Consider the following 55,672-nt stretch of genomic DNA (forward strand, 5'->3'; position numbering starts at 1 on the left):
CCCAGGCATCATCAAAACCCCGATGCACGGCGAAGAAACCCACGCCGCACTGGGCGCTCTGCACCCGGTCGGGCACATGGGCGAGATTGAGGACATTGCACAAGCGGTCGTGTACCTGGACAACGCCAAGTTCGTCACTGGCGAAATCCTGCACGTTGATGGTGGGCAGAGCGCGGGTCACTAAGAGCCGGGTTTTTTAAACGGCAGAAACAACAAAGCCCTCGTATTGCTACGAGGGCTTTGTTTTGTATGGTGCCGGCACCAGGAATCGAACCCGGGAACTACTGATTACAAGCGGCTTGTCCCGGTGTTTTTTCGAGATTCAGAGTGTAACGAAATACCGATAAGTCACCGTTTTGTAAGGGCAATAGCCCGATTCGTTGTTTCGCTTCGTTGCACGTTGTAGTCTAAAGTCATTCAAGAAGCTGTGACCAAAGCTGTGACCAAGACCTAGGGGCGATCAATGGCGGGCAACGCATCGAAAACTGTGAATGACCAGAAAGTGCGGGGGATGACTCCCGGCTGTTCACCTCTGGTCGAAAGCCTGCCGGGACGTGGCACCGGGGCACTGGTATTCAAGCGTGCGAACGAAAGCTCGCCCGCTTGCTACTACCGCTATCACCTGGCTGGCAAGCAAGTGCTGATCAAGCTAGGAGTGTATCGACGCACTGCTCGGGAGGTCGGCTTTACCTTGCCGGAACTGCGCGACCAAGCCGCGGCAATGGCGCAGATAGCTAAAGCTCACGGCGACGTTAAGGCGTACTTGGCACAGCAGGAAGAAGGCGCTGAAGCGGCACGTATCCAAAATGAGCGCGCTGTCGAGTCTGCTCGTCTGAAGGCGGAGGAGGAAGCTCGAGAGCGCCATCACCTAGCCGAAGTCGAAGCGTCACGCGGCACCTTCGGAGAGCTATTCCTCGACTACATCGAATCGCGCAGGGAGAAGGCCACTGCCGGCGTCGTAAAGGAACTGGAGCGGTTGTATCAGACCAATATGCTGGCCCCTCACGCCAGCATCATGGCAATGAAGGCGCGAGACATTCGCCCCGACCACATTCTCGCAATACTTAATCCGATCTGGGATCGCGGTGCGAAAGTACAGGCCGACCGGATGCGTTCGTTCTTGGCTGCGGCATTCAATCATGGTCTGCGGGCCGAGAACGCGGTCGGCAGGTCGAGCTCCAAGAGCTACAACCTAGTGAACAATCCGGCCATGTTGGTAGCAGTCGAGAAGGTATCGGCCCCCGCAACCCGTGCGCTTTCTGATGCGGAGTTGAGAAAGTTCTGGGGAACAGTCGAAACCACCGAAGGCGTCGGGCCGGTCATGGCGCTGTTGTTCAAGTTCGTCATTGCCACAGGCGGCCAGCGCATCTTCAACGTCTGCCAAACCACTTGGGATGACTACGATCTGGAAGCCGGCACCGTGCGCCTGATACACCGTAAGGGGAGGGGAGGCCAAGCGATGAGCAGACCGCACCTAGTTCCATTGACTGAGCGGGCTGTCGCCATTCTGAGGTGTGTCAAGGAGATCAACGGCTGTCATTCCTGGCCGTGGACCACCACCGGAAAGCAGCACATCGTCGTCAGCAGCCCACGCCATGCCATTGCTGACTGGCTGAAGTCAGAGCACGCAATTATAGATGGGAAGCAGACCCCCAGCTTCTCTCCGCGCGACTTGCGCCGCACCTGCGCCCAACTGATGCAGAGACACGGAATCAGCGATCAACTGTCCGACCTGCTTCAAGCGCATGGTCAGACTGGCGTAGCGAATATTCACTACCGAAATAGCCCCGAGGCGGCATTACCGGAAAAACGGCGTGCCATCGAGCTGTTCGAGCGTGCGCTTAGGAAGGTATTGAGGGAGCAGCAGACCGCTAAAGTGGTGCCGCTGTCGAAAAAAAGGAAATAAAAGTGAAAAAAACAAAAAATAATTTCTAGTGCATTTGGTGCGGTATGGAGATGAATGGTGAGGTATGGTGAGTAGAGGCATTATTGCAAACAAGTATCGTTCGCTAATGTGTACTTGAACGGCCCGCACGCCTCGCTACTATGCGGCTACTGGCCAGACGTACTACACCCAGATGAAACGCCCTGCACGCTGTGGCCGGGGGTTGCTGGTAACGTAGTTACTGCTGAAATGCAGATAAAGAAAAGCCCTCGACATTCGCGGTGTCGAGGGCTGATCTGGGGGGACGGAACAACGTCCTTATGCATATCGGCAAGGCCAGTACACACCCCAAGGTAGAAGCTTTTAGTCCGGCTTCAATATCCACAGGCGATGCTTGTAGATGCTGGGAGTTTAAGTCACCTGAATTTGGCGTCAATGCAAATTCGTACCGTCCGACCGACGTAGATCCTACGACCCGTCGTGCTGCACTAGTGACTTTCTACCCTGTACTGAGGGGAATCCCATTTAGTCCAAAATGGATGCCCAAAATGAGTCAACAAAACAATAGCGTCAGTCCTTCCACTGCAGCACCCAATCTGCCGATTCCTGGCACCTTCGGTACCACCGCACAGCTCTGCACTCGCTACCAAGTCAGCCGCACGACCTGGTGGCGCTGGTCGCAGATGCCTGGCTTCCCACGTGCCGTGCGCTTCGGTCGTTCGGTTCGCTGGCCGGTTGAGTCCGTTGAAGCCTTCCTGACTCCGCAGGAGGCGTAAACCATGCGTACCCAAAAACCTGCGAATCAACGCGGGCGGGCAGCGTTCGGCCTGAAGAAAGCCGCCGCCGACCTAACCCGCCATGAGCACACCCTCGTAATCCTGCTGTCGCTGTCCACGTATGACGTGCCCGAGGTGTTGCAGTGATGCCCGCCGACAAGCTGTTGTCGCGTCTCGACAAAGTTCGTCAAGTGAAATCGGGTAAGTGGACGGCTCGCTGCCCGGCACATGATGACAAGACTCCCAGCCTGCATATCACAGAGGTCGAGGACGGGAAGCTGTTGGTGAAGTGCTGGGTCGGCTGTTCGGTGACCGAGATCCTCGCCTCCGTCGAGCTGGAGTTGCGCGACCTGTTCCCTGATTGCGGCAGCAAGCCACGTCGACTGGGTCCGAGCCGAGCTGCCATCGAGCGTGAGCGTATGGTCCACCTCATTGGCCAATCCCTAATCGCCCAAGGTGCAGAACTGTCTGAAGAGGATCGCCATCGCTTCGAGCTGGCGCGGGATCGCTTGGCAGGCTTGGAGTTGAAAGCATGAGTGCGAAAACAAAAGATCCCTACCACAACCAGTGGGCAACACAGCGCCAGCAGCAGATCAGCACTCCCGACTTCCGTTTTGTAGCGGCCTGCCATATGCCAATCAAGCCTGTTGCCTGGCTGGTTGAAAGCTATATCGAGGAAGACGCACTCACGGTGATGTACGGCCCTCCCGGTAAGGGGAAATCGTTCGTTGCTTTGGACTTGTCTTGCTGTATTGCTAGCGGCATGCCGTTCCACGGCCATTTGGTGAAACCGGGAGTTGTAATTTACATCGCAGGGGAAGGTCACAACGGTATCGCTCGGCGCCTTCACGCATGGGCGCAGCATAACGACACTGCCTTGCCGGAACTGCTATTCGTATCAGAGGCCCCTACGGATCTGTCCAGCGAAACAAATGCTGCAAAAGTGGCAGAAGCGGTTAAGCAGATTGCCGAAGCTACTGGCGAATCCCCGGTGCTGATTGTGATCGATACCATGGCCCGTAATTTCGGAGGCGACGAAAACAGCGCAACGGACGTGGGGCATTTCATCCGCAATGTTGACGCACTGCGTCGGCACTGGAAGGCCACTGTCTTGATCGTCCACCACAGCGGCAAGGATGGCGAGCGAGGCGCACGCGGATCGTCGGCACTGAAAGGTGCTGCAGATGCTGAATACGAAGTGAGCCGCAGCAACGAAGACAACCTGGTTCGACTGATTCCGCACAAGATGAAGGATGCAGAAGAGCCGTCTTCACTTGCCTTCGAACTGGTCGGAGTATCAGTGCGCGACGACAGTGGCAGCCTGATCAGCGGTGCCGCGCTGCGTCTGACTGAGTTCACCGCGTCTGCATCACCAGTGTCGGCAAACTTGGGTAAGCAGCAAAAGGCTGCGCTGGAAACGCTTGAGCAGATGCACGCGGATATTGCCGAACGCCTGAAAAGCCAAGGCCGGGAAGATCACCCGGTACACATCCCAATTGACGCTTGGAAATCGAAGTGTAAAGAAGCCGAAATTTCTCGCCAGCGTTTTCACGACGTGAAGAAAACCCTGATTGATCGTCAGCAAATCCGAATCGACGGTGCGCATGTATTTCTTGTCCGTCCTGTCCTGCCTCCCTTAGGGGAACCGGACCGGACGGACAGTCTGAAGATCGTTAATACCGGACAAACCGGACGGGAAGCGGACGAAAACCGGACACAGAACGGACAGCATGCCAAGGTGCCTGCAGTCGACTTTGAGGAGTTTTGACCGTGGCCGCCCTGGACTACCTATACCGGGCCGGCTTCACCGCCGAGCTCAACGGAAATAAACTGCGTCTGCGCCCCGCTGACCGCATCACAGATGCCGTTCGCCTCTATGTATGCAAGCACCGCGTCGAGCTCATGGCCGAACTGAATGCGGCCAACGATCCGACGCTTTGCTGGCTGCACCTGCTGGTGCTGGCCAACGGGCAGGTGGTGCAAGCATGCGGCGATTTCGACACCGCTATCGCAAAACAGAAGGCTCATCAGCTGCACGGCGATGCCCTGTTGGCTGTAGTGGCAGCGCCAGGCTTTGAGCGCCCGCTCTTAGAAGCGGAGATCGTCAAGGCGCTAACCGGCACACTCGCCGCGCCATCGCCCACACCTGCACCGTCGAGCCTCTGGCTGCCTCGTGTCGCGCGTCTGCTCGGCACCCATCCTGCTGTGCTGCTGGACGAGGGGCATTTGGAGCCGCACGACCTTGCCGAGTTGGCCGATGCGGACGTCGTGCTGGTGGCCGACACGATCCACGTTAGCCCGGCGTGGATCAACCGGCCGCAGCGGGTTGAACAACCGGTTGAGGTGCACGCTGTGGAGGACTCTGAGCCGCAGCACACCATCCATACCGCAGCTACGGCGTCACAGGCATGGCGGGAGGTTGATGCAGTACACACCAACCATCTGATGAGCTGCCGCGCCTGCCATGCGGCAACCGGCCGTTACTGCGCGGCTGGCGTTGATTTGCGCCAGCGTTATAACAACACCCAGATGGAGACGAGCGCATGAACGATGCCCCGGCAGTGGAATTTGTCATTGAGGAGAATGAGGAAAAGGCCAATGCCCGCAATTACCTGACTCCGGAGTGCGTGAACGCCGCATTGCTTGTCAGTAGTAACCTGCTCGGCAAGACGCCCTTCCTCGAGGCTGTCCTCGAACTGGGTCGGCAGACGACTGCAATCAACCGCGGCGACATGAGCCGAGCAGAAGACATGCTGGTATCGCAAGCGCACTCTCTGGATGCTCTATTCGTGCATCTTGCGAGTCGGGCACTGTCATCTAAAAACATGGGCGGGCTGGAGTCCTACATGCGTCTCGCACTCAAGGCCCAGAACCAGGCCCGGGCCACCTTGCAGACCTTGGGCGAACTCAAGGCCCCCAAGCAAGTCGCTTTCGTGAAGCAGGCGAACATCGGCAATCAGGTCCAGGTCAACAACAGTATCCAAGAGAAGCCCGCGCGCACGCGGAAAACCAAAAAAGCGCAGAACGAACTATTGGAGGTTGAGCATGGTGAACGGCTGGACACCCGAGCGACGGGCACGGCAGGCGGAGCTGATCCGGCAATGGCGACCTTGGGAGCAAAGCACCGGACCGCGTAGCGCCGAGGGTAAGGCTGCTTCATCGCGCAATGCGTGGACAGGTGGGATGAGGGCGCTGCTGCGAGAGCTGGCCGAGGAGTTGCGAGAGCAGGACAAGATCCGTCGCGAGATTCTAGACTAAGCGAACGCCACGGATGGCGATTACCAAGTGCTTACCCGCCCTGAATTTGTTGACGCGTATCACTTTGAGTTGTCCCGACAAAGTGCAACGAAAAATACCTTTCCTAAGCCCTGAAATTAAGACTCGTCCGTTCCGTTTTGTCCGGTTATGTGTTGCACCTGAGGTGCACCTGAAAACAACAATGCGGTGGGGATATGACAACGCCTCTGATGGGGTTACCCCAATGAGTGAATCAACCACACTCCCCTTAAGCATACTGTATGACTTCTCGCTTCCATCGAGGAGAAACTGGACATGAAGTGGTTCGATTTCACAACCAATGAAGTGATTCAGACGTAGATCAACAACAGGTAGTTTGTCCACTGAAAAGCCAGCCATGGCCGTCCACTTGTATCGAATAAAGCACTGCCAGTAGAACCCCTCGCGAGAGGCAACAACCGGCCAGAAACGGACGCTTGAGATCCGAAAATGCTCGACCAGAAGCGAATACTCACTCGCGGTGTCCCTTAGAAGTCCGCCCATCGTTTGTGCGACGGCCCGGCAAGGCTGTTCAACGACTCGTAACTGGAGGTAATGTCGATGTTCATGGCCTACGCGCCCACTCGTCACCATCTCTTTCAAATAACGGGTGTTCATCGACTGAATCGTCGAGTTGATGACAGAGGGGGCATCGACGATGCCCCCCCGATCCGCGCTACGCTTTCGGCTGGCAGATGTAGTTGCCGCTTCGCAGGAAGGTTTCATGCTTGTTCGGCGAGTAGACGCTCAAGGTGCCCTGCTCGTTGGCCGCGAAGTGCTTCCAATTGCCTTCTTCCAGTACCAGTTCCGCAAAGTTTTCTCCTGTCTGGCTCACGTAGAGCGCCTCTCGCCCCCAGCGTGTCGTAAACAGACTGACATCTCGCAGATGGGCGCTGGCATTGATGCGAATGTCTTTGGATTGAAGCTTCCACTCATAGCCTTTGTCGGACGTCATTACACGATCCGAGTAGAAACACATCACAGTCTGTCCCATACGCGTGATGAGCGGTGCATCGTAGCTGTCGTCTTCGCTCGCCCAGGTGCAGGTTCGCCAGCCTTTACCGGCAACGTAATAGCTGACGAACGAGGCCGCGTTGTTCTTCTTCTTCAGTGACTTAAATACCCAGTTGTACTTGCAGAATGCGAGTAAGCTGCTTCCATCGGGCAGCGGCTGGATGCTTTCTACTTCGATTCCCTCCGAGAAGTTCGGTGCGTCTTCCCAGCGCAGCCATGGGCCGTCGAGGTCGGCGGTGCAGAAGATGGCGACCTCGTCGTAGCTGCCGGTCTTTGTAGAGTCGAAAATCAGCCCTTTTTCGACGTAGGAGTACTCCTTGCGCTCCTTGAATCTCCATAGCCACAGGCCGTTGAACCGGATGACCTCTTCAGTTCGGGTGAACTCCCAGCCCTGCGCATCCGGGAAACGGGTCTGTTTCCAGTTCTGCGCATCGCGGGAGTAATAGAACCCGTCGTTGTAACCCGCTATGGCAATCCATATTCCACCCACGAAATACAGCTGGGAGATGGCGGGTGCGTTTTCGGTGGCACTGAGACGCACGTTCTGCCAGTGCTCTCGATCCAGGCTGCGATACACCCGGTTGTCGTGGTCGACGATCAACCACGTGATGCCATCGGTCTTGATGTACTGGATTTTCTCGGGGTCGCAGGGAGGGTGCTGTACCTGACCCCACTCGATGCTGAACAAATGATCCCGGTCATCTTTTTCGATGACGACCGACTGTTTGGCCAGCTTTTCCTGCTGTTCCTGATGAAGTCGCTCGGCACGCTGCTTTGCTTTGCGCTCAACCACGGACTCGTCGAATCGACCTTCCATGAATTGCGCGAGCTGTTCGGCCACGTCCGCACAGGCATTTGAAAAGGCACTGAGTGTGTCGTCGAGCTGGCGTTCGAAGTGATTGAACTGGTCGTACCAATCTCCGTTAGCTGCGGAGTTGTCCAGCTCGAAATCGGCATAGCCGGATTCGTCCTTGAAGGAGATCGTGGGCAGGCCCCAGCGCGCCAGCATGCTATTACCTTGGTTCAGCGTGCTGGAATGTCCGGAGATGAACTCGCTGATTTTTTTGCGCATCTCGTTCAGCGAGGACAGGCAGGAACCACGGCCAAGAGTGTAAGCCGTTCCCTCCACTTTGCTGCTGACCTTGCTCAGGAACGAGTCGTCCCATGCTTCCATGAAGAACGAATAATCAGAGGCTTTCAGGGTCGCTTTCGTCAGATCGAACGAAAGACTGCTGGCCTCATGACCGACCGTGCGCAGTCTGGCGCGAGCCTCGGTGAAGGTCTGCTCAAAACGCAGCTCGCGGTAGCGAACGATGTTTTTCCAGCCGTTGGTCTGCTGCTGCAACTTCTCGGCAGCCGCAAGCACTTGCTCTTCATCCTGTTCGGTACTGATCACCAGCCCACGGGCGAAGTTTTCCTTGAACTGTGCGGGCTTGAGCGCGTTCAGGATACGCAGCACATGAGGACCTTCGATCTGTTTCTGGCACAGCGTCAGCAGGTAGAACGCATCGAGCAGCCAGGTGTAGGTCTTGTCGTCGCCTTTGAGCAGATCCTGCAGGATCGGCAAGTAGTCCTGAACCTTGCGGGGGTTGTCCGCCAGTACTGCGATTTCAATTGGCGCCTGCGGGCACCCGGCCTTGTGCGCCAGCAACTCGAGAAACTCCCGGCCCTGTCTGTTCAATGACGCCGAGTTCTCGATGCACAGAGCGAACAGCAACAGGTAGTTGTGTCGGGCGTCAAGATCGTCAGTGGTGTCGAAGAAGGTGTGGGAGTGGATGTCCGGCAACGACGACACCAGTGCAACCGGCTCGGCTTGGGCATCTTCGGCGGGTTCGTCGGGCAAGGCGTTAAGACCGTGCTGATCCTTGTAAATCTCCAGAGTCAGCAGGCTGCCGCCGATGATTTCCTCTATCAGGTCGCGCATCCGGTACTGGGTATAAAGGCCGGAAAACGCCTTGCCAAAGAATCTGGAAATGATTCGCTCGCGCTTCTCGTCGCTGTCACAGACCTCGCCGTCCGAGATCATGTCGATGATGCGGTCGTACTCGTCGGAGAGGTAATACAGCGAGTTGAACGCCAAACCCGAGATGTTTTTCTGGACGAAGTACGAATCGGCGACGTGCTCTTCGAACGATAGCTCGATGACCGAGCGGTAGCGTTCGATGCTGGTGGTTTCGATCTGATCGATCAGGTCGATGATGAAACTCAACAGTTGGACTTCTTCGTCACAGTCCACGTCCAGCTTTTCCAGCGTGACGATCAGGTGGTTGATGTCTTGCGTGGTCAGCATGACGCCGGGGTGGCTGCGCATGAAGTCATACGCCAGGTTGAGCACCAGCAGCCCCTTGGGCATCGATTTGTAGCGACGTTTGTTCGCTTCGATGTTCAGCGACCATTGGTGAAAATTGGTGTTGTTCTCAACCCGGATCAGGCGGCGATTGATCTTGTCGACCGCTACCAAGACGAAATTACGGGTTTCGATGATGTATTCGTTCATCGTGCCCAGGTTGTTGCGGATCACCGCAATACTCTGGGCGTTGATCAGGTTCTGCTGCTGCAGTTGCTTGAGGTAGTGCCATGCGAATTTCTGCATGTGCAGCGCGTCAACCTGGTTCTGCAACTGGTTCTGGCGATTCTTGCCGCTGAATGCACCGGCAAACCGCTTGAAGAATCCGCTCTCGGCTTGTTGTTTCAGGCGTTCCTCGCTGCACGTGACCAGCCGTGAAGCATCCACTGCCAGTTGCTGGGTCAGCGCTGCGTTGTTCTGGTGCTGGGCAACGAGTGCCTCAACCGCTTCCTGCTCCGAGGCGTTCAGCGGTTGATTGAAGATTTCCTGGGGTGCTGCTTCGACCGTTTCGCTCATTGAAAATATGCCTTAAAGATTATCGATCAGGTTCTTCAACTGTGTGCTTTGGGCTGCCATGGTCTTGACCTGGCCAGCAAAGTGGCGCTCGGACAAGTACAGGCCCTTGTTAAATTCGGCATAGAACGACTGCGACATCTGCAGGTATTCCAGCGAGTCATGCATGATCATTGCGTTACCCACCACGTGTTCGGTGGCGGTCAGCGTCAACCGGAAACTTTTCTCGATGTGGTTGTCGATAGCGATGCTCATGGCCATCGTGGTGATCAGGCCGCCGATAATGCCGCCCACCAGCGCACCGATCGGTCCACCGAGAGCGCCCACTGCAGCGCCCACCGAGCTGCCGACGACAGCTGCACCAGTCTGCAGTAAATTGTGGCCCGTTCGGGTTTCCAACTCTTCGCTTGTGATCTTGCCCGCGGCAAACAGCACCACGTTCTGCACCACATCCACGGCACATACCGCAGCAGCAGCTACACCATTGTTGGCGAAGGTGCGCTTGAACGCCGAGCCCGCGAACAGGGCAGGCAAGTTGCGTGCTGTGATGCTGACCGTCGCAGTCGCGATGCCTGCCTTCAGCGCGCTGTCACCGGCGGCGATTGCGGTGTTTTGGAGAATCTGGAAAGTCGCTTGCTCCACCGTGATTTCGCCGTCGCGGACTTGTTTGATTGACTGGAAAGTATTGATACTGCCCGCGATCACCGTAGTGATGACAGCTGCCGAACCTGCCGCGTGAAGGCTTTGTTGAACGGTGGCCTTGTTCAGGTAACCGTTTTGCATCTTTTCATGCAATTGCTTGCCTGCCTCGGTGCCGCTGCCCAGATGCTCGGCGTCCCGTTTGCCCAGAGGCGTTGACTGAACGCCCTCGACATCGAGGTTGCCCGTCGTCTTCTCGCGAACCTTTTCGGCGGCATTGGCCACTTCCGGCCGCGTTTGCTGGTTTCTCCGCATGTCTCGTTTGGCCGCTTCCTTGATCTGTTCGATCTGATCTGCAGGCCCGATGAATGCATCACTGTCCTGATACTGATGAATGCCGTCTTTGGTGGATCTGAATGCCTTCTGCGTGGCATCGCCATTCTTGAAATATTTCAATTGCGCTCCGAGCAGTTGCTCGTCGCCCTTCATGACCACGATATCGTGGGTGGTGTGATTCTTCGCTAACGGGGTGTTGGTGAAGTTGTCAGTGAAGGCGCGGACTTCCTTGTCCTTGAGGATCGCGTCCAGGTTGAATGATTCGGCGTGCCATGTCTCTGCGGCGAACCCACCTTTGATCGCGCTGTTTTGCGCGGTTCCGGCAATCTTGTCGATGATGGCGTTCGCGTGATTGATTTCGCCCAGCATGTGGCCAATCTTTTCCGACGCCTGGGTGGGCCAGATCGGGCAGAGGCTGACTGAGCTGTTCAATGCCTTTTTAGTTTGGTTGTCCATGGAGCTTCCTTGGCATCATCTATATACAGAGGGTTGATCGGCGCGCTGTCGGGCATCAGGTGCTTGTTGAGACGGCGTCGCAATAGAGGGTTCGCAAGTTGTTCAGCTTCTGGCTGATCTCATCGACCCAGACCTGTGGCGCATGGACCCGAATGTTGTCGTTGAGCCCAAAAATCCACCAAAGCGTGTCCCGGTCTAGCGACACTTGAGCGTGCAAGCGTTTCCAGCTGTGGTCAGGGAGGTCGCTGAGGCTCTGCACGCTGCTCAGCGGTGTCTCACTGAGCAGGGCGGCGATCTGCGGGTGAACGTCGGCGACCAGTTCGACCTGCGCATCGGCTTGTCGATGGTTGAAAATCCCTGTGTCGATGTAGTCGTCGACGTCGAACGTGGCGTGCAACTCCGCCACTTCATCCAGGACCCTGACCTCGCGAATGCGATGCAGGGCGAACTGGCGAAGATCGTCGTAGCCATCAACCGATGCCACCAAGTAGCTGATGGCGTGTCGGGACACCAGTCCGGCGGGGTGCAGACGGAACTGCTTGAGTTCGCTTTTGCTGCGGCTCTGATACGTCACTTCCAGTTTCCGGCGCTCCAGCAAGCCGGTTGAAACCTCACTCCAGACCTGGGGTGCAATGCTGGCAGGAAGCAAGGTTTTGCCGTTGGGAACCGTTCGGACCCGCTTTGCCCAATCCGCCAGGCCGTTGTTACCCAGATCGCCCAGAAAGTTTCGGGCGCGCCTGAATTGGGGGCCGAGTTGGTCCAGCACCGCTTGCGGGAGCAGGGTGGTCAGATGTCGTTCGGAGAGGTAGAGCGCCAGCGCTGTCGGGGTGTCCATGTCTTCCAGTTTCAGCGGCGCGTCGCGAGTGAAACTCCAGCGAAAGGGAGTTTCACTGTCGTTGCACTGCAGCGAGAAGGGAATGGACAACCGGCTCAGATCGCGCTGAACGGAGCGCAGCGTTACGGAAAAACCCTTGTCCCGGAGCTTTTCCAGCAGTGTCGATGTAGCAATGCGCTGCGGCTCCGTGGGTATCAGACGCAGCAATGCGAACAGCCGCAGCAGCGTATCCTTCGCTTGAGACATGGCAACTACCTTGTAAGCCTATTCAATGGATGGTCGCCATTTTGGCGCCAACTTAGCATCGATGCTACGAGATCGGATGGCTTAGTGCCATCTTTCTGTATTCCATAAAACTAAAGTCTAGACATGTGCAATTGTCTGCGCCTGCTCAACCGGGGGCACGCCGGCTCTGGGCATCGCGTTTGAGATCGCTGTATTCGCGATAGAACGCGTAGCCTTTCTGCAGAACGACAAATAATCCGATCACTGCAAGCAGGTTTTTCATAAGTGGTTCCTTGATTTGCAGTCATTGTCTTCAGTGGGGCGACAAGGTATGTCGCGCTCTATCTTGTTCAGGATCAGAAATTCTTCCAGACGCGCCTTGAGCACCTCTTTGTGGGTCGCCTCCCGGTATCCGAGTGGCAAGTCATGGCAAGCCGGGCAGCTTGTGGGAGGCGGTAAAACGCTCGGTCTTGAATCACAACAAGGCAAGACGGTCGTTTTCCAGAAGCATTCGGGACAGACAAAGGTGAGAGGGAGTGACATGAGCATGGCGACCACGTGCAATCTTCGGTGCTGCAAGATTGCTTTGCGGGAGCGACAGCACATGTCGCTCATCTGCAGGCGCTGAGTAGGAAAGGAAAGGAACGGAACGGACTATCTATATTGGGTCGACTTCTGCCTTTCCCATCAGGCAGAAAACGGCCAAAAGCAGCCACTCCAACAAGTGAACACTTTTTGTTTTCCGTCAGTTTGCAAAGATCAATTTTCGAGCGTTAGGCACGAATCAATCCTCTCTAACACCATCTGAAGCTTCTGTCTTAGCGATGGGAGCTCCGATGCAGTCAACGCATGCGGTCTTCCTGCCATTCCGAGAAACGCAGCTAGAGCGAGGTCAGAGTGCTTCACCAGTGCCACCAAATGGTCGCCTTTCGGGCCATTACTTCCGGCCAGCCAGTTCTTAACTGTCCGCTCATTCGCGTTCGTCCAACGCATCAATGTTTTCGTCGCCTGATGCGTCTCACCGAGCTCCTTGTGAAGGGCTTTAGCAATCTCCGCTGCATATTGCTCTGGAGCCAGAAAAGATTTGCCCGTTTTCGTGAACATTTTTCTCTCCCCGGTCTTCTACCTTCAATAGAACTATTTCGGACAACGTGGTGGCTAATCACGGCTTGATGTCGCCTTAGTAGCCGTGGGTGAGATTGAGGATGGTTGTCGATGCACAGGCTCATTGGCGCAGGTGATGCACACAATGGATCAAGCGCGACCTTGGCAGCCGCGTATGTCCGCATGTCTACCGAGCACCAGCAGTACTCGACCGAAAATCAGCTTGATGTCATTCGCATTTATGCGGCCGCCCACGCCCATGAGATCATTAAGGTCTACACGGACATGGGTAAAAGTGGCCTTCGCCTGGAGGGTCGAGATGCGCTAAAACAATTGTTCTTCGACGTGGAGAGTGGTCGCGCCGACTATTCAACAGTTCTGGTCTACGACGTCAGCCGCTGGGGCCGCTTCCAAGATCCAGACGTCAGCGCCAGCTATGAAGTGCGGTGCAGACAAGCAGGTGTCTCGGTTCAATACTGCGCGGAGCAGTTCACCAACGATGGCTCGCCAGTATCCAACATCGTCAAAAGCGTGAAGCGGATGATGGCAGGTGAATACAGCCGGGAGCTCTCGGTGAAGGTTTTCGCAGGACAATCTCGGCTCATCGAGCTTGGATATCGTCAGGGTGGGCCGGCGGGATTTGGACTCAGGCGGCAATTAATCGACAGCACCGGTTCACCCAAAAACGAACTGAGCGTAGGTGAACATAAAAGCATTCAAACAGACCGGGTAATTTTGGTACCTGGCCCACCGGGCGAAGTCGAAATTGTGTTGCACATCTACCGACTGTTCGTGGAAGAAGGCAGGAGCGAGCGCGAGATTGCCGATTGGTTAAATGCTCAAGGCGTGCTCAATGACCGTTCTAGAAAATGGTCTAGGGGCACCGTGCACCAAGTACTGATTAATGAGAAGTACGTCGGCAATAACGTGTGGAACCATAGCTCGTTCAAACTTAAACAAACGCGAACCCAAAACCCTCCTGAAGAGTGGGTTCGGGCGAATGGTGCCTTCAGCCCTATCGTCAACTTGATCCTATTTCAAGCCGCTCAGTCGATCATCCAAACGCGTTCGTATCGAATGCCCGATGAGGAGATGCTGCACGTATTGAAGGCCATCTATGAACGTCGCGGTTTTTTGTCGGGTCTTGTCATTGATGAGGCAGAAGGGTGTCCTTCAAGCAGTGCTTACCAGCATCGATTTGGAAGCTTGCTTCGCTGTTATTCCCTAATCGGTTACACACCTGCACGCAACTACCAATATATCGAAGCTAACAAAAGACTTCGCGAGATGCACCCTGTGCTGCTTCAGCACACCATTTTGAAAATAGCGGAGGTGGGTGGCGATGTAACGGTTGATCCGAACACCGGCCTCATGCTGATTAACAAGGAATTGTCAATTTCTCTCGTGTTGTGTCGCTGCCAGGTTTCAATCGCTGGCTATAAGCGCTGGAAAATTCGTTTCGACTTAGGCCTGAATCCTGACCTGACCATCGCCGTGCGAATGAAAGAACTCGAAGAAGCAGCTCAGGATTACTACATCCTGCCCACCATCGACATGGCATCCCCTCACCTACGGCTGGCGGAAAACAATCAGGCATGCCTCGAGATTTACCGGTTCGAAACATTGGACATCCTCTCGGAACTGACGCGCCGCGCTGATTATAGGAGAGTGGCATGACGGTAATTCAAACCCCTCGCAGAGCCCGGATGCATGTAGCGGAGGAGTCGACGATTCGTCTAATTCCACTGAAAGACATCCGTGTACTCAATCCCCGTGCACGCAACAAACAAGTCTTCGCCAAATTGGTCGAGAACATCTCAGCATTAGGCCTGAAGCGTCCGATAACAGTCGCACCCACAACCAATGGCTGTGAAGCGTTTGAGATAGTTTGTGGGCAAGGTCGCTTTGAGGCATTTCAAGCATTAGGTGAGCAAAAAATACCATGCATTGTTGTGAGTGCTAGCGAGGCGGATAGATACCTGATCGGTCTGGTGGAGAACCTGGCGCGCAGGAAGCATTCCAATATCGAGCTCCTGACTGCGATCCAAATTCTTTCCGAACGCGGCTACACCTGTCAGCAGATCGCCGGAAAAACTTGCCTCGACAATGGCTACATCAAAGGAATTCTAGTGTTGTTACGCCAAGGAGAGGACCGACTTATTGCTGCAGTCGAGAAAGGATGGCTGTCCATAAAACTGGCCATAGACATCGCTTGCTCTAAGGACGGTGAAGTACAACAAGCCATGATTGACGCCTATGAAAGCGGTCTACTGAAAGGCGAGCAACTGATGAAGGTTCGCCGATTGATTGACAGACGGAAAACCTTTGGCAAGCAATATGGACAAATGCAAGCAAGCACGGAGAAGACTACACCTCAGAAGCTCCTTAACACCTATCAAAAGGAAGTACGGCGCCAGAAAGTCATGATCAAAAAGTCGGACATCAACGAGCAACGGCTACTGATCATCGTTACGGCCATGCGCAAATTAATGGCCGACGATTACTTCAGCACCCTGCTTCGCAACGAAGAAATCCCTGATTTACCCAAGCCTCTCGCAGACCGGATATTTGGGGAGAATCAGTGATGTCAGAGATCAAGCAGGCTTTCGAGCAACGTGTCATTGCGATTCCAGTGGATCAAATTCTTCCATCGCGGAAGGTCGATCACCTGATGGCTGGTAGTAAAAAATATGCCAGCATTCTGAGCTCGATAAAAGAACTAGGCGTGATTGAACCTTTGGTGGTTCATCCCATACAGGTCATGGCTGGTGGGATATCTTCGTTCATGTTGTTGGATGGACACCTTCGGCTAGAAGCACTCAAGTCACTCGGTGCGACTGAGGCCCTTTGCCTGATTTCTACGGATGACGAGAGTTTTACTTACAACCGGCAAATCAACCGGCTAACGCCGATACAAGAACATAAAATGATCGTCTCTGCGTTGAAAAAGGGGATCGAAGCCTCTCGTATTGCAACAGTGCTAGGGATCAATGTTGATCGAGTCCACGCACGAGAAAATTTACTTCGGGGCATCGCGCCAGAGGCAGCGGAAATGCTTAAGGTTCGCATGGTGTCGCAGGATGTATTTCGGTGCCTTCGTCAGATGAAACCAATTCGGCAGATCGAAACGGTTGAAATGATGATCTCGGCCAATTGCTTCACCAGGAATTACGCTCAAATGGTGTTGGCAGCGTCTCGTCCTGAGATGCTGATTGAACAAAAGAAAAAGCCAACCAATGAAGTCAGTGCAGTGGACATTGCACGGATGGAGCGGGAAATGGAAAATTTGCAACACGACTATAAACAAGTCGAAGATACTTTGGGTGAAACGATGCTGGTCTTGGTTGTTGCCAAAGGGTACCTCATGCGTCTTCTTCGAAATCAAGCCATTGCTCTCTACCTGACACACCACTACGCAGAACTGCTTGAGGAGCTGGTCTCAATAATGGAGGCGGTGACATCAGATGCCCGCCAGCTAGAACGGGAATAACAATACGTCATTAAGGACTATGCTGATATTTTCCATGGAGGAATCGAGATGTCCAACGAAGACCTGCTCCCTTCCCTGCTATTCAAACTCAACGATAATCAGCTCGCTTTAGAAGCTGCAATCTTGGAGCTTTCAAACTGGGTCGAGCAACGCGGGTCAACTGATGTCGCTAACAACGTGCGCGGAGCCCTGGAAGCCATCGACAAAACGAAGAGTTCATCAAGATGACGCTTTCAGTCATGATGGCGCCTGAATGACGACGGTCAGGATTTTCTGTTGTTAGCGAATGTCTGCAATGGGTCGTTCACTGCCGGTAATGTTTGCTAAGGGGGCGGGTAAAATCCTCGCAGATAGTTGGTTAGGTCAAATGCAAATGGGTGGTCAAGTCATTCTAATTGCCCAAGCGTCAGCGGATTTGGAGAAGTGGCTCAAGCCAATGGCGAGTTCAGCTAGTCTTCCCACATCAGTTACTCAAGGATGATTCCCATGTCAGATAACTCCGAAGCCAACATAGCCACAGCAGACGCACTCACACTACTCCTGCACAACCAGCACGCCATGTGTGCGGCCATTGAGGAGGTGACCAAGTGGCTTTCTGAGAATGGTGTGGGGAGCGTTGCCTCTAACGCAATTGCGGCCATGGAAACGCTGGACCGGAATGCTCAAGACATCACAGGCGCAATCATGCGACTACGGCAGTTATAGGTATGCCTTAGCTGATACGGGCATATTCAAATTTATTTGCCCTTTCCGCTTGATAAGTGACACCCATAGTGCAACAGTATTAGTAGAACACCCTAACTGATACGTGAGGCACATCATGTTCATCCGCGCATATCTCCGAGCATCAACCGAAGAGCAAGACGCCAGCCGCGCCCAGGCCTCGCTTGAACAGTTCGCCAGCGACCATAACAAGGACATTGCGAGCGTGTATCTTGAGAATGCCAGTGGCGCCTCCGCCGACCGGCCCGAGTTGCTGCGTCTGCTTAAAGATGCGCGCAAGGGTGACGTGCTGCTGGTGGAGTCAATAGACCGGCTTTCCCGCTTGCCGGTGGAGGATTGGCAGAAGCTCAAGGCCACGATTGATTCCAAGGGACTGCGCATCGTCGCGCTCGATCTCCCGACCAGTCACCAGGGAATGCAGGACACGAAGGGCGACGAGTTCACCGGGCGGATGCTTGGCGCTATCAACTCGATGCTGGTGGAAATGATGGCAGCCATTGCCCGCAAGGATTACGAGCAACGCCGTGAGCGCCAGGCCCAGGGTATCGAGAAGGCCAAAGCTGCCGGTAAGTATCAAGGCCGGCCGATCGATGAAGGTTTGCACAAGCGCGTTACGGAACTGCTCGGTGCCGGCCTTGGCATCCGAGCAACGGCCAGGCACGCCAACTGCTCAACCACCACGGTACTCAGGATCAGGGACTTGGCCAGTGCCTGAAAGCACCAATAAAACGGCTTTGCGGTCACCTATCGCGATCTAAAAGCCAGCACTGCGCTGGCAGCTCCGATCTGTGTTGCCGATATGACAACACACCCAATGGAGTCACCCACGAGCGAATCACTCACAATTTCCAGAGCGACGAAAAGGTACCGTAATTCATCTCGCATCACGTACCTTTGACCGTCATCGACTAACCTCCATCACTGACAAGCGCTCAAATGACGGGATGTCATGGGGCGCGTTGGGCTCAGGAAGAATTTTTCTTGTCCTTCTGGATGACTCAAGCCATTGGCCGTGAGTTGGGATGACAGGCTACAGCTCGGCGGAATTTTGTTTAAGGAGGGTCGAAAGTGGACTAGGCTACCCCGCCATGCCAGCCACCCCGTTACAAATAGCTTCGCATGTAGATGAAAGTTGATTAGGAATGGAGTCCTGAATTATGAAAACCAAAGTGCGAGACGGGTTATTGCGAACTGTTTAGCTGCGATAGGTTAAGTCGACGACTAAACACGTTATGAGTCAGCAATAAACAAGGTGGTGTGAAATGGCAAATGGTAAAATTCTTCGGCAGCTGTTCAGAGCAGGCACTGCGGGCGATGCGAATGCATTTCGCCTCGCGTCAAAAGCCGTTATTGAAGAAGAGCGGCAAAAGCAGCACCATCTGCTAGCGAATGATTTGGAACAGATTCTGTACGGCGGTGAATCGAACTTACGGGCATCGGGGAGCACGCAACGTGCCCATTATGATGTCCCTGTCGATAAAGAACGCGGTCTACCGCTGCTGGATATCCGATCGCCCAAGCGCTCACTCGACGAAGTGATTCTTCCTCCGAGCAGCTCTGCGGCTTTGGAGGAAATTCTTGAGGAAAACAGACGGGCTGATGTTCTACGCAGTTATGGAATGCAGCCTGCTGGCAAGGTCATCTTCTTCGGTCCCCCTGGATGCGGGAAGACCTTGGCTGCTGAGGTCGTGGCCTTTGAGCTCGACCGACCACTTGCCATCGTCCGCTTAGATGCGCTGGTCTCCTCCTTCCTGGGCGAGACTGCCGCAAACCTTCGAAAGGTCTTCGATTTTATTGCCCAGCATCCGTTTGTGGTCCTGTTCGATGAATTCGATGCTATCGGCAAAGAACGGGACAACGGCAGTGACCATGGCGAGCTGCGCCGAGTAGTCAACGCTGTGCTTCAGATGATGGACTCATACGAAGGTAGCAGTTTGATTATCGCCGCTACGAACCATGAGAAAATCCTCGACTCGGCTATCTGGCGGCGATTTGATGAGTCCATCGAATTTCCCCTTCCAGATGAGAAACAGCTGAAAGAAATTTTGCATCTGAAGCTGCGGGGAATCCGTCGTCAATTTGAGATTGACGACAAAGAAGTATTGAAGGAGTTTAAGGGTAAGAGTGGTGCGGACGTCGAGCGCGTAATACGCCGTGCAGCGAAACGGATGATCTTGCGGGAGCAAGAATTTCTGACTATCAAGGAGCTGAAGAGCGCCCTTGCTAGGGAAGACCTCAGGAAGTCCTAAACATCAGCCCTCAGGGAAGAAACTGTGGCTACCTACAAGCACCTGAACATTGCGCGCGAGGTACTGGATAACCAGCGCCGGACGAAAAACCCTCCCCATTTCGTGACCCGCGGGGATCTTCGCGGGCATGGCCAAAAACTGAATGGCTACTTCGCAACAGCTGAAGGCCTAGCCAGAAAGCAAATCGGCTCCTCTGCCGGCTCCCCCTTCGTCCTCAAACTGAAATACGAGGGCGCACTTACGTTCGCCAACTTGTCACACCACGGGTTGGAATTCATCAGCCAAGAAGACAAACAGCTGTGCGTTGTGTTTGCGACGGAGGCTGGCTTGTCCATGTTCGCCGACCACCTGAAAAAGTTGGGTGTCTTGGGTACCAGCTTGACCTACCGCCAGATCTTGGAAGCGATCGAAGGGATCGAGGCGTGGTCCGCAGAGGATCGCAAGAGCTGGGCGCTCAAGAATATCGGCCTTCCAAGCACTCCTAGCTTTAAGCTTGACGTCGAACTTTGGCCTGTTGACGTGGCGAACCACCCCAACCGCATCCGGCTCACAACTGCTTTCGAGGGCTGGCTAGAGAGCCAGAAAATCCGAAAGCTCGACAAGATCAATCTGGACAGTCTGCTGTTGTACCGAGTTGAGGTCACCACAGACCAGGCACAATTGCTGCTAGATCATCGTGATGTGCGACTTGTAGATCTCCTTCCTGCAACTGGGATCAGCATTCGCCAGCTAAATCGCGACATCAACGAGCTCCCTCGAAACATTCCTTCCCCCGCTGCTGATGCAGCTAGGGTCTGCATTTTGGATAGCGGTATCAATGGGAGTCACCCGCTATTGAGGTCGGCAATGGCTGAGAGCGCCTCTTTTATCGATGGCGAAGGAGATGACGATGAGGTAGGCCACGGCACGGCGGTGGCCGGTGTGGCTCTATATGGCGACGTGGAGGCTTGTGACAAGTCGAATTACTGGAGGCCAGAGTTCTGGATCTACAACGGGAAGGTGATGAAGAAGTGCCCGCATACCGGAAATGCGGTCTATGACGAGCACTCGCTTGAGGCGTCCCTGACCAAGGCTGTCGAGTATTTCGTTGATCTTGGTTGCAGGATCTTCAATCTCTCGCTGGGTAACAGCCATGCACCGTATGATGGTACCCATGTCCGCGGTCTCGCCTACATCCTGGATGTTCTCTCCAGGCACCACAACGTCTTATTTGTGGTTTCGACGGGTAACTATTGTGGGTCGGATAACCCGCCAACGCCCATCAACAGCTGGCGAGACGAATACCCCGAGTATCTGGTAGCAGAACAGAGCGCTATCATTGATCCTGCACCCGCTATGACGGTATTGACAGTGGGGAGTATCTCCCGGCACAACGCCACTTACGACGCTCAGCGGTTTCCTGAAATCCAGCAACTCTCACCAGCTTCAGAAAATCAGCCTTCACCCTTCACCCGACATGGCCCCTCAGTAAAAGGCGCCTTCAAGCCGGAGCTCATCGCCGCGGGCGGTAATCTCGCAAGCCCAATGAGGCGGGCAAACGAGCAGTGGCGCCCTGATATGCATGGGCTAGGCGTCCTCACCCTCAATCACCAGGTGATAGGCAATACGCTGTTCAAAGAAGTGAGTGGTACTAGCTTCGCGGCACCATACATCACTCACTTGGCTGGACGTTTACTGAACGAGTATCCAGCCGCATCTGCCAACCTGCTTCGTGCCATGTTGGTCAATCAGGCGTATTTGCCAGATCAAGTTATCTCCACTTTCTCCGATGAGTTCAAGAAGGCCTATAAGGAGGATAAGAACACCTACAACCGCGAGGTCGCGCGAGATGTGGCGGGCTATGGCTCTGTGAGCGAAAGCGATCTCTTCAGGTCCTCCGATAACGTCGTAGTGCTGATGTCGGAAGAGAGCATTGAAAACGATTCATGTCAGTTCTACGAGCTTCCGCTTCCGTCCGATTACCTGCGCTCTGCCCGCGCGACACGGGAACTCTCCGTGACACTTGCCTATTCACCAGCGGTACGTACCACTAGGATCGATTATCTAGCTACTCAGATCAGCTATCGCTTGGTTAAGGGCACTTCGCTGGATGACGTTCAGAAGCACTTCAACCAGTTGAAGAAAGCCGAAACCGAGACGCGAAACGACGACGCGACCACCAATCGTGACATCTCTGCTCAAGCACGCAGCCGCGGTACCGTTCAGTCCTCGCGCTGGACCTTTAAGCAGCGCAAGCCAAATGAAAAATGGTATGTAGTAGTGATCCGTCAGGATCGCGAGTGGAGCCATCCTGATGTGCTGGACAAAGAGCCTTACGCGTTGGTGGTTACCGTAGCGGATCGGGAAAACGAGAGCGCAAAGCTCTACACTCAGATCCATGCTCTGATTCAGCAGCAGGTCGAAGCTAGAGAGCGACTGAGGGCTGCTACACGTTTGCAAAACAGAGGTTAAGTCTGCGGGAGCTTCTAGCCGAGGCCGGAGCTCCCCGCACTTTTTTGCAGTGGCTTCGGGGCCACCTGTTTGCATTCGACCTGCCCAGTCATTTGCATTCATTCTGATCACCGAATGCATCGGATATTCCCGGCACGCGTTGTGACCATGATAGGCAGAGAAGGGCCAAAAGCGGACACCGAGTGTCTACCGAAAACTGGGCAGCGGTGAGGCGTCGCTAGGCAATATTCATCAGGTCAGTCATTGTCATCCTCGGCGGCGCACTGGCACACCTCATCATCGTCAAAGGTCACCCAATCGGCACTATCGTCACCGATACCAGAGAGGTCTTCGGTCCATTCAATAGGCTCGGAGGGTAAACCGCAGTCCAGGCAAATCGTCGGGATGTACATGGGAAGCTCCAGATTAGATAGAGCCTCGAATATTCCTGTCACGACGCTTCAAACGATACGGTTGTAGTAGCGGCTGGATTCGACAAAGCGCTTGCCGATGTCCTTCAGGGCCAAGTACCAGTCCCCGTTTTTGATTTGCGCTTTGCTGGAGTCGTTGATCCGGACAGATCGGCCAAGATTGTTGCCGTCATAGATCCAATCGTTTTTTTTGAGCTGGTTAGCAGGGATGCGCCGAACCAAGTACTGCCCTTCGTCGTCCTCCATGGTAATCAATACAGGCTCGTCACAAGCCTTGCAGGTCCAAGTCTTTTCATTGATGTCATCGTCAAGGTCTAGCTCATACAGCTTGCAGGTGTCGCAGTCGTAGCGTTGGTCCCAGTTGGTGGAGAGGATCGGCGGACGGGAAGGGGAACGTGGGGCCATGAAGTCATCCTTGGTTTTTATAGTGATAACGGTTTTTATCACACTTATTTGATTCATAACCTTTTGAGGACAGATCGAGGCGCCCTCTTCCTTTTCGACCTGGCTGCTACTAATATCAGTGAGGTTACTAAATTTACTAAATTTACTAAAATCGAAGAGAAGATCAGCCACATGAAAATCCCGACGCACCTGAAGCACAAGCCTGTTCTGGAAGTAGCTAATTACGACCAAATCGATGGCCCCTTTGCTAAGGGCACTGATGCGAAAGGCCTATCCATCGGATTGGCTCAGTGGAATGAACCAGGCTGCACGGAAATTTCGGCCAAGGTGTGGCGCAACACCGGCGAAAAATGGTCGCGCCAGTCCGAAGAGCTGCCCCTGCACCGGGCAATCGACTTGACCACGCTGATTTGCACTGCCATTCGGTACACCGAAAATGGCAATGAGCTAGCATCAACCGATGATTTCCCCATCACCTTTTCAACCGACAACGGAGAGAGGAAAAGATATTTGGAGATCATGAAGAAAGAGGTGGCCGCCAATAAAGCGCATCTGGACGTGAGTCTGGATCGCTTGGTGATTGCCTTAAAGAAGCTAGGAAAAATTTAAAGTCGCCCCACTATAAAAGCAGGGGCGACTTTGCGTTTTTATTTCAGCCAGTGAGCGACAGTCGCAGCGGTAATCCCGCTGATGATGCTTGCAGAAATCGTGGTGATGATGAAAACGGATTGGGGGTAGAGGGAGAGGAAACTTTCCAAAGGGATGACTCATTCGTGTGAGTACTTTTTAATTTTGTTAAGCAATACCTGTCAAGCCGTTCCTCCTCCCCCTGCAATACCGTGCACAAAGCCCGCCCATGCGGGCTTTTTTGCGTCCACCAGGCGTCGGCCTAGGGGCAAGCCCGATCCAGGGAAGGTGTTTTTTTGGCCACAATGGGGTTCATCCAGCATACCAACCGTATAGAAGCACCTTCGGCGATCTTAGGCGTGGCTTGGGTGAGATTTTTTTAACCTAGTCATCAGCAAATGCCCCGTACCGACCCAGCCGGACACTGACTTCAGCTACGTGCCGTGGGCATGTCGGTTAAAAGGAAAAGTCATGGAATTTCATTTAGCAGAAGCGAACATTCATCCCATAGTTTGCGATCTAGCTCATATCGCTGTGTGACCTGACGTGGCGTGTTGTAGCCGCCTGAAGAGCCTTGGCCGATGGGACAAGCACCGTAGTGAAGCAAGTGACAGTTCAGCAGTACTCGTTCGGCGCTTTTCGTTGTTCGGCCATCAGTGACCCGGAATATCCTGAGGTGAAGTGCTACACCCGAGTGGTAATAGACCGAGAGAGTGTGATTGATGAGCGTGCTCAGACCTTCAGTCAGGCTACTAGAAATGTGGTGCCCAAATCGCTTCCCAGCCCCAGTCCCGCGTTGCGTTTCGCCTATATAGACGACTCGACCTCCTGTGCGCGGGTAGGGAATCTCTTGGCTTGAGTCGGTTAGGGAATAGATGTACACGAGCTGCGCATGACTGCCCATGTCGGCGTGTTTGGAGAGCGCCTGGAGTGCCTTCCTATCATTTGCTGTGTTTCGCTCGATTTTCTTGGAGTAGATTTCGTCAAGCATATGCGCTCTAAAACTCAGGTTAAGGGCGGTGGAATGCGGTCCCCGTGACAGTGAGCGCAACGAATGACTTCAACCGCATAAGAGGCGGCTAATGGTCAGTTGTAGTCACTCCGGAGTCATCATCACGAGTGTTATCTTGATGAACTCTTCATTTTTGTCGATGGCTTGTAGTACGCGGCGCACGTTGTCGGTGACCTCAGCGAGCCACGCTGTTCGACCCAGTTCGGAAGCTCCATTATGGCGGCTTCGAGGGCGAGTTGGTGAATAGCAGGGAGGGCAGCAAATCTGAGTTTGGCGTTGTGTTTTCCTCCACGAAGAGGAAAAAGTAGCAGGATGTTAGCCGGGTGAGTCAGAGGCGATCCTTTCGGCGTAAACCAAGCACAGGTTGTTACCCGGCGGTGCGGCGACGCCAGGGTCAAAAATGGGTGTCACCAACGTCAATCACTTAAGAAGCTGTGACCAAAGCTGTGACTAATTCGGGAATAAAACCCCAGAAACAAAAAAGGCCCACCTTTCGGTGAGCCTAAGTTGTTGATCTATATGGTGCCGGCACCAGGAATCGAACCCGGGACCTACTGATTACAAGTCAGTTGCTCTACCATCTGAGCTATACCGGCGTGTCAGGGCGACGATTATAGCGATTGGAGAGGTTCTGTAAACCCCTGAATTCTGACTATTTTTGGATTGGCTTCCATCATCGATGTCGGGCGCTCCATAGGGGTAATCGAGCGCTGGAAAATCCAGGTCGAAAACCTGCGACCGGCATGTCACGACTTCCCCGCATTTTCTGCACAAGCACCTCTATTTCGGCAGTTATGTCCTTTTGATCGGATGCTTATGCACAACGGGATTTGCATTGCACGGGCTATATGACCAATTTGTGGATCCGTTCTCATCAGCACGCAAATCACTGTTTTACGGGTTTTTTATTCAAGTGTACGAAAACTGAACAGTATCGTTTCACCCCTGAAACAGCTGTAAATATTGGATCCACGATATTTTCATCAACAGAGTTATCCACAGGCAGCAGTGCTTTATGCGCGTTCTGCCAACAGCAGGAAATTGCGCGGCGTGAGCGGGGTTTCGCAGAAGGTGCCGAGACGAACTTCGTAGCCTTGATCACGCAGGAAAAGCGCCCGATCAAGCACCAGCCAAAGCTCCAGCGGGCGTCGGAAAAGTCCACGCAGCAGCTCCAGATTGCGCACATGTGCCAAGCGCTGCCAGCCGGCGGCTTCCCGGGCTGGCCAATCCTGCTGGCAGATTGTGGATAACTCTTTGAGTGCGGCCAAATGATGGCAGTAGTCGGCAAACGATTTATCGAGCCAGGCGCTCGGTAAGGAAGGGCTGGGCAGATACTCGTCAACGCCACGCAGCTCTCGCTGCAACAGGTCGAATCCCAGGCGCCGGGCCATGGATGTGTCTCGTTGTCGTCGCACGCGAGCGCCAGCGGTGACGGTTTCACTCATCGGTAGCGCGAGATCGTCGAGGGACAGTTGTAGGTCGGAACCCTGTGCCGCCGAGGACATTGGCGAGTACTGGGTCAGACTGATCCGGTTGTAGCAGCAAGGGGCGATGGCGAGTTGTTTGCAGCCTGCGGCACTGGCGAGCCGGATCAGTTGCACATGCAGATCGCCGCAGGCGTGCAGTGCAACGGGCGTATGTTCTGACTTAAGTAACGAAGCCGTGTTGGCCGCGAGTACATCCTGTTCGACATGCAGCGCATGCAAATGATGACGCTGGCTGAGCGCCTGGCCACTGGCAACCAGCGTTGGGTCGTATTCCAGGCAGGTCAGTTGTTGCCCTGTTTGCAGCAGACGTCGGCCCAGGTGACCTTTGCCCGAACACCAATCCAGCCAATGCCTTGGCGCTTCGGCAAACTGCAAGCGACTGGCGAAGGCTTCGATCTGCTGCCACTTGCGGCCCGGAACATCGACGTTCAGTCGATGACCCGCGGCTTCCAGTGCATGAACGGGCAATTCATCCACAGCGCTCAGGGCAAGGGACATCTGCGCCAGGGTCGCAAATGGCTCTGGCGCATCAAGCAGGCAAGGTTGGTTATGACTGTTTTCCGCATCCTCCAGCGAGCGCCCGCGTAGCCAACCGGCCAACTCGGGGTAGGAGGTTTCCCAGGGAAGATGCAGATAAGTGAACGGCCGCGGCTTCCACAGCGCCTCATACTCTGTCAGAAAAGCATCCAGCGCGGTGAAGCGGGCGAGCAGGTCCTCGCCCGTCAGCACGTGGGAATCAACGCCCTTGGCAGGCATCGACGCGCAACCAGCGCTCCAGCAGCTTGAAGCCGCGCACCAGCACATAAGCCATCAGCAGGTAGAACATGCCGGCGGCGAAGAAGATCTCCACGGGCAGGTAGGTCCGGGCAATGATGGTGCGGGCCATGCCGGTCAGTTCCAGCAAGGTCACGGTGCTGGCCAGGGCGCTGGCCTTGAGCATCAGGATCACTTCGTTGCTGTAGGCCGGCAGGCCGATGCGCGCCGCGCGGGGCAGAATGATGTAGAACAGCGCTTTGGGTTTGGACATGCCCAAGGCTCGCGCTGCTTCGATCTCGCCCGGTGGAATCGCTTGAATGGCGCCACGCAGGATCTCGGCGATGTAGGCCGCGGTGTGCAGGGTCATGGTCGCCGTGGCGCACCAGAACGGATCGCGCAGGTACGGCCACATCGAGCTGTTACGGATCACGTCGAACTGCGCCAGGCCGTAGTAGACCAGGAACAGCTGAACCAGCAACGGCGTGCCACGGAAAAAGAAGATGTAGCCGTAGGGAAATGCCCGCACCCACCACAGGCGCGACGAGCGAGCGATGCCCAGCGGGATTGCCAGCAGCAGGCCGGCGATAACGGCAATGGCGACAAGCTCCAGGGTCAGGGTCGCGCCCTGGGCCAGTTTCGGCAGCCACTTGATGATGACTTCCCAGTTCATTGGGTGCTCCTCGCGAAGCCGCGAGCGGCGCGTTTTTCCAGCAAGTGCATGCCGGTCATGGCTAGAACGGTCAGGCCCAGATACATGAACGCGGCCACCATATAGAAGGTGAACGGCTGCTTGGACACGGTCACGCCGATTTGCGCGTGACGCATGATTTCTTCCAGGCCGATCACCGACACCAGCGCGGTGTCTTTCATCAGGATCATGAACAGGTTGCCCAGGCCGGGCAGGGCGATACGCCACATCTGCGGCATGATCAACCTGGTGAAGATGCGCCACTTCGAGAGGCCCAGGGCCACGCCGGCCTCACGATGGCCTTTGGGAATGGCGAGGATCGCGCCACGAAACACTTCCGTGGCGTAGGCGCCGAAGCACAGGCCGAGCGCAATCACGCCAGCGGCGAAGGCGTTGAGTTCCAGGTCGGGATTGCCGAAGAACTCACCCAGGGCACGCATCAGGTTGACCGTACCGAAGTAGATCAACAGTACCCAGAGCAATTCCGGGATGCCGCGCACCAGGGTCGAATAAGTGCCGCCAAGCCATTGCAGCGGCTTGTACGGGGAAGTCTTGGCCAAGGCGCCGAGCAGACCGAGCACCAGCCCCAGGCACAAGGCCGAGAGTGCCAGTTTCACAGTCATCAGCGCGCCAGCGGCGAGCGCCGGGCCGAATCCGTAGAGGTCGATAATCATGGATTTCTTTTCAAATCGCGGCAGGCAAGGCCGAGAACCGGCGCCCTCAGGCGCCGGCCAGGCAGGTCAGTATCAATAGATGCTGAACGGGAAGTACTTGTCGTTGATCTTCTTGTAGGTGCCGTCAGCAACGATTTCTTTCAGCGCGACGTTCAGCTTCTCGCGGATAGGATCGTTTTTACGAACGGCGATACCGATCTTGTCGCTTTCTTCTACCGGGTCACCCTTGAATTCATAGGATTTGCCGGCGTCGCTTTTCAGCCACTCATAGTTGACGTACTTGTCGGCCAGGATGCCGTCCAGGCGACCGGAAGTCAGGTCGAGGTAGGCGTTTTCCTGGGTGTCGTAGAGCTTGATGGTGATGTCGTCACCAATGTTGTCTTCCAGCCAGGTACCCGCCAGGGTTGCGCGCTGGGCGCCGATCACTTTGCCTTTCAGGGAAGCCTTGTCGGTTTTGAAGTCGACGGTCTTCGGCGCAATGAATTGCAGCTTGTTGGAGTAGTACGGTTCGGTGAAGTCCACCGCTTGCTTGCGCTCGTCGGTGATCGACATCGAGGAAATCAGGAAGTCGAACTTCTTGGCGTTCAGGGCGGGGATGATGCCGTCCCAGTCGGACGTGACCACGGTGCACTCGACTTTCATCTTGGCGCACAGGGCATCGCCGATTTCCTTGTCGAAGCCGACGACATTGCCACTGGCATCTTTGTTGTTGAACGGCGGGTAAGCCGCTTCGATGCCCATCTTCAGGGTTTCGGCCATGGCACCGGCGCTGAACGCCAGGGTGACGGCGGCAGCCAGGAAGACCTTTTTGTAGTTCTGCATGTGGGTAGCTCCGTTAGCGGTTGCTGGACATGAATTGTTTGCAGCGCGCCGAAAGCGGGTTTTCAAACACCTGCTGTGGCGATCCTTGCTCTTCTACCAGGCCCTGGTGGAGGAACACCACTTCGCTGGAAACCTGACGGGCAAAGCCCATTTCATGGGTGACCAGCAGCATGGTGCGGCCTTCTTCGGCCAGTGCGCGGATGACATTAAGTACTTCCTGGACCATTTCCGGGTCAAGCGCCGAGGTTGGCTCGTCGAACAGGATGACCTTGGGCTGCATGGCCAGGGTGCGGGCGATGGCCGCGCGTTGTTGCTGACCTCCGGACAACTGCGCCGGGTAAGCGTGGCGCTTGTCGGCGATGCCGACCTTGGCCAGCAAGGCTTCGGCGACTTCGATGGCTTCTGCCTTGCTCTGGCCGAGCACGCGGCGCGGGGCTTCGATGATGTTGTCGAGCACGCTCATGTGCGGCCACAGATTAAAGTTTTGAAACACAAAACCAATCTCGCTGCGCAGGCGGTTGATCTGCTTACCGTCGGCAGCAACCAGTTCGCCGTTCTTGGCGGCCTTGAGCTTGAGTTCTTCGCCGGCCACCAGGATCTGGCCCTGATGCGGGTTTTCCAGCAGGTTGATGCAACGCAGGAACGTGGACTTGCCGGAGCCGGAGGAGCCGAGGATCGAGATCACGTCGCCGTCGCGGGCGGTCAGCGAGATGCCTTTTAGCACCTCCAGCGAGCCGTAGCGTTTGTGCAAGTTGCGGATTTCAAGCGCGGGCGTGGCCTCAGCCATGTGCGTTCCTCATTGTGTATTCGCTCCTGCTGTTGGTGGCCTTCCTGGCGAGGCGGCCAACCTAGCATAGCGTTTCAAAGGCAGCCAACAGCGCTACGGGCAGTAAACGGGTGGCATGTGGCAGGTTGTCGCATCGGCACAGCAGACTGTCGCCCCATCAACAACCGAACAGCCGTTTGAACCCTGCTTTCAGGTAAAGCGCGGTGGCTGTCGCGTAAAAAAGGGCGCGATGTTGCCAGCTTTGGCGGGGGGTGTGAAGCGCTAACCGGCCAAACGTTGCTGATCTGCACTTTTATTGTGCATTGAGCCATTAACGGGTGTGTTTCCGGAGTGCTGTTTCGTCTTTTAAGTGAGTCGCAGGGTAACGTTCTGGCAAAGTGCTATTACTTTCAATGACTTGCGATGACTGTCCGGTCAGGTCCAAGTCGCCGGGATAGAGGGTTTTGAAACATTTTGGCGTAATTATTGCGTGCAGATTCCGGAACGCCCCGTTGGTTTCTTTTTACAGAAGGGAATTCTCGGCGGGATGCATGCATTCGCTTTTCCTTACAAAGGTAGTTTCAATGAGCAGTACCCAAAGCTCTAACGGCCTCGAACAGGGGCTTAAACCGCGTCATGTGACCATGCTGTCGATCGCCGGGGTTATCGGCGCCGGCCTGTTCGTTGGCTCGGGCCACGCCATCGCTGCAGCAGGCCCGGCCGTGCTGTTGGCCTACGCGGCCGCCGGTATGCTGGTGGTGTTGGTGATGCGCATGCTCGGTGAAATGGCTGTTGCTTCGCCGGACACAGGTTCCTTCTCTACTTACGCCGATCGCGCGATCGGTCACTGGGCCGGTTTCACCATCGGCTGGTTGTACTGGTGGTTCTGGGTTCTGGTGATCCCGCTGGAGGCCAACGCCGCCGCGACTATCCTGCACGCCTGGTTCCCGGGTGTGGACATCTGGGCCTTCGCGCTGGTCATCACGATGCTGCTGACCGTGACCAACCTGTTTAGCGTGAAGAACTACGGCGAGTTCGAATTCTGGTTCGCTCTGATCAAAGTATTGGCGATTATCGGTTTTATTATTCTTGGCTTGGCAGCGATTTTCGGCTTCCTGCCGAACAGTCAGGTCAGCGGCGTTTCACACCTGTTCGACACCCAAGGTTTCCTGCCGAACGGCATGGGCGCGGTGCTGGGTGCCATTCTGACCACCATGTTCTCGTTCATGGGTACCGAGATCGTGACCATTGCGGCCGCGGAATCGAAAGACCCAGGCAAGCAAATCTCCAAGGCCACCAATTCGGTGATCTGGCGGATCGGTTTGTTTTACCTCGTATCGATCTTCATCGTTGTGGCCCTGGTGCCATGGAATGACCCGATTCTGGCCAGCGTCGGTTCCTACCAGACCGTGCTTGATCGCATGGGCATCCCGAACGCCAAGATGATCGTCGATATTGTGGTGCTGGTTGCTGTGACCAGCTGCCTGAACTCGGCGCTCTACACGTCGTCGCGCATGCTGTTCTCCCTGGGCAAACGCGGTGATGCACCGGCGATGTCCACGCGCACCAATAAAAGCGGCACGCCGTACTGGGCCGTGATGTTGTCCACTGGCGCGGCGTTCCTGGCCACATTCGCCAACTACGTGGCCCCGGCTGCGGTGTTCGAGTTCCTGCTGGCCAGCTCCGGCGCCATTGCGCTGCTGGTGTATCTGGTGATCGCGATCTCGCAACTGCGCATGCGCAAACAGCGTATGGCTCGCGGTGAAAAAATCGTCTTCAGCATGTGGCTGTTCCCGGGCCTGACCTACGCGGTGATTGTTTTCATCGTCGCGGCCCTGACCATCATGCTGTTCCAGGATGCGCATCGCGTGGAAATCCTCGCGACCGGCCTGCTCAGTGCTCTGGTGGTTGCCGCCGGTTTGCTGGTGGCTCGCCGTCGTCGCAACGAAAATGTGATCGCAGCAACCGCTCGCTAAGCGTTGTTGAGACACCGAAACGACCGCCATCAGCAATGATCGCGGTCGTTTTCATTCGCGTAGACGAGTGCGGTTCAGCAGGAACTGACCCAGTCTTCTACGCGTAATCCCGGCACTCGCTCAAACTCCTTCATGTTGTTTGTCACAACAATGAACCCGCGTGAGCGTGCGTGGCCGGCGATCATGTGGTCATAGGGGCCGATGGGTGTTCCGTTTTTTGCCAGTTCGGATCGAATCATTCCGGTGTGTGCGGCGGCTTCATAGTCGAAAGGCAAAATCTCAAGACGAGCGGAAAATCCCTCGATGACGGCCAGATTTTTTTCCGGAGCCGCTGATTTTTCGGCGCCGTAGATCAATTCCATCAGCGTGACGGCGCTGATGCACAGTTGGCCGTGATGGCGATTGAACGCCTCGCGCACGACTTGTGGTTTGTTCTTGATAGTGAAAATGCAGATGTTGGTATCGAGCATGTATTTGAGCATCAGAAGGACTCACGCTCCTGATCTGCGGGTTGCTCGCGGTCGGACATGAAGTCTGCGGTGACGTTGTCACCGTCGAACCAGCTATCCCAGGTCTCGCCAGCAGGGGTGATGATACGAGCTCTGCCAACGGCTATGACGTCGACTCGCTTCACATCGCTAGGCATCGCCACGGCTTTGGGCAGGCGGACAGCCTGGCTTCGATTGCTCATGAAAAGAGTGGTTTGTTCCATGTTGACCTCCTGCGCTTGTGTTGGCGTTATTCGCCCAAGAATAGGTTGTAGGCGGGATATGTCAATGGGATATACGTTGTGCTGGACGAAGTGTAGTGAACATTCATGCCGCTCAATAAAACGGCCGCTGTCAGTGATGACGAGCGGCCGTTTTTATTCGAGCTGTAACGCTTACTCGGCTTTTTCTTCCGGCGCATCCAGAGACTGGGTGTAGACGTCCAGGGCATCGCCGAAATCGGTGATGAACTGCGGCCCGCTGAGCCAGGCCTGGGCGGTTTCTCGGTCCATGCCATCGGCCCACATACGGTAATCGATCAGCATGTCGGCGGCCAGATGGGTGGCGGCCATGCCTTCGTCGTCGGCGTTTTCCATGTCCAGCAGTTCTGGATGGTCGATGATGATAAAGGCGAGGTTCGTCAGCAAGACCGAGAGCATTTCGCTGCGGCTGACGGCTTCCGCGTCGCGCATTTTGCTGAACATCGCCAGGGTGTACTCAGGGATCGGCTCGCCGAAATCGGGCAGATCCTGATCTACAATCGATTTTCTGCCGACCATGCGGATCTGCTTGGCTTTGGCTTTTGCACGCTTGGCGCGTTTCTGTTGCTTGTTCAGGGAGGCCATGGGAACTCAGTTCGGTTTCTGTTGGTTTTGGGCTGCGATGACTTCGGACGCCGTTACGTAGTCAGTCTGGAAGGCCGGGGACTCGATCCACGCCAGGGCGCTGGCTTCATCCGCTTCGGTAGACCATTGGCGATACTCGATCAGTGCAGCGATGATGAAGTCTGTCGCTGTTTCTTCGCCCTCCTGCTCCAGCACCAGTGCGAGCAGCGGGTGTTCAAGAAAGGCTGCACACATTGCTTGTTGGCTGATCTTTTCCGCATCGATCATTTCTTTGAACAGGTCGGTCAGGTCCACCGATTCGAAATCGATGCGATCGTCGTTCGGGTCCAGTTCGACCGGCGCGGCGGCGCGTTGGGTGCGGTTCTGCTTGGCCTTGGCCTTGGCGCGGGAGGCGCGTTTTTGCTGCTTGTTGGCGGAGGCCATGGTCGTCGTTCCGTTATTCGTTGAAAGGGCGGTGGCTCAGTTGCGTGGGACTGTCCGCCCGGGTGTATCGGGGGCCAGCTCGCCGGTTTGCAGCCAGGACAATGCAATGGGCCATAGTGTGGCTTGGTATGCGCTGCGAAAAAAGGCGAAATGTCCAACTTCTGTCTCGCCGATGTCTTCGGGGGTTATGCGCAGGTGAGTATTTGAACTACCGGTGAAGTAGTCGAGCAAGCGTTCGATGGCCGGGATCGTGCCGTAGGGATCGTCGCTGATGCTGATGGCGAGGGTTTGCGCGGTCACGGCAGCGAAGGGCAGGCGCCCTTTGGCGGCGTTGATTGCATGGCCGCTGGGGCGAGTTTCGAAACGGGCAGTCGGCGTGCTCCAGTCACGGACAACGCCGGCGGGCGTATCTTCCAGCCAGCCGAGGCGTTTGCCGGGAAAGTAACCGCAAATCATCGTCACCAGCGGCATCACCACATGCCATTTGCCGAACATCCGCCAGCGATGGGCCGGCGCATAATCGCGCCAGTAAGCGAACTGCGCGCCAACGGTCACCAGTCGCCGGATAAGGTGCCCTGAGGCTCCCAGGCCCGCGGCACAGCCGCCGAAGCTGTGGCCGACCACATCGACAGGCTGACCGGGGAATTCACGCTGTGCGCGTTTGAGCATCGCCTCGAAATCCAACGCTCCCCAATCGGTCCATGTAGCCTCAAGCCCCTTGAGCGATGCCGGACGCGATTCGCCGATGCCGCGGTAGTCGAAGGTGATGACGTCGAAACCGTTAGCGAACAGGTAGTCGGCGAAACGTGAGTAATGGCGGCAGCGAACGGAAGTGGCGGCGTTGATGATGACAACCGGACGGGAGATGTTCCGGGCAGCATGGCGCCAGGTAAAGCCGCCGAGCATGAAGCCGTCGGCTGCGGGTTGCTTGAAGGGTTCGCCAGATGCGTCGGCCGTCAGCGGCAGTTCGATCTGATCAGCGGCGAGTGATGACATGTCCTGCAAATTCATCGGTATCGGACCTTTGCGGGTAGCTGCCAACAATAGTCTTCGCGCTTCAGATGAACAATCAAGGTTAATTCGAGGCACAAATGACGTAGTACGTTTCGTACTCACCCCCAGACCAAATAAATCTAAAACCCCTACCGCCGCCAGCAAATCCAAAGAAGGTAACGATTGGGTTCATCAGAACCCGGGAGTCGTCATCATGAAAAATATCCATTCATTGATGTTGCCCCTCGTCGCCGTCAGCATGTTGCTGTTTCCTGTGATCTCGCCTGCCGCGAGCCTTGAGCCCGTCGACAACTCTGGCGTGCAGGTTCAGCGGCAGGAGCAGAACGGCATTACCTACCTGTCGGGCGGGATTGGCGAGGATGAGGCAAAGGCTATTCAGCAGACAACGGGCTACAACCTGCACATGACCTTCGCGATCGGCACGGACAACAAATACATTCCGGATGTGGATGTAGTCATTGAAAAAGCCCAAGGCCAAACCGTATTGACCCTGAATGACGCCGGTCCGTTGGTGTATGTGCAACTGCCTGCCGGCAAGTACACCGTCATCGCCACTCGCAATGGTGAGGTGCGGCGGGACGTGGCGGATATCGGGAGCGGTGCGGCCCGCAACCTGGTCTTCCATTGGAGCGGTGAGAGCTAACTAGCGAGGGCTATCAAATCACAGGCATAAAAAAACCCTGAATCTTGCGATTCAGGGTTTTCGGTATTTGGTGCCCAGAGACGGAATCGAACCGCCGACACGGGGATTTTCAATCCCCTGCTCTACCGACTGAGCTATCTGGGCAACGGGGCGCATTAAAAGGGTTTTTCGGATTTACGTCAACGACTTTTTTAAAATTTCTTAAATTAATTCCGTCGCTTACGAAATCGAGGGGTTATTCCGACGGCGGCACGTAGCCTTCGGCCTTGGCGTATTCCTCGCCGGAAAAGAACTTGTCCATCTCGCCCTGAAGATATTTGCGATCTTCGGCGTTCATCATGTTCAGGCGTTTTTCGTTGATCAGCAGGGTCTGGTGCTTCTGCCAGTCGGCCCAGGCCTTTTGCGAGACGTGGTCGAAAATATCCTGGCCTTTGGCGCCCGGGAACGGAGCGCGTTCCAGGCCTGGCAATTCTTCTTTGTACTTGCGGCACATGATGGTGCGGGTCATGACGACTCTCCTGCGTTCAATACGGCGGCCGCGCGTTCGAGCAAGGTTTTGACCGGGGCGGCAAGGCCCAGGCGCGGCGGGGTGGCGAGGTTATACCAGAGCCAGTCGGCCTCGGCCACGTGATGGCCGGCCTCCTGGACCTGAACCAGCCAGGGTTCGATGGATAACTGAAAATGGCTGAAGGTGTGCACCAGGCTCGGCAACGCCTGTTGCGCGCCCAGTTCCAGCGAGTGCTGAGTCGCCAGATGTTGCAGGTCATCGATGTCATCGAGTTCCGGCAGGCTCCAAAGACCGCCCCACAAGCCCGTAGAAGGGCGACGGTAAAGCAGAATCGCCCCTTCACCGTTGGCGAGCATCGGCATCAGCGTACGTTTCTGCGGGATGGCTTTGCGCGGCTTAGGGATCGGGTAGCGGGTTTCCAGGCCAAGCATGTGGGCTTCGCAACCCCGTTCCAGCGGGCAAAGCAGACAGCTGGGTTTGCTGCGGGTACAGAGCGTCGCGCCCAGGTCCATCATCGCCTGGGTGTAGGCGTTGACCCGATCATGCGGCGTGAAGCGCTCAGCATTCGCCCAGAGCTGTTTGGCGACCTTCGGCTCGCCGGGGTAGCCCTCTTGCGCGGTAAAGCGCGCCAGCACGCGTTTGACGTTGCCATCAAGGATCGGCGCGCGCAGGCCCATGCTGATGCTGGCGATCGCGCCGGCGGTGGACAGGCCGATGCCGGGCAGGTCAGTGAGTTTTCCCACGTCCCGGGGGAATTCGCCGCCGTACTGCTCGACGACGATCTTCGCGGTCTTCTGCAAATTGCGCGCACGGGTGTAGTAACCCAGCCCCGTCCAAAGGTGCAGCACTTCGTCTTCCGGCGCAGCAGCCAGGGCTTCGACCGTCGGCAGCGAGGCCATGAAGCGGTCGAAGTAATTCAGCACGGTGCTGACCTGAGTCTGCTGCAACATGATTTCCGAGACCCATACCCGATACGGGTTGATGTCCTGTTGCCAGGGCAAATCGTGACGGCCATGGCGGTCGAACCAGTCCAGCACCGCCGTTGAAAACTGCTCGGCTCTCATCGCTTGAACAGTCCCTTGAGCGCGTCTTTGAGTTCCGGGCTGACCTTGTCGCCCAGTTTCTCGTCGATCTTTTCGCTGATCCGTTCGCCCGCCAGTTTGCTCGCGACCTGACCCATGCGCTCGTTATCCAGGCGACAGGCCTTAGCGCCCAACTCAAGCGGGCCACGGCAGCGCAATGGCCACTCGATGCCGACAAACCTGTCGCCGACCTGGCAGGCCGGGTCCGGCATGGCGCTCGTATCGCCTTCGACGATGATGCCCACGCGATAGTCCATGCCCAGCACCCTCAGGTCTACATCGCCATCACCGTTGACGGTCATGCCAGGGATGCGCACTTTCAGGTCCGGGTTGCTGGCCACGCCGTTGCGGAAATTCAGGTTGCCCTTGAGTTCCTGGAACGGTGTGTCCTTGCCCCGAGGCTCGCCGCTGAGGCTTTTACGGTTAAGCGTGGCGATGCCTTTGCACAGCTGTTGTTCAAGGTTGGCGTTGAGCAGCACGCCATTGTTGATGACGAAACTGGCGTTGCCGTTGAGGGTTTCGATCAGCGCTTTCTGGCTATTACCAGTACCTGTCAGGGTGCTGTTGAGCGTGACCAGACCTTTGACGGGTGGTTCTTTGCCCTGGCTTTCGAGGATTTTTTCCGCAGGTACGCGGCTGATCTGCGTCTGCATGTTCAGCACTGGCGCTTGCTGGCGCACATCGAGGGTGCCCTTGGCTTCGAAGTTACCTTCGTAGAGATCGCCGCGCAGGCTCGCCAGCGTCAGCAATCCGCCCTGGCCGTTGGCCTTGAGTACTGCGTTATGGATCGGCAGTTTTTCCAGGGTCAACTGGCCGAAGGTCAGGTCAGCGTCCACATCGAGTTTGCTCAGGCGCTCCACCGGTAACAGGCGTTCGTTGCTCCAGGCTTCTTTGGTCGGGGATTGCGGCAGCGGTGTGCTGCCGGCGCCGGCCATGGCGTCGGCTTCGGTGCTGGCGACTTCAGCTTGACGCACTTGCTTGGCGCTGTTGGCCTCGGCTGACTTCGGCGCCAGGTAACGGTCGACGTTGAAGGTGTCTGCCTTGAGGTTTATGCGCAGTGATTGCTTGGCAAAATCCTCGACGGCGATGCGGCCGGTGAACGTACTGTCGTCGACTTTGAGGTTGATGTCGTCCAGCGTGAGGCTCGAAGGCGTACCCGCGAGACGGGTCGCCAGTTCCACTTTGCTCAGGCTGCCTTCGGCCATGGCCGGGAGTTTCTGACCGATGCTGTCGACGAATTTCGCCAAATCGAACTGGGCAATCGACAGACCGCCACTGACCTGTGGTGTCTTGTCGAGGTCGTTAACCTTCAACTCACCCAGCGCACGAAGCTGGTTGGCGGAAATCTTGATGCCGGTCCATTCGGCGACGTTGGCGGCCTTGTCCAGTAGCAACTGGCCCTGAGCGGCGAAGGTCATGGTCTTGCCTTGCAATGGATCGCCAGCCACTTCACCGGACAACTTCATGTCCTCAAGCTTGTAGCGCTGCAATGCGCGCTCGAAACGCAACTCGCCATTGAGCTCGGTGCGTACTCGCAGAACCGGCTGGTTGGTGCCGAGGAACGCGGTGAGCTTGACCGGAATGTTGGTGGAGTCATGCACCGGACCGGTGCTGAGCTGGATGCTTTCGGCGCTGAACTGCTTGCCGGTTTTTTCGTCGTTGTACTCAACGCGGGCGTTGTTGACGGTCAGGCTGTCGATGTCCAGGCGAATCGGCTGCGCCGGTTTCTCCGCTTGGGCGGTGGTTTGCGGTTCAGGTTCGCTGGTGGTTGCAGGCGGCGTGTCCGGGGTCGCAGGTTTCGGCACCTTGCCGATGTCTTCCCAGTTGCCATGGCCGTCCTTGTCGCGGTTCAGGCGCAGGTTCAGGCCTTCGACGCGCACATCGCTCATCTGCACTTCACGGCGCAACAGCGGCAGCACGCGGACCGACAGACCGAGCATCTGCAAATCGGCGAACGGCTCGGCGGGCTTGGCCAGGGTCGCGACAGCGGCGTCGTGCAATTCCAGGCCCAGCCACGGGAACAGGCTCCAGCCGATATCGCCATTGAGCGTCAGTTCGATGTGGGCCTTGTCGCGGGCAATCTGGCGAATCTCGTCTTTGTAGTCGTTGGGATCGAAGAGGTGGGTCAGGGCAAAGCCCAGCGCCACAATGATCAGCAACAGCCCGAGAAGTACCAGACCCAGGATTTTGCCGAACGCTTTCATGGGCGAGTCCTTGTAGTTAGTCGAATTCGAAATTTAGCCGGGGAGTATAGCGCTCCAAAAGAGACGACCGGTCAGTGATCACTCGGACAGGGCATCCAGCGGCACGTTCAGGCTGGCCGCCAACGCCTGGGCCTCCAGATGACCGGCGGGCGCGAGCAGGCGCAATTCGGCGCCGGATTGCGTGGCCATGCTCTGTGCTTCTCGCACCAGGCGTTCCGCGACGCCACGACGGCGGGTGATTTTTCTTACACACAAATAAGACAGATGCCAAACGTCCGGGTGCCGTTGCAGTCGTGCCGCACCCAACAGTCGATCATTGAAGCGTCCGGCAATCAGCGAGCCGTCCCGTAAACAGGCCTCAATCAGCTGCGCAGCCCCTGTAAACGGCGTAAACAGCCACTGCGGGGCGTCATGGTAGATCTTCTGCAAATCCAGCCGATCTTGATCAGTGGCTTGGTTCAATGACTCGACAACGATGGGCATGGAGCTTCCTTCAGTGGTACGAGAACGGACAACGTAGAAAAAGGTGATATCAGTTTGGTTTTTCTGTCACGTGCAAATGGTAACCTTCACCCGTTCGTCGGTCCTTCTGCGACCTGATGTCGCACTAAAATGGAGCTTCCCCCTGAAAAAACAGTCATGCGTGCGCATAAAGGCTGGGGGTGAAGAGTGGCTGGCGAACCATACTAATAATTGGGGGATACACAATGACCACGAGTATCGCGGCGGACGGCTATGCCGACCAGCCCTCGTTCCTGTCCAAGGAGCGCATCATCGCCAAGCCCGGTTTCAACCGTTGGCTGGTGCCACCGGCCGCTCTGGCCATCCACCTTTGCATCGGCATGGCCTACGGCTTCTCGGTGTTCTGGTTGCCACTGTCCAAAGCGCTGGGCATCACCAAACCGATGGCCTGCGCGCCTGACATGAGCTTCATTGCTCAAGTCTTTTCATCGCAATGCGACTGGCCGATCTCGATGCTCGGCTGGATCTACACCCTGTTCTTCATCTTCCTGGGTTGCTCGGCAGCCATCTGGGGCGGCTGGCTGGAACATGCCGGGCCACGCAAGGCCGGTGTCGTCTCGGCACTGTGCTGGTGCGGCGGTCTGCTGATTTCGGCGCTGGGCATTTACACGCACCAGATCTGGCTGATGTGGATCGGCTCCGGTGTCATCGGTGGTATCGGCCTGGGCCTGGGCTACATCTCGCCGGTGTCGACCTTGATCAAGTGGTTCCCGGACAAGCGCGGCATGGCGACCGGCATGGCGATCATGGGCTTCGGTGGTGGTGCGATGGTCGGTGCACCGCTGGCGACTGCCCTGATGAGCCACTTCGGTTCGCCAGAAGGCGTTGGCGTTTGGCAGAGCTTCGTCGCAATGGCCGCGATCTACTTTGTGTTCATGATCGGTGGCGCACTGTCCTACCGCGTGCCGCCAACCGGCTGGAAGCCTGAAGGCTGGACTGCTCCAGCGAAGAAAGCTTCGAACGCGATGATCACCAACCGTCACGTGCACGTGAATGTTGCCTGGAAAACTCCGCAGTTCCGCCTCGTTTGGCTGGTGCTGTGCCTGAACGTATCTGCGGGTATCGGCATCCTGGGCATGGCCTCGCCGCTGCTGCAGGAAGTGTTCGGCGGCAAATTGCTGGGCAATGATCTGCCGTTCGGTCAGCTGGATGCAGGTCAACTGGCCTCGATCGCTGCGATCGCCGCCGGTTTCACCGGTCTGCTGAGCCTGTTCAACATCGGTGGCCGTTTCTTCTGGGCTTCGTTCTCGGACTACCTGGGCCGTAAAAACACCTACTTCGTGTTCTTCGCCCTTGGTTTTGCGCTGTACGCGCTGATCCCGAACCTCGGCCACCTGGGCAACGTTGCGCTGTTCGTGGCGGCGTTCTGCATCATCCTGTCGATGTACGGCGGTGGTTTTGCGACGGTTCCGGCTTACCTGGCGGACCTGTTCGGTACACAAATGGTCGGTGCGATCCATGGTCGTCTGTTGACCGCATGGGCAGCGGCGGGCGTGTTGGGTCCAGTGTTGGTGAACTACCTGCGTGAGTATCAGCTGAGCATCGGTGTTGAACGTGCCGCAGCTTACGACATCACCTTGTACATCCTTGCTGGCCTGCTCGTGCTGGGTTTCATCTGCAACCTGCTGGTGCGTCCGGTGGCCGACAAGTACTTCATGACCGACGCTGAACTGGCTGCCGAACAGGCGCTGGGTCACGACAAAGGCGCTGATGCCAGTACTTCGCTGGAGTGGAAAGCGGCGCCGGGCACCAAGCCGTTGGCAATCGCTGCCTGGTTGGCGGTGGGTATTCCGTTGGCGTGGGGTGTCTGGGTGACCCTGCAGAAGACGGCGGTACTGTTCCACTAAGATCCTGCAAAACGCAAAACCTGTAGGAGCGAGCCTGCTCGCGATTGCGGTCTGACAGTCAACGAAAATGTTGGATGTGAAGGCCTCATCGCGAGCAGGCTCGCTCCTACAGTTGTTTTGGGGTGTCCGAAATGGCTTGTATGGACATGTCTATCCCCGACGACTGGGGATTCTATCCGTCAGCGATATCACCTCTCGTGTTTCTGTTTCCGGCCCGCGCCCCTATAATGGTTGCCTTTTTCGCCCAATGATTTTGCGGAGCTGGTGATGGCCGAACGTATGGCGTCTGTCGAGCGCGACACTCTGGAAACCCAGATCAAAGCCTCGATCAACCTTGATGGCACCGGAAAGGCCCGATTCGATATCGGTGTTCCTTTTCTTGAGCACATGCTGGACCAGATCGCCCGTCACGGGCTGATCGACCTGGATATTGTCAGCAAGGGCGACCTGCATATCGATGACCACCACACCGTGGAAGACGTCGGTATCACCCTCGGCCAGGCATTCACCAAAGCCATCGGTGACAAAAAAGGCATCCGTCGCTACGGCCACGCCTACGTGCCGCTCGATGAAGCGCTGTCGCGTGTCGTGATCGACTTCTCCGGCCGTCCTGGCCTGCAGATGCACGTTCCGTATACCCGCGCCACCGTTGGCGGTTTCGACGTTGACCTGTTCCAGGAGTTCTTCCAGGGCTTCGTCAACCACGCCAACGTCACCCTGCACATCGACAACCTGCGTGGGCACAACACCCACCACCAGATCGAAACCGTGTTCAAGGCTTTCGGCCGCGCCCTGCGCATGGCCGTTGAGCTCGATGACCGCATGGCCGGGCAAATGCCATCGACCAAGGGCGTTCTGTAATGCAGACAGTCGCGGTTATCGATTACGGCATGGGCAACCTGCACTCGGTGGCCAAGGCCCTCGAGCACGTCGGTGCCGGCAAGGTTTTGATCACCAGCGATGCGAATGTGATTCGTGAAGCCGACCGGGTGGTTTTCCCCGGCGTCGGTGCAATTCGCGACTGCATGGCGGAGATTCGTCGCCTCGGTTTCGATTCGCTGGTGCGTGAAGTCAGCCAGGACCGTCCGTTCCTCGGCATCTGCGTCGGCATGCAAGCCTTGCTCGACACCAGCGAAGAGAACGACGGTGTCGACTGCATCGGCCTGTTCCCGGGCGCGGTGAAGTTCTTCGGCAAAGACCTGCATGAAGACGGCGAACACCTGAAAGTCCCGCACATGGGCTGGAACGAAGTGAAGCAGAAGGTGAGTCACCCGCTGTGGCACGACATTCCGGACATGGCGCGTTTCTACTTCGTGCACAGCTACTACATCGCCGCCGCTAATGCGCGTCAGGTGGTGGGTGGCGGTCATTACGGTGTCGATTTCGCCGCAGCGCTGGCCGATGGCTCGCGATTCGCCGTGCAGTTCCACCCGGAGAAAAGCCATACCCATGGCCTGCAATTGCTGCAGAACTTCGCTGCGTGGGACGGTCGCTGGTAAATGGCCGTCAAGAAGAAGCCGCCGATCCTGACCCTCACTCCCGAGCAGGAGAGCGAGGCCAATCGCAAGATCAAGCGTTTCATGGAAGATCGCTTTGAACTCGACCTCGGCTCGTTCGAGGCGGCTGAGATTCTTGAGCTGTTTACCCGTGAAATTGCTCCGCACTATTACAACAGGGCGATTTTCGATGTGCAGACGCACCTCAAAGAGAGGTTCTAAAGCATCGAAAGCGACCTGTGGGCGCTCGAGAAAAACTGATTTCCGAGCAATGCTGAAAAATCGAATTTAAAGGTTTGCCAGATGCTGATTATTCCCGCTATCGATCTTAAAGACGGTGCCTGTGTTCGTCTGCGCCAGGGCCGCATGGAAGATTCCACAGTGTTCTCCGATGACCCGGTGAGCATGGCTGCCAAGTGGGTAGAGGGCGGTTGCCGTCGTCTGCATCTGGTCGACTTGAACGGCGCGTTCGAAGGCCAACCGGTCAACGGCGAAGTGGTTACCGCAATCGCCAAGCGCTACCCGAACCTGCCGATCCAGATTGGTGGCGGTATTCGTTCGCTGGAAACCATCGAGCACTACGTGAAAGCGGGCGTGAGCTACGTGATCATCGGCACCAAAGCCGTGAAAGATCCGGCTTTCGTTGCCGAAGCCTGCCGCGCATTCCCGGGCAAAGTCATCGTCGGTCTGGACGCCAAGGACGGTTTCGTCGCCACCGACGGTTGGGCTGAAATCAGCACCGTGCAGGTGATCGACCTGGCCAAGCAGTTCGAAGCCGACGGCGTGTCCGCGATCGTTTATACCGACATCGCCAAAGACGGCATGATGCAGGGCTGCAACGTACCGTTCACTGCCGCACTGGCTGCTGCGACGAAGATCCCGGTCATTGCTTCCGGCGGCATTCACAACCTCGGCGACATCAAGTCGCTGCTCGACGCCAAAGCGCCAGGCATCATCGGCGCGATCACCGGCCGGGCGATCTACGAAGGCACTCTCGACGTCGCTGAAGCGCAAGCTTTCTGCGACTCGTACAAAGGCTGAGGACTGACCATGGCGCTGGCCAAACGCATCATCCCTTGCCTGGACGTGGACAACGGCCGGGTGGTCAAGGGTGTGAAATTCGAAAACATCCGCGACGCCGGTGACCCGGTGGAAATCGCCCGTCGCTACGACGAGCAGGGTGCCGACGAGATTACCTTTCTCGACATCACCGCCAGCGTCGATGGTCGCGACACTACGCTGCATACCGTCGAGCGCATGGCCAGCCAGGTGTTCATCCCGCTGACCGTGGGCGGTGGCGTGCGCACCGTGCAAGACATCCGCAATCTGTTAAATGCCGGTGCGGACAAGGTGTCGATCAATACTGCCGCCGTGTTCAACCCGGAATTTGTTGGCGAAGCCGCGCAGCATTTCGGCTCGCAGTGCATCGTCGTTGCCATCGATGCGAAGAAGGTTTCCGGTCCGGGCGAAACCCCGCGCTGGGAGATCTTCACCCACGGCGGCCGCAAGCCGACCGGCCTCGACGCTGTCGAGTGGGCGAAGAAGATGGAAGGCCTCGGTGCTGGCGAGATCCTGCTGACCAGCATGGACCAGGACGGCATGAAAAACGGCTTCGACCTCGGCGTCACTCGCGCCATCAGCGATGCGCTGGGTATTCCGGTGATCGCTTCTGGCGGCGTCGGGAACCTGCAGCATCTGGCCGACGGCATTCTCGAAGGTCATGCCAGTGCGGTGTTGGCGGCGAGTATTTTCCACTTCGGCGAATACACCGTGCAGGAAGCCAAGGCTTACATGGCCCATCGCGGAATCGTGATGCGTTAAACAAACCGATACAGGCCAGTGGACATCATGGCGGGCTCAGGGCACTCTTGAGTACGCCATGGATTTCGGTAGCCAGACATGCTTAAACGCCTTCTTCTTGCCCTCGCCAGTGCTTCTCTGTTGTTCGTCAGCGCAGCGCACGCCGCAGACCGTCCCGACACCGACATGGTGTTGCTGACGGAAAACTTCCCGCCCTACAACATGGCGAAGAACGGCAAGAACTTTGCCCAGGGCGAGAACATCGATGGCATCGCCACCGATATCGTCCGCGAAATCTTCAAGCGTGCCGACATTACCTACAGCCTGACCTTGCGCTTCCCTTGGGAGCGGGTCTACAAACTCGCCCTGGAAAACCCCGGTTACGGTGCCTTCGTGATGGCGCGTTTGCCGGATCGCGAACGGCTGTTCAAGTGGGTCGGACCGATCGGTCCGGACGACTGGATCATGCTGGCGAAGGCCGACAGCAAAATCACCCTCGAAACTCTGAACGACGCACGCAAGTACAAGATTGGCGCCTACAAAGGTGATGCGATCGCCGAGACCCTGGCCAAGCAAGGGCTCAATCCCATCGTTGTTCTGCGCGATCAGGACAACGCGAAGAAACTGGTCAACGGCCAGATCGACCTGTGGGCTACCGGCGACCCGGCCGGGCGCTATCTGGCGCGCCAGGACGGGGTGACTGGTCTCAAGACTGTCCTGCGTTTCAACAGCGCAGAGCTGTATCTGGCGCTGAACCGGGATGTGCCTGACGAGACCGTCGCCAAACTGCAGGCTGCGCTTGATCAGCTCCGCAAGGAAGGGGGAGTCGACGCAATCATGGGACGGTATCTGTAATTTCGACGAGCCTGCCGCGCATCGTAGGGCCGGACAGCGTCCGGCTATTTTTCAGGCGGATATTCGGTCAAATACAGTTTGTCGAAGTCAGAGTAACTGCCCTCATTCGCCACTTGCGTGCCGTTGCTGCGTAGTAGCCGATAGTCGAACTGTGTGCGGTAAACTGCGACGATTTGGTTCTTCGCAACAATGGTAACGACATCGGTAGGCACGGGGGCGACCAGCCTGCTGTTGGGTGTTTCGACGGGTGAGACGCTGTTGCTCAGATTGGCCGAGAACCCGACTGAAAAAGCCGGTCGAGGCGCTATGGAAAACGGCGGCCACCTGGAGCTCCATTCGGTCCCTATCTCGATCGCTGTCAGCCGGGAGAATGTTTCGAGACTGTCTGCATTCTGCACCTCGGCAGTCCATTTGAAGGTTTGTCCCGCGGAACCCGTGTTATGGCCAAAACCGATCAGCAGGTACTGATCCTTTCTTTGTAAATGATAGTAAGGAGTCGTACGAAACTGCTCAAAGGGATTCAACTCGGGATCTTTGATCGCGAACCAGGGAAGCCTTGCCGCGTGCGTGATTTTGGCGGACAGCGTTGAGGGCGGTGGTTCATATCCGCTCAGGACTGGAGGAACAGGTGCAGGTTCGACCTGCAGCGGGATGAGCATGCGCAGGGAAAAAGCGGCGGCGTGCGTGTCCGGTTTGGTATAGCTGTTGGTGCCCACGAATGTGCCAGGCGCAAAATGAATTTCTCCTGGGGCCGCCACTGGAGGTTGAACACTCCAGACGCTGAAGTCCTGCTTTGCACGACTGCCCTTGTCGCTCCAGATCATTTCGTCGATGGATGATGCCACGACAAGATCCGCCCGCACGCAACGAACGGCGTTGACTGAGGGTTTGTCCAGACTATCGGAGCACACCAGCCCAAGCGCCACATAACCATCAGGTGGAATCGGTCGCCATATCGAACAGTCCGTTTTGGCGCCAGACCCCGTATCTTTCCAGACCTGTTCAAAGTCGTGGGGCTTGCTCAATGCCTTGCTCTGGTTGGCGCCGGCACTTGGCGGTTCGCCTTCGCAAACAACGGCCATCACTCTTTTATCGTTGATGTTGTCGTGGCCGGAAACGGCGAGGTCACCGAGCGGGAAAAAACCCGGTAGCAAATCAGGGGCGGGGGTGGGGCGCCAAAAACCGCCGGGCTTGGAACGTGAACCTTTGTTATCCCAGATCCGGTGGAACTCGGTCGTAAAGTTGATCAGCAGGTTTTCAACTTTGATCGACTCCATTGGCCTTGCGGGTATCGCGTCATCATCTTGTGTGTTCATGATCATTCCTGATAATTGAAAGGCAACCCAATTGGGTGGCGACTTCAATATCCGGAATTGGACAAGAGGCTTGGCGGTAAATATATATAGGCTCGTTACAGGTTATTACCGATAAATCCCGTCTTTCCCGTGCGCGGACATGGCGCGATTGCCGCGCACGCTGATCATCTGCCTGATATCGATCCACTCGATGCCTTGCGCCTTGAGCTTGGGCAATTCTCGCTCCAGCACCGCCAGTGTTTGCGGATACGGATGCCCGATCATCACCGCTGTACCTTGTTTGTGCGCCAGGCTTATCGCCGTCTGTAGCTGCGTGAAGATGGCCGCTTCAGTGCGCTCATCATCGAGAAACACATCCCGCGAAACACTCGCCAGATCGATCTTCTGCGCTTGCTGCGCGGCCACGGTCTGCGCGCTGGTGCGGCTGTCGACGAAGAACTTGTGGCGGCGCTGCAAGTCCGCCATCAACCATGCCATGGCGGCAGGTTGAGCAGTCATGTGGCTGCCCATGTGGTTGTTGATGCCGGCGGTGTAGGGGACCATTTTGAATGCGGCGTTGAGGCGTTTCTCAAGCTCTTCGATGGGAAGCTCGGGGTGCCACGCAAACGGTCCGGTGGCCGGGTCCATGGGCATATGCAGGATGACGATCTTGCCGGCGCGATGGGCTTCGCGGGCAAACTCGGTGGCGTGAGGTGTGTCGGGCATGATTGCCGCAGTCACCGGGCCGGGCAGGGCCAGCACGCGTCGATCCCGGGGCAGGCTTTGCCCCAGGTCATCGATGATCAGCGTCAGATACGCCTTTTGCGGCGGGGTTGCGGCGGGGGCAGCGTGAGCCACACCCGCCAGACAGCACAACAGACTCAAGGCTAGCCGTAGAAACATCTTAACGGCCGGACGTGATGCTCAGCCCTTTGAGCAGGCTCAGGGCCTGGGCCAATTGGTAGTCGTCATCCTGTGGCATTGCCTTGGCTTTGCCGCCGGAGCCGCTCGGTTTGTCGGCGCCGCCGTTGCCATTGCCCAGGTGACCTTGCAAATCGGCTTCCTTGAAGTAGTCGCCGTCCTGCTCGTTGGTGATCTTGGCCTTGCGCACTTCGATGTCCGGCACGATGCCCTGGGCCTGGATCGAGCGGCCGTTCGGCGTGTAGTACAGCGCAGTGGTGATCTTCAATGCGCGGTCGTTGTTCAGCGGCAGCACGGTTTGCACCGAGCCTTTGCCGAAACTGGTGGTGCCCATGACCACCGCGCGTTTCTGATCCTGCAAGGCACCGGCGACAATTTCCGAGGCCGAGGCGCTGCCGCCGTTGATGAGTGCGACCATTGGCACGGCTTCGCTTTCGTCCTTGCCGGTAGCCGAGAAGCGCAGTTCGGAGTTGGCGATCCGGCCCTTGGTGTAGACGATCAGGCCTTTGGTGATGAAGTGGTCGACCACTTCCACCGCTGCTTGCAGTACGCCGCCCGGGTTGTTGCGCAGGTCGAGAATGATGCCGTTGAGCTTCTTGCCGTTTTCCTTGCGCAGCTTGGCCAGCGCCTTGGAAACTTCTTCGCCGGTCTTGACCTGGAACTGGGTGATGCGGATGTAACCGTAGCCGGACTCCAGCAACTGGCTCTTCACGCTCTTCACTTGAATGATGGCGCGGGCCAGGGTCACATCGAACGGCGTGCCGCCATCGCGAACCAGGGTCAGGGTGATTTTCTGGCCGATCTTGCCGCGCATCTTGTCCACGGCTTCGGTCATGCTCTGGCCGCGAGTCGGCTGGCCGTTGATCTTGACGATGAAGTCGCCCGCCTGAATGCCCGCCTTGGAGGCCGGGGTGTCATCGATTGGCGAGACCACCTTGATGAAGCCGTCTTCGGCGCCAACTTCGATGCCCAGGCCGCCGAACTCACCGCTGGTGCTTTCCTGCAATTCAGCGAAGTCTTCAGGGCCCAGGTAAGCGGAGTGCGGATCAAGGTTGCTGAGCATGCCCTTGATCGCGTTTTCCAGCAGGGTCTTGTCGTCTACCGGTTCGACATAGGCGGCCTTGATCCGGTCCATGACCTCGGCAAAGGTGCGCAACTCTTCCAGCGGCAATGGCGCCTTGGTGGTCGCAGCAGTGCCCGCAGGCGCGACCGCCGGGGCCGGTTGAGCGGCAAACGCCAGAGGCGCGCCGATCACCAGGGCGATCGTCAGGGCCAGCGAGGTAAGGCGGGACAAATGCAGCATGTCGAACTAACTCCTGAATTGGATGGCACGCTTATCCTTGCGCGCGACACCATTGTGCCGGATCACTCGGGTGACCCTGCTGACGAATCGCGAAATACAACGCCGGCGTGTCCTGTCCGCCACTGTTACCGACAGTGGAGATGGACTCGCCGGCTTTTACCACGTCACCCGCAGACTTGAGCAGCGTCTGGTTGTGACCATAAAGACTCAAAAAACCGTTGCCGTGGTCGAGAATCACCAGCAACCCGGCGCCGCGCAACCAGTCGGCGAACACCACGCGACCGCCATGCACCGCATGCACTGCGCTGCCGGCCGATGCGCTGATCATCACGCCGTCCCACTTGGTCCGGGCATCGTCGCCACGGCTTTCACCGAAGCGTGCCAACAGTCGACCATCGACTGGCCATGGAAGTTTGCCGCGAGTTGACGCAAACGGGCCGCCAAAGGTTTCGCCGGAGCTGGAAACCAGTGCGCCAGGTGTTGATTTAACCGGTTTGCGTGGGGCGTCAGTCTCTTCTGCTTGAGCCTGGGCCTCACGTAAACGCTTTTTTTCGGCTTCCTGCTGGGCAATCAGCGCTTTCTGTCGCGCTTCTTCTGCCTCACGAGCCTGGCGGGCCAGGGTTTCCTCAATGGTTTTAAGGACTTTAGACAGGTCTGCCTGATCCTGCTCGCGGGCTGCCAGTTTCTGGTCGCGGGCTTTTACGTCATCACTGAGCTTGGCCAGGACTTGCTGGCGTTCCTGGCGGACTTTGTCGAGTTCGTCGCGTTGGGTGTCGAGGCTGCTTTTCTGTACCAGCAGTTGCGCCTGCTGCAAGCCGATGTCTTTTTCGACATTGGCCAGTTGGCGCAGGGTTTCGTTGAAATTCTTCAGCTGCTCCAGGCGGGCCTGGCTCAGGTAGTCGTAATAGGTGAGGGTGCGAGCGAATTTCTCGGGATTCTGCTGGTTGAGCAGCAGCTTCAGGTATTCCTGACGACCGTTCTGGTAGGCGGCGCGGGCCTGGATGGCAATCAGTCGTTGCTGTTCAGTGCGCGCGCTCTGGAGTTTTTTTTTCTCCGCATCGAGACGCTGCAGCTCGGATTCGCTCTTCTTCAGCTCTTTTTGCAGGGCTTCGACCTGCTTCTCGAGCTTGCCCATTTCGGTCTCGGTGCCTTTGAGATCTTTCTGAATGCCGGATTTTTCTTCCTGCAACTTGCCCAGCAGTTTCTTCAGCTCGGCAATGTCCTGACGCGTGGCGTCCAACTGTTGTTGGGTTTGCGCGCGCTCGTCAGCGAAGGCCGGTTGGAGCAGGCAGGTCAGGGCAAGGGCGATCAGGACGCGAAGCATAGAGGCGGGCGACACCAGGGAAAGGGACGGCCTAGTATGCCCGCCCCACGCTGCAAAAAAAACGCCCAATTGGGACTGTGTGATAACTGGGCCAAAAAACACCGCAAACCCACTGTAGGAGCGAGCCTGCTCGCGATGGCGTCCTAACTTTCAATATCGATATTGACTGTCAGATTGCTATCGCGAGCAGGCTCGCTCCTACAGGGTTTTTCGGTGTTTGGGCTATCCCGGTTAGACGAGAATCGAAGTTCCGGTCATTTCCGCCGGTTTTTCCAGGCCCAACAGTTTCAGCATGGTTGGCGCCACGTCGGCCAGCACGCCGCCTTCGCGGACCTTGAGGTCACGCTTACCGACATAAATGAACGGCACCGGTTCAGTGGTGTGCGCGGTGTGCGCCTGACCGGTGGAGGCGTCGGACATTTGCTCGACGTTGCCGTGGTCAGCGGTGATCAGGGCTTCGCCGCCAACCTTTTCCAGTGCCTCGACGATACGGCCAACGCAGGTGTCCAGGCATTCAACGGCTTTCACCGCCGCCTCGAATACGCCGCTGTGACCGACCATGTCGCCGTTGGCGTAGTTGACCACGATCACGTCGAAGCGCTGGTTTTCGATGGCATCGACGATGCGGTCGGTGACTTCCGGCGCGCTCATTTCCGGCTGCAAGTCATAGGTGGCGACTTTCGGCGACGGGATCAGGATGCGCTCTTCACCCGGGAACGGTTCTTCGCGGCCGCCGGAGAAGAAGAAGGTTACGTGGGCGTATTTTTCGGTTTCAGCGATGCGCAGTTGTGTCTTGCCGTTTTTCGCCAGGTAATCGCCCAGCACGTTTTCCAGGCTGCCGGCAGCAAAGGCCGATGGCGCAGGAATGCTGGCGGCGTATTGGGTCAGCATGACGTAGCCGGCCAGTTTTGGCTGGCGGGCACGCTCGAATTCCTTGAAATCGTCCTCGACGAACACGCGGGTCAGCTCGCGGGCGCGGTCGGCGCGGAAGTTCATGAACACCACGGCATCGCCGTCTTCGACTTTCACCGGCTCGCCGATGGAGGTGGCTTTGACGAATTCGTCGCTCTCGCCACGCTCGTAAGCAGCTTGCAGACCTTCCTGGGCGGTGGCGGCGTTGAATTCGCCGTTGCCGTCGACAATCAGGTTGTAGGCCTGGGATACGCGATCCCAACGGTTGTCACGGTCCATGGCGAAGTAGCGGCCAATGATGCTGGCAATACGGCCTTTGCCCAGCGCCTGGAACGTGGCATCGAGCAGTTCGATCGACGATTGCGCGCTTTTTGGCGGCGTGTCGCGGCCGTCGAGGAAAGCGTGCAGGTAGATGTTCTGGGCGCCGCGCTTGAAAGCCAGTTCGGCCATGGCGACCAGGTGGTCCTGGTGGCTGTGCACGCCGCCGTCGGACAGCAGGCCCATGAAGTGCACGGCTTTGCCGGCGGCGACCGCTTTATCCACCGCGGCGCAGATGGTCGGGTTCTCGAAGAATTCGCCGTCGCGGATCGATTTGGTGACGCGAGTGAAGTCCTGATACACCACGCGGCCGGCGCCGAGGTTCATGTGGCCGACTTCGGAGTTGCCCATCTGGCCATCCGGCAGGCCGACGTCCATGCCGCTGCCCGAGATCAGGCCGTTGGGCACGGTGGCCCACAAACGGTCGAGCACAGGCTTCTTGGCCGCGTAGATGGCGTTGGCTTCCTGGCTTTCACTGTGACCGAAGCCGTCGAGAATCATCAGGACCAAAGGTTTAGGCGTGGTAGTCATGGAATCCACTCGTGGCTGAGGTAAAAAGGGGTAATGGAAAAAGGGAGTCGCAGTTTAAAGCGAAGTTCCGGCCACGTCACCGCCGGACGGGGTTTGGCCCACCATAGTGGCTGTGTATACTGGCCGACATTTTAACGCCCTGGAACCTCCTTCGATGGTTGCTCACCTGATTGAATTTGCCACTAACCACTACATTCTCGTCGGTATCTTCGTCGTACTGCTGGCCGCGCTGATCGCGTATCAGATGCAAGGCGGCGGCCGTAGCCTGAGCACCGGTGAACTGACCGGCCTGGTCAACAAAGACGCGGGCGTGGTGATCGACATTCGTCCGGCCAAAGACTTTGCCGCCGGTCACATTGTTGGCGCGTTGAACATTCCTCACGACAAACTGACTGCCCGCGTAGGCGAGCTGGAAAAGCACAAGGCCAAGACCATCATTCTGGTCGACGCCATGGGTCAGACCGCCGGCACCCACGCTCGCGAGCTGGTGAAGGCCGGCTTCACCGCCGCCAAGCTGTCCGGTGGCGTTTCCAGCTGGAAAGCCGACAATCTGCCGCTGGTGAAGTGATATGAGCAACGTCGTCGTCTACTCCAGCGATTACTGCCCTTATTGCTCGCGAGCCAAGTACCTGCTCGAGAACAAAGGCGTGGCCTTCGAAGAGATCAAGGTCGATGGCAAGCCGCAGGTGCGCGCCGCAATGGCTCAGAAGGCCGGACGTACGTCCGTGCCGCAGATCTGGATCGGCAGCACACATGTTGGCGGTTGTGATGATTTGTTTGCCCTGGAGCGCGCGGGTAAGCTCGACGCGCTGCTCAAGGCCTGAATTCCATACCCTATAAAAAGCCCAAGATCAGAAAGGATCTGAGATGACTGACCAACAGAACACTGCAGCTAGCGAAGAAGAAACCGCACCGCAATTCTCCTTGCAGCGCATCTACGTACGTGACCTGTCCTTCGAAGCCCCGAAAAGCCCGGCGATCTTCCGCCAGCAGTGGGAGCCGAGTGTCGGTCTGGACCTGAACACCCGTCAAAAGGCGTTGGAAAACGACTTCCACGAAGTCGTGCTGACCCTGTCGGTTACCGTGAAAAACGGTGATGAAGTGGCGTTCATCGCCGAAGTGCAACAGGCCGGTATCTTCCTGATCAAGAACCTGGACGACGCTTCGATGAGCCACACCCTGGGCGCGTTCTGCCCGAACATCCTGTTCCCGTACGCTCGCGAAGCGCTGGACAGCCTGGTGACCCGTGGTTCGTTCCCGGCACTGATGCTGGCTCCGGTGAACTTCGACGCGCTGTACGCACAAGAGCTGCAACGCATGCAGGCAGCTGGCGAGACTCCGACCGTGCAATAAGCGGTCGATGCAGTAACGAAAAAAGCGCCGTAACAGGCGCTTTTTTCATGGGCGGGAGATGATCGTTCCCACGCTCTGCGTGGGAATGCAGCCCGTGACGCTCCGCGTCATTGGACGCGGAGCGTCCCTTGAGGCATTCCCACGCAGAGCGTGGGAACGATCAGATCACGAGATTACTTGAAACCGAGCTGGCGCCAGCCTTCGTACACGGCCACCGCCACGGTGTTCGACAGGTTCAGGCTGCGGCAACCTTCGCGCATCGGCAGGCGCAGGCGTTGGTCGCCGGGAAGGGCATCGAGCACTTCGGCTGGCAGGCCACGGCTTTCCGGGCCGAACAGGAAGGCATTGCCCTCCACGAAGCTCGCGTCGTGGAACGGCCGCGAGCCCTTGGTGGTGAAGGCAAACACGCGAGGATGACCGAGGCTTTCCAGGCAACTGGCCAAGTCCGCGTGACGTTGCAGGGTGGCATACTCGTGGTAATCGAGGCCGGCCCGGCGCAGGCGCTTGTCGTCCATCTCGAAGCCTAGCGGTTCGATCAAATGCAGGTGGCAGCCACTGTTGGCGCACAGCCTGATAACGTTGCCGGTATTCGGCGGAATTTCTGGTTGGAAAAGGATGACGTGAAACATGCACGGCTCCGAAGGTAAAGATGTGCGGCATTCTACGCCGCAAGCCGACGCTCGTTCGAAACTATTCCCGCGCGTGATGATGTCGCTGGCCATTGTCGGGGTGATGCTGGGGCTGATGATCGGTCGCCTGACCACCCCCGACCCGACTGAGTTGCAACAAGTCGAGGTGACGAACGACGGCCTGGTGGTGTGGTTCAACAACGAACCCAAGACCCACGGCGAGATCGTCGACGGCAGCGTCGCGTTGCTGTTCGAGGCTGAGGGCAAGGCGCAGCAAGGCCAGCTCAAGCTCAACGACAAAGGCGTGAACTGGCGGGTGCGTTCGAGTGATGGGGGGTTGTTGCTGACGGTGGTGGCGGCCCGGCCGCTGCAGGGCGAGTGGTCCGGTAGCGAGGTCGATGACCGCTGGCGGCTGGAGATCCATCTCCGGGAGCAATAAAAGAGGGAATCCCCGGCCTGCCTGTACCAAGGTCCCCAAAACGGGAGGGTTCGCGCATTGCGTCGTGAACCCGGTGTAAAGAGGGAATCCCCGGCCTGCCTGTACCAAGGACCCCAAAACTGGGTGGGCTCGTCGCAAGTGCGGTGTGAGCCCGGTGTAAAGAGGGGAATCCCCGGCCTGCCTGTACCAAGGTCCCCGAAACTGGGTAGTGAACTGAATCACTGATGAGACCGTTGCAGGGGGCGTGCCAGTTTTTAACAAGTTGAAACAGAAAGGCGCGTAAATACGTTGAAAGCCCCGTAATCCGGGGCTTTCGTGTTTTTTCGGTAAGGGTTCGATTGCGAACTCAGGCAGGATTTCAGATCAGTTGCCGTGCGCGATTGCGGTTCACGGTGCATTCAGTCGGTGCATGGAATGTGATTTTCGGCAAAAAAAAGATCGCAGCCTTCGGCAGCTCCTACGAGGTTATGCGTACACCTGTAGGAGCTGCCGAAGGCTGCGATCTTTTCGCTAACGACTAAATTCGAAAGCCGGGTTTAGCCCTCATCGCCCTCATCATCATCCCCGCCATCAACCTTCATCCCCAATTCCTTGATTTTGCGAGTCAGGGTATTACGCCCCCAGCCCAGCAACACGGCGGCATCGCGGCGGCGCCCGGCGGTGTGCTTGAGCGCGGTTTCGATCATGATCCGCTCGAAGGTCGGCACGGCGCTATCGAGCAGGCTCGACTGACCGCGAGCGAGTGCCTGGTCGGCCCACTGACGCAGCGCTTGCTCCCAGTTGGTCACCGGCGCTGAATCCTGCGGCAGGCTCAGCAGCTCAGGTGGCAGGTCGCCGATATGCACTTCGCGACCCGAAGCCATCACCGTGATCCAGCGGCAAGTGTTCTCCAGCTGACGCACGTTGCCCGGCCAAGGCAGGTTTTTCAGGTACTCCTCGGTTTCGCTTTTCAGCAGCTTCGGCTCAACGGCCAGCTCC

56 protein-coding genes, 2 tRNA genes and 2 pseudogenes (2 of these 60 running past the window's edge) are annotated in these 55,672 nt (G+C 56.9%); 30 read left to right on the top strand and 30 right to left on the bottom strand.

Annotated elements, in window-relative coordinates; all coding sequences use genetic code 11:
• The 8 genes from V6Z53_RS03715 to V6Z53_RS03750 form a co-directional block, all read left to right on the top strand.
• Positions 1 to 184: the final stretch of an SDR family oxidoreductase gene (locus tag V6Z53_RS03715; protein WP_338584205.1), read on the top strand. It extends 527 nt beyond the left edge of the window; the window shows 184 of its 711 coding nt (coding positions 528-711); its start codon lies off the left edge, out of view; its stop codon occupies positions 182 to 184.
• Between the two features lie 279 nt (positions 185 to 463).
• On the top strand, positions 464 to 1,906 hold the full coding sequence (locus V6Z53_RS03720) for a tyrosine-type recombinase/integrase (protein WP_338584206.1): 1,443 nt from the start codon (positions 464 to 466) through the stop codon (positions 1,904 to 1,906).
• Between the two features lie 527 nt (positions 1,907 to 2,433).
• Positions 2,434 to 2,661, top strand: a complete 228-nt coding sequence (locus V6Z53_RS03725) for a helix-turn-helix domain-containing protein (protein WP_338584207.1) — start codon at positions 2,434 to 2,436, stop codon at positions 2,659 to 2,661.
• A gap of 3 nt (positions 2,662 to 2,664) precedes the next feature.
• A complete protein-coding gene (locus V6Z53_RS03730; protein ID WP_338584208.1) occupies positions 2,665 to 2,808 on the top strand; it encodes a hypothetical protein in 144 nt (47 codons plus the stop codon).
• Complete coding sequence (locus tag V6Z53_RS03735; RefSeq protein WP_338584209.1) at positions 2,808 to 3,197, top strand: virulence-associated protein E; 390 nt, start codon at positions 2,808 to 2,810, stop codon at positions 3,195 to 3,197. Before V6Z53_RS03730 ends, V6Z53_RS03735 begins: the two co-directional genes overlap by 1 nt.
• Positions 3,194 to 4,429 carry a helicase RepA family protein gene (locus tag V6Z53_RS03740; RefSeq protein ID WP_338584210.1) on the top strand — a complete coding sequence of 412 codons (1,236 nt, stop codon included), beginning with the start codon at positions 3,194 to 3,196 and terminating at the stop codon, positions 4,427 to 4,429. Before V6Z53_RS03735 ends, V6Z53_RS03740 begins: the two co-directional genes overlap by 4 nt.
• 2 nt (positions 4,430 to 4,431) lie before the next feature.
• Entirely contained in the window at positions 4,432 to 5,208 is a 777-nt protein-coding gene (locus V6Z53_RS03745) for a hypothetical protein (RefSeq protein ID WP_338584211.1), read from the top strand.
• Positions 5,205 to 5,798, top strand: coding sequence for a hypothetical protein (locus V6Z53_RS03750; protein WP_338584212.1), 594 nt, complete (start codon positions 5,205 to 5,207; stop codon positions 5,796 to 5,798). Before V6Z53_RS03745 ends, V6Z53_RS03750 begins: the two co-directional genes overlap by 4 nt.
• A gap of 815 nt (positions 5,799 to 6,613) precedes the next feature.
• Here the strand turns inward: V6Z53_RS03750 and V6Z53_RS03755 are convergent.
• The 4 genes from V6Z53_RS03755 to V6Z53_RS03770 all read right to left on the bottom strand — a co-directional run bounded on the left by V6Z53_RS03755 (position 6,614) and on the right by V6Z53_RS03770 (position 13,406).
• Positions 6,614 to 9,814, bottom strand: coding sequence for a hypothetical protein (locus V6Z53_RS03755; RefSeq protein ID WP_338584213.1), 3,201 nt, complete (start codon positions 9,812 to 9,814; stop codon positions 6,614 to 6,616).
• A 12-nt stretch (positions 9,815 to 9,826) separates the two neighbouring features.
• A complete protein-coding gene (locus tag V6Z53_RS03760) occupies positions 9,827 to 11,242 on the bottom strand; it encodes a hypothetical protein (protein WP_338584214.1) in 1,416 nt (471 codons plus the stop codon).
• Between the two features lie 55 nt (positions 11,243 to 11,297).
• The gene (locus tag V6Z53_RS03765) at positions 11,298 to 12,323 is read right to left on the bottom strand and encodes a WYL domain-containing protein (protein ID WP_338584215.1); all 1,026 of its coding nucleotides are present in this window, start codon (positions 12,321 to 12,323) and stop codon (positions 11,298 to 11,300) included.
• 738 nt (positions 12,324 to 13,061) lie between these two features.
• A complete protein-coding gene (locus tag V6Z53_RS03770; RefSeq protein WP_338584216.1) occupies positions 13,062 to 13,406 on the bottom strand; it encodes a hypothetical protein in 345 nt (114 codons plus the stop codon).
• Positions 13,407 to 13,589: 183 nt separating this feature from the next.
• On the opposite strand from V6Z53_RS03770, the gene V6Z53_RS03775 reads away from it, so the two are divergent.
• From V6Z53_RS03775 to V6Z53_RS03810, 8 genes and pseudogenes are all read left to right on the top strand, one after another.
• Positions 13,590 to 15,083 (top strand): recombinase family protein, encoded by a 1,494-nt coding sequence (locus tag V6Z53_RS03775; protein WP_338586445.1) that lies wholly within the window; start codon positions 13,590 to 13,592, stop codon positions 15,081 to 15,083.
• Complete coding sequence (locus V6Z53_RS03780) at positions 15,080 to 15,991, top strand: ParB/RepB/Spo0J family partition protein (protein WP_338584217.1); 912 nt, start codon at positions 15,080 to 15,082, stop codon at positions 15,989 to 15,991. The genes V6Z53_RS03775 and V6Z53_RS03780 overlap by 4 nt, the downstream gene beginning before the upstream one ends.
• On the top strand, positions 15,991 to 16,896 hold the full coding sequence (locus V6Z53_RS03785; protein ID WP_338584218.1) for a plasmid partitioning protein RepB C-terminal domain-containing protein: 906 nt from the start codon (positions 15,991 to 15,993) through the stop codon (positions 16,894 to 16,896). Before V6Z53_RS03780 ends, V6Z53_RS03785 begins: the two co-directional genes overlap by 1 nt.
• Positions 16,897 to 16,944: 48 nt before the next feature.
• A pseudogene (locus tag V6Z53_RS03790) lies at positions 16,945 to 17,153 on the top strand (hypothetical protein).
• A gap of 229 nt (positions 17,154 to 17,382) precedes the next feature.
• Positions 17,383 to 17,601 (top strand): hypothetical protein, encoded by a 219-nt coding sequence (locus tag V6Z53_RS03795; protein WP_338584219.1) that lies wholly within the window; start codon positions 17,383 to 17,385, stop codon positions 17,599 to 17,601.
• A 115-nt stretch (positions 17,602 to 17,716) separates the two neighbouring features.
• Entirely contained in the window at positions 17,717 to 18,334 is a 618-nt protein-coding gene (locus V6Z53_RS03800; protein WP_338584220.1) for a recombinase family protein, read from the top strand.
• Positions 18,335 to 18,881: 547 nt separating this feature from the next.
• Positions 18,882 to 19,868, top strand: coding sequence for an ATP-binding protein (locus V6Z53_RS03805; RefSeq protein WP_338584221.1), 987 nt, complete (start codon positions 18,882 to 18,884; stop codon positions 19,866 to 19,868).
• 24 nt (positions 19,869 to 19,892) lie between these two features.
• The gene (locus V6Z53_RS03810) at positions 19,893 to 22,319 is read left to right on the top strand and encodes a S8 family peptidase (protein WP_338584222.1); all 2,427 of its coding nucleotides are present in this window, start codon (positions 19,893 to 19,895) and stop codon (positions 22,317 to 22,319) included.
• A gap of 236 nt (positions 22,320 to 22,555) precedes the next feature.
• Here the strand turns inward: V6Z53_RS03810 and V6Z53_RS03815 are convergent, their stop codons facing one another.
• Together V6Z53_RS03815 and V6Z53_RS03820 are read right to left on the bottom strand one after the other, a co-directional pair.
• Positions 22,556 to 22,711, bottom strand: coding sequence for a hypothetical protein (locus tag V6Z53_RS03815; protein ID WP_338584223.1), 156 nt, complete (start codon positions 22,709 to 22,711; stop codon positions 22,556 to 22,558).
• A 48-nt stretch (positions 22,712 to 22,759) separates the two neighbouring features.
• Complete coding sequence (locus V6Z53_RS03820; RefSeq protein ID WP_338584224.1) at positions 22,760 to 23,305, bottom strand: hypothetical protein; 546 nt, start codon at positions 23,303 to 23,305, stop codon at positions 22,760 to 22,762.
• Between V6Z53_RS03820 and V6Z53_RS03825 the strand changes: the two genes are divergently transcribed.
• Entirely contained in the window at positions 23,306 to 23,743 is a 438-nt protein-coding gene (locus V6Z53_RS03825) for a DUF6530 family protein (RefSeq protein WP_338584225.1), read from the top strand.
• 1,114 nt (positions 23,744 to 24,857) lie between these two features.
• Here the strand turns inward: V6Z53_RS03825 and V6Z53_RS03830 are convergent.
• From V6Z53_RS03830 to V6Z53_RS03860, 7 genes and pseudogenes are all read right to left on the bottom strand, one after another.
• Positions 24,858 to 25,065 (bottom strand): annotated as a pseudogene (locus tag V6Z53_RS03830) (hypothetical protein).
• 228 nt (positions 25,066 to 25,293) lie between these two features.
• Positions 25,294 to 25,369 (bottom strand) — tRNA-Thr (locus tag V6Z53_RS03835).
• Between the two features lie 417 nt (positions 25,370 to 25,786).
• Positions 25,787 to 27,016, bottom strand: a complete 1,230-nt coding sequence (locus V6Z53_RS03840) for a methyltransferase (protein WP_338584226.1) — start codon at positions 27,014 to 27,016, stop codon at positions 25,787 to 25,789.
• Complete coding sequence (locus V6Z53_RS03845; protein WP_095192339.1) at positions 26,997 to 27,686, bottom strand: ABC transporter permease; 690 nt, start codon at positions 27,684 to 27,686, stop codon at positions 26,997 to 26,999. The genes V6Z53_RS03840 and V6Z53_RS03845 overlap by 20 nt, the downstream gene beginning before the upstream one ends.
• The gene (locus tag V6Z53_RS03850) at positions 27,683 to 28,378 is read right to left on the bottom strand and encodes an ABC transporter permease (RefSeq protein WP_338584227.1); all 696 of its coding nucleotides are present in this window, start codon (positions 28,376 to 28,378) and stop codon (positions 27,683 to 27,685) included. Before V6Z53_RS03850 ends, V6Z53_RS03845 begins: the two co-directional genes overlap by 4 nt.
• A 72-nt stretch (positions 28,379 to 28,450) precedes the next feature.
• On the bottom strand, positions 28,451 to 29,200 hold the full coding sequence (locus V6Z53_RS03855; RefSeq protein WP_338584228.1) for an ABC transporter substrate-binding protein: 750 nt from the start codon (positions 29,198 to 29,200) through the stop codon (positions 28,451 to 28,453).
• A 13-nt stretch (positions 29,201 to 29,213) separates the two neighbouring features.
• The gene (locus V6Z53_RS03860) at positions 29,214 to 29,987 is read right to left on the bottom strand and encodes an ABC transporter ATP-binding protein (RefSeq protein WP_007972784.1); all 774 of its coding nucleotides are present in this window, start codon (positions 29,985 to 29,987) and stop codon (positions 29,214 to 29,216) included.
• Between the two features lie 563 nt (positions 29,988 to 30,550).
• Here V6Z53_RS03860 and gabP point away from each other — a divergent pair.
• Entirely contained in the window at positions 30,551 to 31,942 is a 1,392-nt protein-coding gene (gene gabP / locus V6Z53_RS03865; RefSeq protein WP_338584229.1) for a GABA permease, read from the top strand.
• Positions 31,943 to 32,016: 74 nt separating this feature from the next.
• Here the strand turns inward: gabP and vapC are convergent, their stop codons facing one another.
• From vapC to V6Z53_RS03890, 5 genes are all read right to left on the bottom strand, one after another.
• Positions 32,017 to 32,424, bottom strand: a complete 408-nt coding sequence (gene vapC, locus V6Z53_RS03870; protein ID WP_338584230.1) for a tRNA(fMet)-specific endonuclease VapC — start codon at positions 32,422 to 32,424, stop codon at positions 32,017 to 32,019.
• Positions 32,424 to 32,654: a type II toxin-antitoxin system VapB family antitoxin gene (gene vapB / locus V6Z53_RS03875; RefSeq protein ID WP_338584231.1), complete on the bottom strand. Its 231-nt coding sequence runs from the start codon at positions 32,652 to 32,654 to the stop codon at positions 32,424 to 32,426. Before vapB ends, vapC begins: the two co-directional genes overlap by 1 nt.
• Before the next feature lie 171 nt (positions 32,655 to 32,825).
• The gene (locus V6Z53_RS03880) at positions 32,826 to 33,275 is read right to left on the bottom strand and encodes a hypothetical protein (protein ID WP_338584232.1); all 450 of its coding nucleotides are present in this window, start codon (positions 33,273 to 33,275) and stop codon (positions 32,826 to 32,828) included.
• 6 nt (positions 33,276 to 33,281) lie between these two features.
• Complete coding sequence (locus V6Z53_RS03885) at positions 33,282 to 33,698, bottom strand: hypothetical protein (protein ID WP_338584233.1); 417 nt, start codon at positions 33,696 to 33,698, stop codon at positions 33,282 to 33,284.
• 36 nt (positions 33,699 to 33,734) lie between these two features.
• Positions 33,735 to 34,709: an alpha/beta fold hydrolase gene (locus V6Z53_RS03890; protein WP_338584234.1), complete on the bottom strand. Its 975-nt coding sequence runs from the start codon at positions 34,707 to 34,709 to the stop codon at positions 33,735 to 33,737.
• A gap of 196 nt (positions 34,710 to 34,905) precedes the next feature.
• Here V6Z53_RS03890 and V6Z53_RS03895 point away from each other — a divergent pair, with 196 nt between their 5' ends.
• Positions 34,906 to 35,355, top strand: coding sequence for a carboxypeptidase regulatory-like domain-containing protein (locus tag V6Z53_RS03895; RefSeq protein WP_338584235.1), 450 nt, complete (start codon positions 34,906 to 34,908; stop codon positions 35,353 to 35,355).
• A 68-nt stretch (positions 35,356 to 35,423) separates the two neighbouring features.
• Here the strand turns inward: V6Z53_RS03895 and V6Z53_RS03900 are convergent.
• The 5 genes from V6Z53_RS03900 to V6Z53_RS03920 all read right to left on the bottom strand — a co-directional run bounded on the left by V6Z53_RS03900 (position 35,424) and on the right by V6Z53_RS03920 (position 39,632).
• Positions 35,424 to 35,499 (bottom strand) — tRNA-Phe (locus tag V6Z53_RS03900).
• A gap of 91 nt (positions 35,500 to 35,590) precedes the next feature.
• Positions 35,591 to 35,863: an oxidative damage protection protein gene (locus tag V6Z53_RS03905; protein WP_338584236.1), complete on the bottom strand. Its 273-nt coding sequence runs from the start codon at positions 35,861 to 35,863 to the stop codon at positions 35,591 to 35,593.
• A complete protein-coding gene (gene mutY, locus V6Z53_RS03910) occupies positions 35,860 to 36,927 on the bottom strand; it encodes an A/G-specific adenine glycosylase (protein ID WP_338584237.1) in 1,068 nt (355 codons plus the stop codon). Before mutY ends, V6Z53_RS03905 begins: the two co-directional genes overlap by 4 nt.
• Positions 36,924 to 39,149: an AsmA family protein gene (locus V6Z53_RS03915; RefSeq protein ID WP_338584238.1), complete on the bottom strand. Its 2,226-nt coding sequence runs from the start codon at positions 39,147 to 39,149 to the stop codon at positions 36,924 to 36,926. Before V6Z53_RS03915 ends, mutY begins: the two co-directional genes overlap by 4 nt.
• Positions 39,150 to 39,227: 78 nt before the next feature.
• Positions 39,228 to 39,632: an acetyl-CoA sensor PanZ family protein gene (locus V6Z53_RS03920; RefSeq protein ID WP_338584239.1), complete on the bottom strand. Its 405-nt coding sequence runs from the start codon at positions 39,630 to 39,632 to the stop codon at positions 39,228 to 39,230.
• Between the two features lie 224 nt (positions 39,633 to 39,856).
• On the opposite strand from V6Z53_RS03920, the gene V6Z53_RS03925 reads away from it, so the two are divergent.
• From V6Z53_RS03925 to V6Z53_RS03955, 7 genes are all read left to right on the top strand, one after another.
• Entirely contained in the window at positions 39,857 to 41,518 is a 1,662-nt protein-coding gene (locus V6Z53_RS03925) for an OFA family MFS transporter (protein WP_338584240.1), read from the top strand.
• A gap of 267 nt (positions 41,519 to 41,785) precedes the next feature.
• Positions 41,786 to 42,379, top strand: a complete 594-nt coding sequence (hisB, locus tag V6Z53_RS03930) for an imidazoleglycerol-phosphate dehydratase HisB (protein WP_007939452.1) — start codon at positions 41,786 to 41,788, stop codon at positions 42,377 to 42,379.
• A complete protein-coding gene (gene hisH, locus V6Z53_RS03935) occupies positions 42,379 to 43,017 on the top strand; it encodes an imidazole glycerol phosphate synthase subunit HisH (RefSeq protein ID WP_008080553.1) in 639 nt (212 codons plus the stop codon). The genes hisB and hisH overlap by 1 nt, the downstream gene beginning before the upstream one ends.
• Entirely contained in the window at positions 43,018 to 43,236 is a 219-nt protein-coding gene (locus V6Z53_RS03940) for a DUF2164 domain-containing protein (RefSeq protein ID WP_338584241.1), read from the top strand. It begins immediately after the preceding gene.
• An 81-nt stretch (positions 43,237 to 43,317) separates the two neighbouring features.
• On the top strand, positions 43,318 to 44,055 hold the full coding sequence (gene hisA, locus V6Z53_RS03945) for a 1-(5-phosphoribosyl)-5-[(5-phosphoribosylamino)methylideneamino]imidazole-4-carboxamide isomerase (RefSeq protein WP_008041005.1): 738 nt from the start codon (positions 43,318 to 43,320) through the stop codon (positions 44,053 to 44,055).
• Between the two features lie 9 nt (positions 44,056 to 44,064).
• A complete protein-coding gene (hisF, locus tag V6Z53_RS03950) occupies positions 44,065 to 44,835 on the top strand; it encodes an imidazole glycerol phosphate synthase subunit HisF (RefSeq protein ID WP_007897430.1) in 771 nt (256 codons plus the stop codon).
• 78 nt (positions 44,836 to 44,913) lie between these two features.
• Entirely contained in the window at positions 44,914 to 45,669 is a 756-nt protein-coding gene (locus V6Z53_RS03955; RefSeq protein ID WP_338584243.1) for an ABC transporter substrate-binding protein, read from the top strand.
• 44 nt (positions 45,670 to 45,713) lie between these two features.
• On the opposite strand, the gene V6Z53_RS03960 is transcribed toward V6Z53_RS03955, so the two are convergent.
• From V6Z53_RS03960 to gpmI, 5 genes are all read right to left on the bottom strand, one after another.
• Positions 45,714 to 46,985, bottom strand: coding sequence for a Vps62-related protein (locus V6Z53_RS03960; protein ID WP_338584244.1), 1,272 nt, complete (start codon positions 46,983 to 46,985; stop codon positions 45,714 to 45,716).
• 105 nt (positions 46,986 to 47,090) lie between these two features.
• Positions 47,091 to 47,867, bottom strand: coding sequence for a divergent polysaccharide deacetylase family protein (locus V6Z53_RS03965; RefSeq protein ID WP_338584245.1), 777 nt, complete (start codon positions 47,865 to 47,867; stop codon positions 47,091 to 47,093).
• Between the two features lies 1 nt (position 47,868).
• Positions 47,869 to 49,188, bottom strand: coding sequence for a S41 family peptidase (locus tag V6Z53_RS03970; protein WP_338584246.1), 1,320 nt, complete (start codon positions 49,186 to 49,188; stop codon positions 47,869 to 47,871).
• Between the two features lie 31 nt (positions 49,189 to 49,219).
• On the bottom strand, positions 49,220 to 50,512 hold the full coding sequence (locus V6Z53_RS03975) for a murein hydrolase activator EnvC (RefSeq protein WP_338584247.1): 1,293 nt from the start codon (positions 50,510 to 50,512) through the stop codon (positions 49,220 to 49,222).
• Positions 50,513 to 50,743: 231 nt separating this feature from the next.
• The gene (gene gpmI / locus V6Z53_RS03980; protein WP_338584248.1) at positions 50,744 to 52,273 is read right to left on the bottom strand and encodes a 2,3-bisphosphoglycerate-independent phosphoglycerate mutase; all 1,530 of its coding nucleotides are present in this window, start codon (positions 52,271 to 52,273) and stop codon (positions 50,744 to 50,746) included.
• 154 nt (positions 52,274 to 52,427) lie between these two features.
• Here gpmI and V6Z53_RS03985 point away from each other — a divergent pair, with 154 nt between their 5' ends.
• The 3 genes from V6Z53_RS03985 to secB are packed head-to-tail and all read left to right on the top strand — an operon-like array spanning position 52,428 to position 53,626.
• Positions 52,428 to 52,841, top strand: coding sequence for a rhodanese-like domain-containing protein (locus V6Z53_RS03985; protein WP_338584249.1), 414 nt, complete (start codon positions 52,428 to 52,430; stop codon positions 52,839 to 52,841).
• Between the two features lies 1 nt (position 52,842).
• Positions 52,843 to 53,097, top strand: a complete 255-nt coding sequence (grxC, locus tag V6Z53_RS03990; RefSeq protein ID WP_008058538.1) for a glutaredoxin 3 — start codon at positions 52,843 to 52,845, stop codon at positions 53,095 to 53,097.
• Positions 53,098 to 53,140: 43 nt separating this feature from the next.
• Positions 53,141 to 53,626, top strand: a complete 486-nt coding sequence (gene secB, locus V6Z53_RS03995; RefSeq protein ID WP_034148553.1) for a protein-export chaperone SecB — start codon at positions 53,141 to 53,143, stop codon at positions 53,624 to 53,626.
• Positions 53,627 to 53,799: 173 nt separating this feature from the next.
• Here secB and V6Z53_RS04000 read toward each other — a convergent pair whose 3' ends face one another.
• Positions 53,800 to 54,255, bottom strand: a complete 456-nt coding sequence (locus V6Z53_RS04000) for a tRNA (cytidine(34)-2'-O)-methyltransferase (RefSeq protein ID WP_338584250.1) — start codon at positions 54,253 to 54,255, stop codon at positions 53,800 to 53,802.
• Between V6Z53_RS04000 and V6Z53_RS04005 the strand changes: the two genes are divergently transcribed.
• Positions 54,254 to 54,694 carry a hypothetical protein gene (locus V6Z53_RS04005; protein WP_338584251.1) on the top strand — a complete coding sequence of 147 codons (441 nt, stop codon included), beginning with the start codon at positions 54,254 to 54,256 and terminating at the stop codon, positions 54,692 to 54,694. The two genes, V6Z53_RS04000 and V6Z53_RS04005, sit on opposite strands and share 2 nt — an antisense overlap.
• Positions 54,695 to 55,230: 536 nt before the next feature.
• Here the strand turns inward: V6Z53_RS04005 and ntrC are convergent.
• A protein-coding gene (gene ntrC, locus V6Z53_RS04010; RefSeq protein ID WP_338584252.1) for a nitrogen regulation protein NR(I) crosses the window boundary here: on the bottom strand, positions 55,231 to 55,672 show its 3' end. Its footprint extends 995 nt past the window's final position; only the last 442 of its 1,437 coding nucleotides appear in the window; its start codon lies off the right edge, out of view; its stop codon occupies positions 55,231 to 55,233.

The organism is Pseudomonas sp. MAG733B (genome assembly GCF_036884845.1).
Lineage (GTDB): Bacteria > Pseudomonadota > Gammaproteobacteria > Pseudomonadales > Pseudomonadaceae > Aquipseudomonas.

Bases quoted from the DNA above. Each gene is read 5' to 3' on its own strand.
- V6Z53_RS03915 (WP_338584238.1), bottom strand. From the start codon at position 39,149: ATGAAAGCGTTCGGCAAAATCCTGGGTCTGGTACTTCTCGGGCTGTTG.
- V6Z53_RS03855 (WP_338584228.1), bottom strand. From the start codon at position 29,200: ATGCAGAACTACAAAAAGGTCTTCCTGGCTGCCGCCGTCACCCTGGCG.
- V6Z53_RS03740 (WP_338584210.1), top strand. From the start codon at position 3,194: ATGAGTGCGAAAACAAAAGATCCCTACCACAACCAGTGGGCAACACAG.
- V6Z53_RS03735 (WP_338584209.1), top strand. From the start codon at position 2,808: ATGCCCGCCGACAAGCTGTTGTCGCGTCTCGACAAAGTTCGTCAAGTG.
- V6Z53_RS03940 (WP_338584241.1), top strand. From the start codon at position 43,018: ATGGCCGTCAAGAAGAAGCCGCCGATCCTGACCCTCACTCCCGAGCAG.
- V6Z53_RS04000 (WP_338584250.1), bottom strand. From the start codon at position 54,255: ATGTTTCACGTCATCCTTTTCCAACCAGAAATTCCGCCGAATACCGGC.
- gabP (WP_338584229.1), top strand. From the start codon at position 30,551: ATGAGCAGTACCCAAAGCTCTAACGGCCTCGAACAGGGGCTTAAACCG.
- V6Z53_RS03845 (WP_095192339.1), bottom strand. From the start codon at position 27,686: ATGAACTGGGAAGTCATCATCAAGTGGCTGCCGAAACTGGCCCAGGGC.
- vapC (WP_338584230.1), bottom strand. From the start codon at position 32,424: ATGCTCAAATACATGCTCGATACCAACATCTGCATTTTCACTATCAAG.
- vapB (WP_338584231.1), bottom strand. From the start codon at position 32,654: ATGGAACAAACCACTCTTTTCATGAGCAATCGAAGCCAGGCTGTCCGC.
- V6Z53_RS03965 (WP_338584245.1), bottom strand. From the start codon at position 47,867: ATGTTTCTACGGCTAGCCTTGAGTCTGTTGTGCTGTCTGGCGGGTGTG.
- V6Z53_RS03805 (WP_338584221.1), top strand. From the start codon at position 18,882: ATGGCAAATGGTAAAATTCTTCGGCAGCTGTTCAGAGCAGGCACTGCG.
- V6Z53_RS03730 (WP_338584208.1), top strand. From the start codon at position 2,665: ATGCGTACCCAAAAACCTGCGAATCAACGCGGGCGGGCAGCGTTCGGC.
- hisF (WP_007897430.1), top strand. From the start codon at position 44,065: ATGGCGCTGGCCAAACGCATCATCCCTTGCCTGGACGTGGACAACGGC.
- V6Z53_RS03890 (WP_338584234.1), bottom strand. From the start codon at position 34,709: ATGAATTTGCAGGACATGTCATCACTCGCCGCTGATCAGATCGAACTG.
- V6Z53_RS03760 (WP_338584214.1), bottom strand. From the start codon at position 11,242: ATGGACAACCAAACTAAAAAGGCATTGAACAGCTCAGTCAGCCTCTGC.
- V6Z53_RS03825 (WP_338584225.1), top strand. From the start codon at position 23,306: ATGAAAATCCCGACGCACCTGAAGCACAAGCCTGTTCTGGAAGTAGCT.
- secB (WP_034148553.1), top strand. From the start codon at position 53,141: ATGACTGACCAACAGAACACTGCAGCTAGCGAAGAAGAAACCGCACCG.
- hisA (WP_008041005.1), top strand. From the start codon at position 43,318: ATGCTGATTATTCCCGCTATCGATCTTAAAGACGGTGCCTGTGTTCGT.
- V6Z53_RS03985 (WP_338584249.1), top strand. From the start codon at position 52,428: ATGGTTGCTCACCTGATTGAATTTGCCACTAACCACTACATTCTCGTC.
- V6Z53_RS04005 (WP_338584251.1), top strand. From the start codon at position 54,254: ATGCACGGCTCCGAAGGTAAAGATGTGCGGCATTCTACGCCGCAAGCC.
- V6Z53_RS03880 (WP_338584232.1), bottom strand. From the start codon at position 33,275: ATGGCCTCCCTGAACAAGCAACAGAAACGCGCCAAGCGTGCAAAAGCC.
- V6Z53_RS03885 (WP_338584233.1), bottom strand. From the start codon at position 33,698: ATGGCCTCCGCCAACAAGCAGCAAAAACGCGCCTCCCGCGCCAAGGCC.
- V6Z53_RS03755 (WP_338584213.1), bottom strand. From the start codon at position 9,814: ATGAGCGAAACGGTCGAAGCAGCACCCCAGGAAATCTTCAATCAACCG.
- mutY (WP_338584237.1), bottom strand. From the start codon at position 36,927: ATGAGAGCCGAGCAGTTTTCAACGGCGGTGCTGGACTGGTTCGACCGC.
- V6Z53_RS03725 (WP_338584207.1), top strand. From the start codon at position 2,434: ATGAGTCAACAAAACAATAGCGTCAGTCCTTCCACTGCAGCACCCAAT.
- V6Z53_RS03795 (WP_338584219.1), top strand. From the start codon at position 17,383: ATGTCAGATAACTCCGAAGCCAACATAGCCACAGCAGACGCACTCACA.
- hisB (WP_007939452.1), top strand. From the start codon at position 41,786: ATGGCCGAACGTATGGCGTCTGTCGAGCGCGACACTCTGGAAACCCAG.
- gpmI (WP_338584248.1), bottom strand. From the start codon at position 52,273: ATGACTACCACGCCTAAACCTTTGGTCCTGATGATTCTCGACGGCTTC.
- V6Z53_RS03750 (WP_338584212.1), top strand. From the start codon at position 5,205: ATGAACGATGCCCCGGCAGTGGAATTTGTCATTGAGGAGAATGAGGAA.
- V6Z53_RS03860 (WP_007972784.1), bottom strand. From the start codon at position 29,987: ATGGCTGAGGCCACGCCCGCGCTTGAAATCCGCAACTTGCACAAACGC.
- V6Z53_RS03775 (WP_338586445.1), top strand. From the start codon at position 13,590: ATGTCTACCGAGCACCAGCAGTACTCGACCGAAAATCAGCTTGATGTC.
- V6Z53_RS03770 (WP_338584216.1), bottom strand. From the start codon at position 13,406: ATGTTCACGAAAACGGGCAAATCTTTTCTGGCTCCAGAGCAATATGCA.
- V6Z53_RS03840 (WP_338584226.1), bottom strand. From the start codon at position 27,016: ATGCCTGCCAAGGGCGTTGATTCCCACGTGCTGACGGGCGAGGACCTG.
- V6Z53_RS03955 (WP_338584243.1), top strand. From the start codon at position 44,914: ATGCTTAAACGCCTTCTTCTTGCCCTCGCCAGTGCTTCTCTGTTGTTC.
- V6Z53_RS03970 (WP_338584246.1), bottom strand. From the start codon at position 49,188: ATGCTGCATTTGTCCCGCCTTACCTCGCTGGCCCTGACGATCGCCCTG.
- V6Z53_RS03720 (WP_338584206.1), top strand. From the start codon at position 464: ATGGCGGGCAACGCATCGAAAACTGTGAATGACCAGAAAGTGCGGGGG.
- V6Z53_RS03815 (WP_338584223.1), bottom strand. From the start codon at position 22,711: ATGTACATCCCGACGATTTGCCTGGACTGCGGTTTACCCTCCGAGCCT.
- V6Z53_RS03785 (WP_338584218.1), top strand. From the start codon at position 15,991: ATGTCAGAGATCAAGCAGGCTTTCGAGCAACGTGTCATTGCGATTCCA.
- V6Z53_RS03975 (WP_338584247.1), bottom strand. From the start codon at position 50,512: ATGCTTCGCGTCCTGATCGCCCTTGCCCTGACCTGCCTGCTCCAACCG.
- V6Z53_RS03960 (WP_338584244.1), bottom strand. From the start codon at position 46,985: ATGAACACACAAGATGATGACGCGATACCCGCAAGGCCAATGGAGTCG.
- V6Z53_RS03780 (WP_338584217.1), top strand. From the start codon at position 15,080: ATGACGGTAATTCAAACCCCTCGCAGAGCCCGGATGCATGTAGCGGAG.
- V6Z53_RS03895 (WP_338584235.1), top strand. From the start codon at position 34,906: ATGAAAAATATCCATTCATTGATGTTGCCCCTCGTCGCCGTCAGCATG.
- V6Z53_RS03765 (WP_338584215.1), bottom strand. From the start codon at position 12,323: ATGTCTCAAGCGAAGGATACGCTGCTGCGGCTGTTCGCATTGCTGCGT.
- V6Z53_RS03850 (WP_338584227.1), bottom strand. From the start codon at position 28,378: ATGATTATCGACCTCTACGGATTCGGCCCGGCGCTCGCCGCTGGCGCG.
- grxC (WP_008058538.1), top strand. From the start codon at position 52,843: ATGAGCAACGTCGTCGTCTACTCCAGCGATTACTGCCCTTATTGCTCG.
- V6Z53_RS03905 (WP_338584236.1), bottom strand. From the start codon at position 35,863: ATGACCCGCACCATCATGTGCCGCAAGTACAAAGAAGAATTGCCAGGC.
- V6Z53_RS03920 (WP_338584239.1), bottom strand. From the start codon at position 39,632: ATGCCCATCGTTGTCGAGTCATTGAACCAAGCCACTGATCAAGATCGG.
- V6Z53_RS03800 (WP_338584220.1), top strand. From the start codon at position 17,717: ATGTTCATCCGCGCATATCTCCGAGCATCAACCGAAGAGCAAGACGCC.
- hisH (WP_008080553.1), top strand. From the start codon at position 42,379: ATGCAGACAGTCGCGGTTATCGATTACGGCATGGGCAACCTGCACTCG.
- V6Z53_RS03925 (WP_338584240.1), top strand. From the start codon at position 39,857: ATGACCACGAGTATCGCGGCGGACGGCTATGCCGACCAGCCCTCGTTC.